The sequence below is a fragment of the Amantichitinum ursilacus genome (genome assembly GCF_001294205.1).
GTDB classification, from domain to species: domain Bacteria; phylum Pseudomonadota; class Gammaproteobacteria; order Burkholderiales; family Chitinibacteraceae; genus Amantichitinum; species Amantichitinum ursilacus.
Map to the genome: position 1 here is coordinate 57,672 of NZ_LAQT01000005.1, position 57,671 is coordinate 115,342.

General features: G+C 61.6%; 48 protein-coding genes and 1 riboswitch (2 of these 49 cut by a window edge). Of the genes, 14 read left to right on the forward strand and 34 right to left on the reverse strand.

All coding sequences use genetic code 11. The annotated features are described in order from the left end of the window. The 10 genes from WG78_RS07655 to WG78_RS07700 form a co-directional block, all read right to left on the reverse strand. Positions 1 to 1,839, reverse strand: the 5' portion of a protein-coding gene (locus WG78_RS07655; protein ID WP_053937212.1) for a M13 family metallopeptidase. Its footprint begins 189 nt before the window's first position; 1,839 of the gene's 2,028 nt are visible here — the first part of the coding sequence; the start codon lies at positions 1,837 to 1,839; the stop codon falls past the left edge of the window. 97 nt (positions 1,840 to 1,936) lie between these two features. Further along, a complete protein-coding gene (locus tag WG78_RS07660; RefSeq protein ID WP_053937213.1) occupies positions 1,937 to 3,631 on the reverse strand; it encodes an ABC transporter ATP-binding protein in 1,695 nt (564 codons plus the stop codon). 22 nt (positions 3,632 to 3,653) lie between these two features. Then, a complete protein-coding gene (locus WG78_RS07665) occupies positions 3,654 to 4,721 on the reverse strand; it encodes an ABC transporter permease (RefSeq protein WP_053937214.1) in 1,068 nt (355 codons plus the stop codon). A 16-nt stretch (positions 4,722 to 4,737) separates the two neighbouring features. Next, a complete protein-coding gene (locus tag WG78_RS07670; RefSeq protein WP_053937215.1) occupies positions 4,738 to 5,676 on the reverse strand; it encodes an ABC transporter permease in 939 nt (312 codons plus the stop codon). Positions 5,677 to 5,694: 18 nt separating this feature from the next. Beyond that, on the reverse strand, positions 5,695 to 7,488 hold the full coding sequence (locus tag WG78_RS07675) for an ABC transporter substrate-binding protein (RefSeq protein ID WP_053937216.1): 1,794 nt from the start codon (positions 7,486 to 7,488) through the stop codon (positions 5,695 to 5,697). Between the two features lie 274 nt (positions 7,489 to 7,762). Then, complete coding sequence (locus WG78_RS07680; protein ID WP_053937217.1) at positions 7,763 to 8,185, reverse strand: ExbD/TolR family protein; 423 nt, start codon at positions 8,183 to 8,185, stop codon at positions 7,763 to 7,765. Positions 8,186 to 8,230: 45 nt separating this feature from the next. Next, positions 8,231 to 8,662, reverse strand: a complete 432-nt coding sequence (locus WG78_RS07685; RefSeq protein ID WP_053937218.1) for an ExbD/TolR family protein — start codon at positions 8,660 to 8,662, stop codon at positions 8,231 to 8,233. Between the two features lie 6 nt (positions 8,663 to 8,668). Then, positions 8,669 to 9,343 carry a MotA/TolQ/ExbB proton channel family protein gene (locus WG78_RS23310; protein WP_201782392.1) on the reverse strand — a complete coding sequence of 225 codons (675 nt, stop codon included), beginning with the start codon at positions 9,341 to 9,343 and terminating at the stop codon, positions 8,669 to 8,671. A gap of 119 nt (positions 9,344 to 9,462) precedes the next feature. Further along, entirely contained in the window at positions 9,463 to 10,125 is a 663-nt protein-coding gene (locus WG78_RS22670) for a hypothetical protein (protein ID WP_161805083.1), read from the reverse strand. Positions 10,126 to 10,353: 228 nt separating this feature from the next. Further along, positions 10,354 to 13,002, reverse strand: a complete 2,649-nt coding sequence (locus tag WG78_RS07700) for a TonB-dependent receptor (RefSeq protein ID WP_083458857.1) — start codon at positions 13,000 to 13,002, stop codon at positions 10,354 to 10,356. Between the two features lie 927 nt (positions 13,003 to 13,929). Between WG78_RS07700 and pta the strand changes: the two genes are divergently transcribed. Next, positions 13,930 to 15,978, forward strand: coding sequence for a phosphate acetyltransferase (gene pta / locus WG78_RS07705; RefSeq protein ID WP_053937222.1), 2,049 nt, complete (start codon positions 13,930 to 13,932; stop codon positions 15,976 to 15,978). A 132-nt stretch (positions 15,979 to 16,110) separates the two neighbouring features. Here pta and fusA read toward each other — a convergent pair whose 3' ends face one another. The 3 genes from fusA to WG78_RS07720 form a co-directional block, all read right to left on the reverse strand. Further along, entirely contained in the window at positions 16,111 to 18,126 is a 2,016-nt protein-coding gene (gene fusA / locus WG78_RS07710; protein ID WP_053937286.1) for an elongation factor G, read from the reverse strand. 527 nt (positions 18,127 to 18,653) lie between these two features. Then, entirely contained in the window at positions 18,654 to 18,881 is a 228-nt protein-coding gene (locus WG78_RS07715) for a hypothetical protein (RefSeq protein ID WP_152969113.1), read from the reverse strand. A gap of 360 nt (positions 18,882 to 19,241) precedes the next feature. Further along, positions 19,242 to 20,135, reverse strand: a complete 894-nt coding sequence (locus tag WG78_RS07720; protein WP_053937224.1) for an AraC family transcriptional regulator — start codon at positions 20,133 to 20,135, stop codon at positions 19,242 to 19,244. A 157-nt stretch (positions 20,136 to 20,292) separates the two neighbouring features. Here WG78_RS07720 and WG78_RS07725 point away from each other — a divergent pair, with 157 nt between their 5' ends. After that, positions 20,293 to 21,129: an oxidoreductase gene (locus WG78_RS07725; protein ID WP_053937225.1), complete on the forward strand. Its 837-nt coding sequence runs from the start codon at positions 20,293 to 20,295 to the stop codon at positions 21,127 to 21,129. A 138-nt stretch (positions 21,130 to 21,267) separates the two neighbouring features. Here WG78_RS07725 and gcvA read toward each other — a convergent pair whose 3' ends face one another. Then, on the reverse strand, positions 21,268 to 22,158 hold the full coding sequence (gene gcvA / locus WG78_RS07730; RefSeq protein WP_053937226.1) for a transcriptional regulator GcvA: 891 nt from the start codon (positions 22,156 to 22,158) through the stop codon (positions 21,268 to 21,270). A gap of 149 nt (positions 22,159 to 22,307) precedes the next feature. Between gcvA and WG78_RS07735 the strand changes: the two genes are divergently transcribed. Further along, complete coding sequence (locus WG78_RS07735; protein ID WP_053937227.1) at positions 22,308 to 22,916, forward strand: glutathione S-transferase; 609 nt, start codon at positions 22,308 to 22,310, stop codon at positions 22,914 to 22,916. Here WG78_RS07735 and WG78_RS07740 read toward each other — a convergent pair. From WG78_RS07740 to WG78_RS07760, 5 genes are all read right to left on the reverse strand, one after another. Next, positions 22,913 to 23,146, reverse strand: a complete 234-nt coding sequence (locus WG78_RS07740) for a hypothetical protein (RefSeq protein ID WP_053937228.1) — start codon at positions 23,144 to 23,146, stop codon at positions 22,913 to 22,915. The genes WG78_RS07735 and WG78_RS07740 overlap by 4 nt on opposite strands. Before the next feature lie 94 nt (positions 23,147 to 23,240). After that, positions 23,241 to 25,601 (reverse strand): S53 family peptidase, encoded by a 2,361-nt coding sequence (locus tag WG78_RS07745; RefSeq protein WP_201782393.1) that lies wholly within the window; start codon positions 25,599 to 25,601, stop codon positions 23,241 to 23,243. 90 nt (positions 25,602 to 25,691) lie between these two features. After that, a riboswitch (cyclic di-GMP riboswitch) is annotated at positions 25,692 to 25,778 on the reverse strand. Between the two features lie 161 nt (positions 25,779 to 25,939). Next, positions 25,940 to 26,194 (reverse strand): hypothetical protein, encoded by a 255-nt coding sequence (locus tag WG78_RS07750; protein WP_053937229.1) that lies wholly within the window; start codon positions 26,192 to 26,194, stop codon positions 25,940 to 25,942. A 5-nt stretch (positions 26,195 to 26,199) separates the two neighbouring features. Next, positions 26,200 to 26,748 carry a hypothetical protein gene (locus WG78_RS07755; RefSeq protein WP_053937230.1) on the reverse strand — a complete coding sequence of 183 codons (549 nt, stop codon included), beginning with the start codon at positions 26,746 to 26,748 and terminating at the stop codon, positions 26,200 to 26,202. 276 nt (positions 26,749 to 27,024) lie between these two features. Then, positions 27,025 to 28,458 (reverse strand): glycoside hydrolase family 1 protein, encoded by a 1,434-nt coding sequence (locus tag WG78_RS07760; protein ID WP_053937231.1) that lies wholly within the window; start codon positions 28,456 to 28,458, stop codon positions 27,025 to 27,027. A gap of 113 nt (positions 28,459 to 28,571) precedes the next feature. Between WG78_RS07760 and WG78_RS07765 the strand changes: the two genes are divergently transcribed. The 3 genes from WG78_RS07765 (at position 28,572) to WG78_RS07775 (ending at position 31,219) form a co-directional block, all read left to right on the forward strand. Next, entirely contained in the window at positions 28,572 to 29,444 is an 873-nt protein-coding gene (locus WG78_RS07765; RefSeq protein WP_053937232.1) for a LysR family transcriptional regulator, read from the forward strand. A gap of 142 nt (positions 29,445 to 29,586) precedes the next feature. Beyond that, positions 29,587 to 29,898, forward strand: a complete 312-nt coding sequence (locus WG78_RS07770; RefSeq protein ID WP_053937233.1) for a helix-turn-helix domain-containing protein — start codon at positions 29,587 to 29,589, stop codon at positions 29,896 to 29,898. Next, the gene (locus WG78_RS07775) at positions 29,888 to 31,219 is read left to right on the forward strand and encodes a HipA domain-containing protein (protein WP_053937234.1); all 1,332 of its coding nucleotides are present in this window, start codon (positions 29,888 to 29,890) and stop codon (positions 31,217 to 31,219) included. The genes WG78_RS07770 and WG78_RS07775 overlap by 11 nt, the downstream gene beginning before the upstream one ends. Here WG78_RS07775 and WG78_RS07780 read toward each other — a convergent pair. Beyond that, a complete protein-coding gene (locus tag WG78_RS07780) occupies positions 31,216 to 32,118 on the reverse strand; it encodes a LysR family transcriptional regulator (RefSeq protein WP_053937235.1) in 903 nt (300 codons plus the stop codon). The genes WG78_RS07775 and WG78_RS07780 overlap by 4 nt on opposite strands. 151 nt (positions 32,119 to 32,269) lie before the next feature. Here WG78_RS07780 and WG78_RS07785 point away from each other — a divergent pair, with 151 nt between their 5' ends. The 7 genes from WG78_RS07785 (at position 32,270) to WG78_RS07815 (ending at position 41,528) form a co-directional block, all read left to right on the forward strand. Then, positions 32,270 to 33,010: an SDR family oxidoreductase gene (locus tag WG78_RS07785; RefSeq protein WP_053937236.1), complete on the forward strand. Its 741-nt coding sequence runs from the start codon at positions 32,270 to 32,272 to the stop codon at positions 33,008 to 33,010. A gap of 54 nt (positions 33,011 to 33,064) precedes the next feature. Beyond that, on the forward strand, positions 33,065 to 33,277 hold the full coding sequence (locus tag WG78_RS07790) for a tautomerase family protein (RefSeq protein WP_053937237.1): 213 nt from the start codon (positions 33,065 to 33,067) through the stop codon (positions 33,275 to 33,277). A gap of 177 nt (positions 33,278 to 33,454) precedes the next feature. Next, positions 33,455 to 35,062, forward strand: a complete 1,608-nt coding sequence (locus WG78_RS07795) for a DUF2138 family protein (protein ID WP_083458858.1) — start codon at positions 33,455 to 33,457, stop codon at positions 35,060 to 35,062. Then, a complete protein-coding gene (locus tag WG78_RS07800; RefSeq protein ID WP_053937239.1) occupies positions 35,059 to 35,742 on the forward strand; it encodes a DUF1175 family protein in 684 nt (227 codons plus the stop codon). Before WG78_RS07795 ends, WG78_RS07800 begins: the two co-directional genes overlap by 4 nt. Positions 35,743 to 35,804: 62 nt before the next feature. Beyond that, positions 35,805 to 40,352: an MG2 domain-containing protein gene (locus tag WG78_RS07805; RefSeq protein ID WP_161805084.1), complete on the forward strand. Its 4,548-nt coding sequence runs from the start codon at positions 35,805 to 35,807 to the stop codon at positions 40,350 to 40,352. Next, complete coding sequence (locus WG78_RS22675; protein WP_161805085.1) at positions 40,333 to 40,728, forward strand: DUF2300 domain-containing protein; 396 nt, start codon at positions 40,333 to 40,335, stop codon at positions 40,726 to 40,728. Before WG78_RS07805 ends, WG78_RS22675 begins: the two co-directional genes overlap by 20 nt. Beyond that, on the forward strand, positions 40,725 to 41,528 hold the full coding sequence (locus WG78_RS07815; RefSeq protein ID WP_053937242.1) for a YfaP family protein: 804 nt from the start codon (positions 40,725 to 40,727) through the stop codon (positions 41,526 to 41,528). Before WG78_RS22675 ends, WG78_RS07815 begins: the two co-directional genes overlap by 4 nt. On the opposite strand, the gene WG78_RS07820 is transcribed toward WG78_RS07815, so the two are convergent. Beyond that, positions 41,519 to 42,412, reverse strand: coding sequence for a phytanoyl-CoA dioxygenase family protein (locus WG78_RS07820; protein WP_053937243.1), 894 nt, complete (start codon positions 42,410 to 42,412; stop codon positions 41,519 to 41,521). The two genes, WG78_RS07815 and WG78_RS07820, sit on opposite strands and share 10 nt — an antisense overlap. A 102-nt stretch (positions 42,413 to 42,514) precedes the next feature. Then, positions 42,515 to 43,069 (reverse strand): riboflavin biosynthesis intermediates N-glycosidase, encoded by a 555-nt coding sequence (ybiA, locus tag WG78_RS07825; RefSeq protein WP_053937244.1) that lies wholly within the window; start codon positions 43,067 to 43,069, stop codon positions 42,515 to 42,517. Between the two features lie 143 nt (positions 43,070 to 43,212). Here ybiA and WG78_RS07830 point away from each other — a divergent pair, with 143 nt between their 5' ends. After that, on the forward strand, positions 43,213 to 44,745 hold the full coding sequence (locus tag WG78_RS07830) for a SulP family inorganic anion transporter (protein WP_053937245.1): 1,533 nt from the start codon (positions 43,213 to 43,215) through the stop codon (positions 44,743 to 44,745). 3 nt (positions 44,746 to 44,748) lie between these two features. Here WG78_RS07830 and WG78_RS07835 read toward each other — a convergent pair whose 3' ends face one another. From WG78_RS07835 to WG78_RS07890, 12 genes are all read right to left on the reverse strand, one after another. After that, positions 44,749 to 45,087, reverse strand: a complete 339-nt coding sequence (locus WG78_RS07835) for a DMT family transporter (RefSeq protein ID WP_053937246.1) — start codon at positions 45,085 to 45,087, stop codon at positions 44,749 to 44,751. 121 nt (positions 45,088 to 45,208) lie between these two features. Then, positions 45,209 to 45,487 (reverse strand): hypothetical protein, encoded by a 279-nt coding sequence (locus WG78_RS07840; RefSeq protein ID WP_053937247.1) that lies wholly within the window; start codon positions 45,485 to 45,487, stop codon positions 45,209 to 45,211. After that, on the reverse strand, positions 45,480 to 46,925 hold the full coding sequence (locus WG78_RS07845; RefSeq protein ID WP_053937248.1) for a radical SAM protein: 1,446 nt from the start codon (positions 46,923 to 46,925) through the stop codon (positions 45,480 to 45,482). Before WG78_RS07845 ends, WG78_RS07840 begins: the two co-directional genes overlap by 8 nt. Before the next feature lie 18 nt (positions 46,926 to 46,943). Next, the gene (locus tag WG78_RS07850; RefSeq protein WP_053937249.1) at positions 46,944 to 47,501 is read right to left on the reverse strand and encodes an SEL1-like repeat protein; all 558 of its coding nucleotides are present in this window, start codon (positions 47,499 to 47,501) and stop codon (positions 46,944 to 46,946) included. After that, positions 47,498 to 48,175, reverse strand: coding sequence for a tetratricopeptide repeat protein (locus WG78_RS07855; RefSeq protein WP_053937250.1), 678 nt, complete (start codon positions 48,173 to 48,175; stop codon positions 47,498 to 47,500). The genes WG78_RS07850 and WG78_RS07855 overlap by 4 nt, the downstream gene beginning before the upstream one ends. Continuing rightward, positions 48,166 to 48,945 (reverse strand): prolipoprotein diacylglyceryl transferase, encoded by a 780-nt coding sequence (locus WG78_RS07860; protein WP_236691999.1) that lies wholly within the window; start codon positions 48,943 to 48,945, stop codon positions 48,166 to 48,168. The genes WG78_RS07855 and WG78_RS07860 overlap by 10 nt, the downstream gene beginning before the upstream one ends. 114 nt (positions 48,946 to 49,059) lie before the next feature. Further along, positions 49,060 to 51,912: a bpX6 domain-containing protein gene (locus tag WG78_RS07865; protein WP_053937251.1), complete on the reverse strand. Its 2,853-nt coding sequence runs from the start codon at positions 51,910 to 51,912 to the stop codon at positions 49,060 to 49,062. Continuing rightward, positions 51,896 to 53,713, reverse strand: coding sequence for a hypothetical protein (locus tag WG78_RS07870; protein WP_053937252.1), 1,818 nt, complete (start codon positions 53,711 to 53,713; stop codon positions 51,896 to 51,898). The genes WG78_RS07865 and WG78_RS07870 overlap by 17 nt, the downstream gene beginning before the upstream one ends. Next, entirely contained in the window at positions 53,710 to 54,141 is a 432-nt protein-coding gene (locus WG78_RS07875; protein WP_201782394.1) for a bpX5 domain-containing protein, read from the reverse strand. Before WG78_RS07875 ends, WG78_RS07870 begins: the two co-directional genes overlap by 4 nt. Positions 54,142 to 54,149: 8 nt before the next feature. Further along, on the reverse strand, positions 54,150 to 55,271 hold the full coding sequence (locus WG78_RS07880; protein ID WP_053937254.1) for an AAA family ATPase: 1,122 nt from the start codon (positions 55,269 to 55,271) through the stop codon (positions 54,150 to 54,152). A 136-nt stretch (positions 55,272 to 55,407) separates the two neighbouring features. Continuing rightward, positions 55,408 to 56,307, reverse strand: a complete 900-nt coding sequence (locus tag WG78_RS07885; RefSeq protein WP_053937255.1) for an alpha/beta hydrolase — start codon at positions 56,305 to 56,307, stop codon at positions 55,408 to 55,410. Beyond that, positions 56,307 to 57,671 carry the 3' portion of a TonB-dependent siderophore receptor gene (locus WG78_RS07890; RefSeq protein WP_053937256.1) on the reverse strand. 867 nt of this gene lie beyond the right edge of the window, so 1,365 of the gene's 2,232 nt are visible here — the last part of the coding sequence; its start codon lies beyond the right edge, outside the window; it ends in the stop codon at positions 56,307 to 56,309. The genes WG78_RS07885 and WG78_RS07890 overlap by 1 nt, the downstream gene beginning before the upstream one ends.

Genomic DNA, 57,671 nt, shown 5'->3' on the forward strand with positions numbered 1-57,671 from the left:
GAACGCCAGGAAAAAGCGCTGATCGCCGGTCAGCCCGTCGATGACCGGTGCGGGCTTGCCATTCAGCGACAGGTGATACGCTTTATAGGCAATTTGCAGGCCCGACAGGTCCGCAATATTCTCGCCGAGCGTCAGTTTGCCGTTAACGTGTTTGCCTGGCAGCGGCTCGTAGGCGTCGTACTGCGCCACCAGCTTGCTGGTCAGCGCTTCAAACGCGGTACGGTCGGCCGGCGTCCACCAGTTCTTAAGATTGCCATCGCCATCATACTGGCTGCCCTGGTCATCAAACCCATGGCTGATTTCGTGGCCGATCACCGCGCCAATGCCGCCGTAATTGGCCGCGTCGTCCGCTTTGGGGTTAAAGAACGGCGCTTGCAGGATGGCGGCCGGGAACACAATCTCGTTCATCGCCGGGTTGTAATAGGCGTTGACGGTTTGCGGATACATGCCCCATTCGGTGCGATCCACCGGCTTGCCCAGTCGGTTCAGGTCGTATTGATAGCGATAAGCGGCCGAGCGCGTCATATTGCCGAACAGATCATCCGGCTTGATCTCCAGCGCGCTGTAATCGCGCCATTTGCTGGGGTAGCCAATCTTGGTGGTATAGGCGGCCAGCTTTTTCTGCGCCTGCACACGTGTCGGCGGCGACATCCAGCTTACGGTCTCGATGCTTTGCTGGTACGCCTTCAGCAGATTAGCCACCAGCGCTTCCATGCGCGCTTTGGATTCGGGCGGGAAATACGCCGCGGCCCATGGTTTGCCCAAGGCATCGCCCAGCGAACCATTGACGGCCGACACGCCACGCTTCCAGCGTGCGCGCTGCTCGGTCGCGCCGGTCAGCGCGGTGCCATGCAGCGCAAAGTGCGCCTGCACAAAGTCTTTGGACAGCAGCGGCGCGGCGGCATCGAGCGCGCGTGCTTTCAGATAGCTTTGCCAGGTGGCCAGCGGTTGTTTTTTCAGCAACTGGCCCAGCGCTTCGGCATAGGTCGGCTGGCTGATATCCACTTGCGCCACCGAGCCCAGGCCCGCGTTATCCAGCCAGGTGTTCCAGTCAAAATCGGGCGCGGTTTTCGGCAGCGCGGCGCGGGTGCGCGGATTGTGCGTTTTAACCGGATCGCGGTTTTCCACATTGGTCCATTGCACCTGGGCAATCGCGGTTTCCAACGCCATCACGGTTTTGGCTTGTTCGGCCGGGGCTTTTTCGCCTGCCAGCGTAAACAGCCTGGTCAGATAGGCCACGTAGGCTTCGCGCGCTTTGGCAAAGCGGGCGTCGTCGCTCAGATAGTAATCACGGTCCGGCAGACCCAGGCCGCCCTGGTTCACGCCCACTTCGTAGCGGCGCGCATCATCGGGGTCCTGGCCCACACCAATGTTCAGCGGCAGATCAATCGACACGTATTGCAGCTTGCCCAGCGTGGCAAACAGGTCGTGCAGATTGGCAATCTGGTCGATTTGCGTCAGCGCGGGTTTAACCGGCGCGGCGCCCAGTTTTTCCAGGCGCGCTTCATCCATATAGCTGCGATACAGATCGGCAATCTTCTGCTCATCCGAGCCCGGCGTTTGCGCCGTGGCCATGGCGGTTTCCAGCAGCGTCTTCGAGCGCGCTTCGCTTTCGTCGCGCAGCGTGTAGAACGCGCCGATGGCGAATTGGTCGGCCGGAATCGGCGTGGCTTTAATCCACGGGCCGTTTACATAGTCAAAGACGTTGTCTTGCGGGCGCACGCTGGTATCAAACTGGCTCTTGTCGACGCCTGCGGTCAGCGGTTCGGAAATGGCGGCCTGAGCGCTCAGGCTCAGCGAAACGGCAACGGTGATGGCTGCCAGACGGAACAATTTCATCGACGGTTCCTTGATCTTGGGGGAATGGGCAAAACTGCACACGCTGAGGCCAGCGCGCGCCGGGCAAAGTTCCGGCGCGCGCGGCTTCAGGGACGGCTCAGGCGGCCTGGGGCTGCCAGCCGGTCGGGATCGAATCGAGCAACTTGCGGGTATACGCCGCAGCGGGCGCGCGGTAGATGGCGTCGGAATCGCCCTGCTCCACCACTTCGCCCTTGTTCATCACCAGCACCTGGTCGGAGATGTGTTTAACCACCGCCAGATCGTGCGAGATAAACAGGTACGACAACTTGTATTCGTCCTGCAGCTCTTGCAGCAGGTTAAGTACTTGCGCCTGCACCGACACATCCAGCGCCGACACCGATTCATCGCAAATCAGCACTTCGGGTTTCAGCGTCAGGCAACGCGCGATGGCAATACGCTGGCGTTGCCCGCCGGAAAACTCATGCGGATAGCGCGACAAGGAACGCGCCGGCAGACCCACGCGGTCCAGCAACGCTTGCGCCATCTTCACGCGCTCCATCTGCACCCGGCCGATGCCGTGCAACATCATCGGCTCGGTCAGGATTTGCTCGACGGTAAAGCGCGGGTTCAGCGAGGCATACGGGTTCTGGAAAATAATCTGGATGCGGCGTTTGTATTCGTGGAATTCGCGCGCCGACATCGCCAGCAAATCCTTACCGTGGAACAGCGCCTTGCCGCCCGTGGCCTGATGCAAACGTACCAGCGTCAACCCCACCGTGGTTTTGCCCGAGCCCGATTCACCCACAATGCCCAGCGTCTTGCCGCGCGGCAGCTGGAACGACACGTCTTTAACGGCATGAAACTGGCGTTTGCCAAACAAGCCCTGGCGGATATCAAACGACTTGGCCAGATGCTGCACGTCCAGAATGATCTCGTCGCTGGCCTCATAGCCGCGCACGCGCTCACCCGGTTTGACGTAGCCGCCGGGCTGCATGAAGTCATCGATCACGGCCAGGCGCAACGGACGGCTGTCCAGATGCGGCCGGCAGTTAAGCAGCGCTTTGGTATACGGATTGGCGGGCGCGTTAAAGATCTGTTCCACCGAACCGGCTTCGCGGATTTCGCCGTGGCGCATCACGACCACGTCATCGGCAAACTCGCCCACCAGGCCCAGATCGTGCGTAATAAACAGCACCGACATGCCGTGCTTTTTCTGCAGATCGGCCAGCAATTGCAGAATCTGTTTCTGGATGGTCACATCCAGCGCGGTGGTCGGTTCATCGGCGATCAGCAATTTGGGTTCGCAGGCTATCGCCATGGCGATCATCACGCGTTGCTGCTGGCCGCCGGACAATTCGTGCGGATAGGCTTTGGCGCGCTTTTCCGGGTCGGGCAAGCCCACTTCGGTCAGCAGCGCCACGGCGCGCTTGAAGGCGTCACGGCGGCCCAGACCGGCGTGCAACATCAGCGTCTCGGCAATCTGGTCGCCGACGGTAAACACCGGGTTCAGCGAGCTCATCGGCTCCTGAAAAATCATCGCGATATCTTTGCCGCGCATTTTGCGCAGCTCGGCGCCTTCGAGCGCCAGCAGATCGCGGCCTTCAAACGTCACCTGGCTGGCCGGGTCGATCACCGTATTGCGTGCGGGCAGCAATTGCATGATGGCCATCGAGGTGACCGATTTGCCCGAGCCCGATTCGCCCACCAGCGCCACCGTGCGATTGCGCGGGATATCGAAGTTGATGCCTTTCAGCGCTTCGGTCAGCTCGCCTTCTTCACCCCGGAAACTGACTTTGAGGTTGCGGACTTGCAGCAGTGTGTCTTGATTCATGAGTTCCGTACTCCAGTCCGTCTTAGCGCGCTTTGGGGTCGAGGGCGTCACGCAGGCCATCGATCAACAGGCTGAATGTGGTCACCAGCAGCGACATCGCGATGGTGACGGCCACCATCTGCCACCAGAAGCCCTGCACCAGCTCGGCCGGCGCTTCGGCCAGCATCGAACCCAGGCTGACCTGGGTAACGCCCACGCCAAAGCCGAGGAAAGACAGAATGGCTTCGTACTTGATCAAGGCCACGGTCAGCAGCGAGAACTGCACCAGCAGCAGGTGCGAGATATTGGGCAGAATGTGCACAAACATACGGCGTGCATCGCTGGCGCCAATCGCGCTGGCGGCTTGCACATATTCGCGGCTGCGCAGCTTGAGGTATTCGGCGCGCACCAGGCGGAAGGTGCCGGTCCAGCTGGTCAGCGCCATCACGATAATGATGGTCTTGATGCCACGGCCCGCCACGGCGGCAAACGACAGCAGCAACAGCATGTCGGGCACCGAGGTAAACACGCTGTAGAACCAGTTCAGAAAATCATCGACCTTGCCGCCAAAATAACCGGCCACCGAACCGAGCGAGGTGCCGATCACAATCGACAACAGCGCGCCCAGCAAGCCGACAAAGATCGACGTCGATGCGCCCTTCAGCGTTTTGTGGATGACATCGCGGCCGCGCAAATCCGCGCCAAACGGCAGCGATTCCAGCTTGGCATCGTTGGCGGTGGCGTACTTGCCCATGTTCTGCCGGGCGATCTCCATTTCCTTGCCGATCGGGTCTTCTTCCGGCGTGACCATGATCAGCGCGGGGGCCGAGGCGGTACCGCCCGCCACCGGCGCTTCGGGTGGCAGCGTATCGGCCACGGTTTTGGCAAGGAACGACGGCGGCGCGTACGGCACGGCAATCTGCGCGCGCCAGCCATCGCCGAGGATATTCAGCCAGCCCGCCACGGCCAGCAGCATGTAGGCCATCACCACCCAGAACGAGCAGAAGGCCACCTTGTTGCGTTTGAGACGCCGCCAGCCCATGGCCCACAAACCGCGTTGCGGTCGGGTTTCGGTGGCCGCGGGCGCAGCTTGATTGATCATTGTTGTCATGTGTGTGCCCCGGCGCTTATTTGAGTTGCACGCGCGGATCGATCAGCTTGTAGATTAGATCGGCCAGCAGGTTAAAGACCATGGTCGCCAGTGCGACATAAACAGTGATCGCCTTGATGATGGGGAAATCACTGTTGTTCATGGCGCGCACCACTTCGTTGCCCATGCCCGGAATCTGGAAAAAGCTTTCCAGCACCAGCGCACCAATCAGCAAATACGGCAGCGACATCATCACGGTGGTCACCACCGGGATCAGCGCATTGCGCAGCACATGTTTGAGCATTACTTTCTGCTCGCTCAGACCCTTGGCGCGCGCGGTGCGCACGTAGTCGTGGTTCATTTCTTCCACAAAGAACGAGCGATAAAAGCGGATATCCGGGCCCAGCGACACCATCAGGCCCATCAGCATCGGCAGCGGCACGTAGATCAGCAGGTTGGTCCAGAAGCCATGGCCCCAGCCGCCCACCGGAAACAAACCCCACTTGTAGGCCAGCAGATACTGCCCCGCCACGATGTAGACCAGCGCGCTGATCGACATCGCCAGCGTGCAGCAGATGGTGACAATGCGGTCGGTAAGACCGCCGCGGAAGTACGCCACCAGCGCCGCCAGCGGCACCGCCAGCAGCAAATCAACCACCAGCAACGCGCCGCTGAGGGTTAGCGACGGGCCAACGCGGCTGGCCAGCACATCGCGCACCGGCTGCTGGCTGCCCCACGAGGTGCCAAAGTCGAGCGTGAACACCTGTTTGACGAAGATCATGAATTGCGTGGTCAGCGGCTGGTCCAGGCCCAGTTGGGCGCGCACGTTGGCCAGCGTGGCCGGGGTCATGTGTTTGCCGGCCAGCACCAGCGAAGGGTCGCCGCCAAACACCGAGAACAGGCAAAACACCAGCAGCATCACCCCGAACAGCGTGGGGATCATCTGCAAAACGCGTCGAATAATGTACGAGAGCATGATTAGGGTCCGTCCGCGTTATTTCTTCTGGATATCGGTAAAGCGCCACGAGGTCTGGAAGATGGGATGAACCTCATCGCCCAACACCCACGGCTGCATCATGCGATTGCGAAAACGCGTTTCGCCCGGGGCCCAGGCCGAGTCCTCCGACACCACCTTGTTCATCGCGTCATACAGCTTGTCGCGCTCGGGGCCGGCGTGCAGTTGCTGCGACTGCTCGTACAGCTTGTCGTAGCGCGGCGAGCTGTAGCAGCTGACGTTTTCCGCGCCGATGTTCTTGCTCCACATCAGCATCTGGAAATTGTCGCCATCGGGGTAATCGGCGATCCAGGCCGCGCCGGTGATGCCATAGGTGCACGAACGCATCGCCTTCAGCAGATCGTTGAACGCCACGTGGCGGAACGACACGCGCAGCTTGAGCACATCAAACGCCTCTTGCCAGTACTCGTCCCACTGGCGGCCAATCGCGCCTTCGTTGCTCAGAAAATCAATGGTGAACGGCTTGCCATCGGGCGTGGTGCGATAGCCATCGGCGCCAATCTTGTAGCCAAACTGGTCCAGCAGCGCTTGCGCTTGCGGTCGGTTGTAGGGGAAGAACATGCGGAAGTGCGGGTTATGCCCCTGCACGCCCGGCGGCGTGATGTATTCGACGCGCACGGCGTTATTGCGGCGGATATCGCGCATGGCCGATTGCTCGTCAAACGACATGGCAATAGCGCGGCGCAGCGCAATTTGCGGCTTGCCCAGGCCACCCAGAATCGGGTCTTTGCCATTGAACGAGAAATACGTGATTTCGGGATCGAGCGCGCGGCTGAGCTTGAGGCCGATCTTGGCGTACTCGTCCTTGATTTTGGCGCGGCGCGGATTGTTGGGGTCGATGGTCAGCACGCCACGGATCAGCGGCTGCGGCACGCCATACAACTCATCCAGCTGCTGGCTCTTGAACTGCAGCCACATCGGTTGCTCTTCGGTAAACACCGTCACTTCGATGCGGCCGATTTGCGGATAGGTCTTGCCGTTCATTTCCTTCGCCACGCGCTGGCCTTCGGCGTCGTCGGCGGCAGGTTGAAAATTGAACACTTCGTGGCGGAAGTTGGGGTTATAAATCAACACCGTTTTAACGCCCGGCTTCCAGTCTTGCAGCATGTAGGGGCCGGTGCCGACCGGGTGCGCCGGCGTATTGGACGCATAGCCTTCGATCACTTCGCGCGCTTGCGGCGACGTGTGCGGCATGGCCAGGATGTATTGCAGGCCCGGATAAGGCGTTTTGACTTTGAGCTGCAGCGTGTAGCGGTCGACGGCCTTGATGCCCTCCACCACCTTGTCGTAGTCGAACTTGCCGCCCGTTTTGCCTGCGGCATCGGCCAGTTCATCCACCCCGACAAAATGCCCCAGCACCAGATAGTTGGACGGCGAGGCCACAGCCGGGTCCGCCAGGCGTTTGAGGCCATAGGCGGCGTCGGCGGCGGTCAGCTCGCGCTTGACGCCTTTAAAGATGGGGTCCGGCGAAAAATAGATGCCGTGGCGCAAATGAAAGATGTACGTGGAGCCGTCGGCGCTCACCTCGGGCAGCGCGGTCACCACATTGGGAATCAGCTTGGCCGGGCGCGCCACGTAGTCGTACGTGAGCAACGGCTCGAAGATGTTCTCGCCCACGCCGTGCGAATACACGTCCGACACCTTGGCCGGGTCATAGCCGGTTTCGGGTGCGTTGAATGACGCGCGCAAGACCTTGTCCGGGTCTGGATCCGCATGCGCCGTCAGTGCAGAGACGCCCAGCAACGCGGCCAATGCCGCCTTGTACATGTTCATATTGCCCCTTCCTTCATACCGGGCCGCCGGGATCACCTGCGGCGCATACGCAAACTGTCTGGCAGGGCTGCAACGGTCGGGTCGGACCGCTGCGGCGCGGCCGGACAGCGCGCCAGACGCGCTTCTTGTGGCGCGGTTTTGCACAACACGCCGCGCTGGCATTTGCCTGTTTTTTAAGCAAAAACAGCGGCAAACCCCAACTGCGGCCTGAAAAAATGCCTGAGTGGGCGTTCCACTCAGGCACGGACTTGCTAGCGCGGCAGACGCGCGTTCATCACTGGATGAACTGCTCGCCGCCCACGATGCCGATCTTCTTCACGCCAAGGCGTTGCGAAGCGGCCAGCACCATTGCAACCGGGTCATACGTCGCGTCTTTGTCAGGGCGGATATGAAACTCGGGCTGCGGGTTCATCGTGGCAATGCTTTTCAGACGTTGTTCCAGATCCGCCTGGCCGCCCACGATTTCGCCATTCCAGCGAATTTCGTTTTGCGGGTTGATGTCCAGCTCAACCACCACCGGCTTTTCGTTATTGGCCGAGTTGTTGTTGGTGGGCATATCCAGTTTGACGGCGTGCGTCTGGATAGGAATGGTGATGATCAGCATGATCAGCAAAACCAGCATCACGTCGATCAACGGCGTGGTGTTGATTTCCATCATCAGATCGTCATCACCCGATCCGCCTACATTCATGGCCATGGTGTGTTCTCCATTGGGCGGCGCAGACAAGCTGCGCCGCAACGATCAATTGTTGGCAGGTGGTTCGGTAATGAAGGCAATCTTGACGATGCCCGCGCGTTGCACGGCCAGCACGATGCGGCCCAGCGGACCATAACGTGCGGCAGCGTCGCCACGGATATGCACTTCGGGCTGCGGGTCTTTCTTGGCCGCAGCATCAAGGCGCTTCGCCAGCTCTTCATCGGAAACCGGGGTGACGTTCCAGTACGTGACGCCCTTTTTATCCACAGCCAGCACCACGTTCTCAGGTTTGGTCTGAGTGGGGATGTTGGACTGCTTGGGCAACTTCACATCAATGGATTGGGTAACCACCGGAATTGTGATCAGAAAGATGATCAGCAACACCAGCATCACGTCGACCAGCGGCGTGGTGTTGATGGCCGACATCACCTGATCGTCGTCCGCGCCTCCGCGGCTGAGTCTCTGGTAACGGGCCATGTCCGCTTACCGTACCGGGTTGTTCAGCAGGCTGGCGTGCAGACGGCCAGCAACCACGCGAACCTGATCCAGCACCAGCTTGTTACGACGCACCAGCCAGTTGTAACCCAGCACCGCAGGCACGGCCACAGCCAGACCGATGGCGGTCATGATCAGCGACTCACCCACCGGGCCTGCCACTTTGTCGATCGACGCCTGACCGGCAATACCGATAGCCGTCAGCGCGTGGTAGATACCCCACACGGTACCGAACAGACCCACGAACGGGGCGGTGGAACCGACAGTAGCGATCACCGACAGGCCGCCTTGCATGTGGTGGCTGGCGCTATCGAGCGCATCGCCAATCGCCATGCCAACCCAGGTGTTCAGATCAACGCGGGCGCTCAGTTCGCCTTTGTGTTCACGCGCAGCTTCCACGCCGGACTTGGCGATGTGGCTGTACATGCCTTCGTCGTCTTCGTTGGCGGCGTGTTGTTGCAGTTCGAGGCCTTGCAGGGCCAGCAGTTCGTGGCCTTGCTTGATCAGACGGCGTTGTTCCAGCAGCTTGACGATGCCGACATACCAGGTGGCAGCCGACATGATCAGCAGAATGCACAGGGTGGAACGGGCGACGATGTCGCCGTTGGCCCACAGCGCATCAATGCCGTAGGGGTTGGACGTGTCTGCAAATGCGGCAGGCATTGCGACCAGACCAGCGACAGTTGCAACAGCGCGGGACACTTTGGAGCTAATACGGAAAGTCATTGGATAACCTCGTTAACTTGATTCCTTGTGGGAATCGGGCGGAATCAAATAATCAATTATTCAGTGTGAAAGCCGATTTCACGCTTCAACAGCTTGTTCGGGGTGCATGCGTAATCCGAGAACGACGCAATGACTGCAGCCTTGAACAACCTCTGATACGACGGCGGGATGCCTTTGTAGGAAATATCCTGCAATTCGGCTTTGCCATCGGCACCGGTCTTGAACACCACGGTCACCACGCCACCAATTTCGTCGGTTTGCGCCTTGGACGGATATTCCGGCGCAGGCATGGCCGAGCAGTTACCAGCAGCCGACACGGGGCCAGCGGGTGCAGGCGGTGCGGGCGGCGCAGGCGGTGCTGCAGGTTCCGGCGGAGGTGGAGGCGCCTGACTGGTCACTACAGGCGCATTGTCTGCCTGCGGGTGCGGGTTCTGGATCGGCGGGACGTAGGCCGGCGGCGGCGGTTTAACCGGCTGCGGCTTCGGCACCTGCTTTTCGACAACCTTTTCAATCTTGGGAGGCGGCGGCGGTGGAGGCGGTGGGGGCGGCTCACTGATGATCGAGACTTCCACCTTTTGCTGAACAGCTTTAACCACGTTCTGCGCAAGTCCGGAGACCAACGCATAGATCAACAGGACGTGAAATATGATCACGCCTACCAACCCAGTGGCCCTTCTGGATTTGGCGTTGTACCCAAATCCTTTCATCGTACTAGCCATGATAAGGCCCAACCTGTGTAGTTCACTGAAAAATACCCTCGACAAAACAGAGGCCTGTCAGAGCGAAGGCCTATCAAACAAGCAATTTGCATGCCTTGTCACTAAGGGATTTCCAGCAGTCCGATTAATACTTCGACACACTTTCCGTCTGGGTAAGCAATCGGAAATTCCAGAAAGCACGCCCGGCACCTGTAAAAGCGGGCCGGGCGTATCAGCTAACTTACGTAATTACATCTTGTAAGAAGCCTGGATGAAGTAGGCACGACCGATGGAGTCGGTGTAACGCGGATCGTAGCCAACCTGGAACATGTAATCCTGGTTGGAGTACGGCGGTTCCTTGTCAAACACGTTCTTCACGCCAGCGGTGATGGTCAGGTTCTTTTGCCACACGTAGGTGACCGAAGTGTTCCACAGCGTGTAGGAGGCAACGTCATTGCCTTCATATTCGTCGTGGTAACCCGATTCGAACGTAGAGCCAATGATCGCGCTCCACGGACCCATCGACCAGTTCAGCGCCAGGTTGTGCTTCCAGCGGAAGATCGGGGCGTTGTTGTAGTCGGAGAACTTGCCGACGCCACCAAAGTACTCGCCACCCTTCTCAAGCTGATAGTCAAACTTGGTGATGTACGAACCATCGAACGTCAGGCCAAAGTTACCCAGCGGGCCTTTCGGGAAGGTGTACTGCGCGTTCACGTCAACGCCGGACATCTCGGTGTTACCCAGGTTCTGGGTGTTATCGACGACGTACAGCAGATGGTTGTCGGAAGCGTCACGCACGTAACGGTCTGCGTACTTGACCGGATCAGCAAAGATGGCCGATTCAGACAACACGCCGATGGTGTTACGGATGTGGGTCCAGTAGAAGTCAACGCTAGCCGTCAGCGATTTGGTCGGTTCAACCACAAAGCCGAAGGTGATCGAGTTGGACTTTTCCGGTTCCAGGTTGGTGCTGCCACCGATTTGCTTGTGCATCTGGTTCGCGCAATCGCGAGCCTTGTTGCCGCCAGCGCCCAGATTGACGTTACCGCCCGGGCATAGCAACGGGTCGTCGTACGGCGCAGCGGTGAAGGTCGACTGGTCAGGCTGGTAAATGTCATACAGCGACGGCGCACGGAAACCAGTGCTGGCCGAACCGCGGAACATCAGTTCCTTAACCGGGCGATAGGTCAGCGCGATTTTCGGGTTGATGGTGTTGCCGAAGTCGCTGAAATGGTCATCACGTACAGCGATGGTGGCATCCAGGTTCTTCACGATCGGGATGTTCATTTCGAACGAGATCGCCTGAGCATTACGGCTGCCCGAGGTATCTTCCGAATCTTCCAGGCCCGAGCTCAGCGCTTTCTTGGCCAGATCAGTGTAGTCAGAGCTCAACGACTCGTGACGCGCTTCCACACCGATGCTGATCGGAACGGTGCCAGCAGGCAGCTGGAACAGATCGCGACCCACATGGAAGTCGGCCATCGTGGTCTTGTACTTGTCGTCCTCAACCAGACCGCCCAACGACACCGTATCCCAACCGGTGGTGTCGGTGCTGAACGGGTTGATGGTGCCCGTGGTCAGCGCGGTGCGCAGCAGATCCGGATCGAGGTAACCGCCAGCCAGATAGTGCTTCACTTCGTTTTGCGAGTAAGCCAGGCCACCGCGGTAATCCCAGGCGCCGATGGTGCCTTCAGCCGAAGCAACGATACGTTGCGTGGTCGAAACATCCTTGTCGATACGCGGGCCGAGCGGGATCGAACGACCGTAGAGAGTAATCGGCTTGCCGTTTACTTGAACGTTGGTCGTGGTTTCTTCGCCCGTATCCGGATCAGTGCTGGTGACTTCGCGGAAAGCCGGCAGGTCGGTCGGATAGTACTTGTCACCCGGGTTCAGGGTGTACGGCACATCAGCGGCCAGCGGAGTCGGTGCAATCTTGGTCATGGTACGGGTTTGCGTACCCACGTATTGCAGCGCAACCTGGTTGTTTTCGTTGATTGCGTAGGTCGCTTTGCCGAAACCGGTGATCTGGCTGGTTTGCGGCTGGATACCATAGAACAGCGGGGTTTGCGCGCGGCAAACTTCTTTCGACGCCGAGTAGATCGAGTACGGCGGAGCGCAGTTCGGCGCGGTCGGGTTCGAAACCGTGCCAGAGTTGTCCGCGTAGTTGAACGGCCAGGTGTAGTTGGATACACCGTTCGGGCTCAGGCGGCTGATGGCGAAATCACGGTCTTGCGTCTTGATTTCGTTGTCTTTGGAAGCGCTGAACGAACCGTAGACGTTCCAGCCTTGCTCGGCCAGATTGCCGTAACCACCGGTCACGCTGACTTCTTTGTGGATGCCACCCTTGTGCTGGGGATCCGAGAAGTTGGCTTCGATGGTGGCGCCTTGCAGCGACTTCTTGGTAATGAAGTTGATCACGCCGCCAATGGCATCGGTACCGTAAATGGCCGAAGCGCCGTCACGCAGCACTTCGATACGGGCGATGGTGGCCAGCGGGATCGCGTTCAGATCGACCGCAGTGCCGTCGATAGCCTGGTTGGCCAGACGACGACCGTCCAGCAGAACCAGTGTGTACTGTTGGCCCAGACCGCGCAGATCGGCGAACGATGCGCCGCCGGTGTCTTGACCTACGGATTGGTTGGAAGTGATTGCCGAGCTGTTGGTCGACAGGGTTTGCATCGCCTGTTCAACGCTGGTGATACCCTGGCGGGTCAGCTCTTCGGTATTGATTACGGTAACGGGCTGCGCGCCTTGCTGGCTGATACGACGCAGGTTGGAACCAGTTACTTCAACGCGTTCTACAGATGCCGCGTCATCGTCCGCTGCATAAACGGCAGACGCATAAGTCGCACCAATCATGGCCATTGCCACAACCAGTTTCTTTCTTGAGTGAGTCATCACTGCCCCCTGACTTTTGGTAAAAATGGAAGCCCATTAATCCTTACAAACGGATCAACAACAGGCTGTTGGCCTGCGTTGCCGGCATTGCCGTTCCGTCTGCCGTGTAAGCGTTGGCATAATTGCAGAATCTTTTGCTACACAACAAAATTAATACTCGATGACACACAAACGTGTTGCGGATACGGAACACTCACGTAAAAAAATGAGGGCTAAATCGGGGCATTTCGACTGTTTGAAGGGTCTGTTTTTGACTTGTTTGTCTATTATTTTCAATGGGTTATTGTTTAAACCTGAGCACATTTATTTAATGTTGCGGCAGAACAAGGGGCCGAAGATTGCACTTGTATGGTGCAAAATTTATGGCTAATTGGGGGTTGACAATTGCGCTTGTTAATATCTTTTAGACATTTTGTCTGCGAAATTAAAATCTATTTGGCATATAAGATATTACGGATGCGGAACAAATTTGTAAGATTTGCGCAAAATACAATGCAAATGATCGTTTGAATTCTGATATGACGCACCAAATTAGGACAACAGGCCATTTTTGGCAAATTTGTTGCACCATAATTGTGCTTTTGTTGCAACAAGCCTGACCGACCTGTCAGGTAGATGAACGTGTCGGGATTACAAATACTTGCCGACCACAGCTAAATCGTTTCCGGCTGTAACCCAAGTAATCCGTGGTTTGCGCGGCGGGGGCAAAAACGGTGCGCACTGACATAAAACGGGGCGTTTTTGCGCGTCTATCGATGTAGCCGCCGCGGTACAGATACATGCAGTGCCAGGCGCATCTGGATCAAAGTTTCTCCATAGCGTCCACGCCACAATGGCGGCCGCCGCACACGGTAAACTCCCCGCCTGTGAGCGACACAATCGCTATCTATAATTCGCCGCATCCCCGGCGTGTTCAGGACACTCATCATGCAAACCTTTTTGATCGCTCCTTCCCGCCAGAATGTCGGCCTGACCTCCGTGTCTTTAGGCGTGGTGCGCGCGTTGCAGCATCAGGGCCTCAAGGTCGGCTTTGTAAAGCCGGTGGCGCAAGATCATGGCGCGGTGGAACGCTCCACTCACTTTGCGCGCGACATCTGTCTGATCGACAGCCCGCAGTCGCTCTCCACTGCGCAAGTGATCACCCGCGTGGTGGCCGGGCAGATCGATGAATTGCTCGAAGACATCGTCAGCCTGTGCATGAGCGCGGCCAAAGGCGCTGATGTATTGATTGTGGAAGGTTTGCATGTGGATGCCGGTACGCCGATTACGGCGCGGCTGAATGACGACATCGCCCGCAGTCTGCAGGCGGAGATCATCCTGGTGGCCAATGCCAGCCTGCCGGGTGCGGCCGCGGAAGCGCGCGTGGCGTGCCGGCAGTTGCGCAACGAAGGTCGTAATGTGGCGGGCGTTATCTTTAATAAAGCGCCCGAAGGCTTCGACGCCGCGTCGGCGCAATACGAGATGGATGGCGTGCCGCTGTGGGGCGTTATCAAATATGAACCGAGCCTGATGGCGCCGCGCACGCTGGACGTGGCGCGCCATCTGGATGCCGAAATCCTGATCGAGGGCGAACTGAACACGCGCCGCGTGATGGAAACCGTGATTGCCGCGCGCTCAGTGTCGGAAGTGGTGGAACGCCTCAAGCCCGGCGCGCTGGTCATCAGCGCGGGCGATCGCGACGACATCATGCTGGCCACTGCGCTGGCCGCCAGCAACGGCATTCCGCTGGCGGGTTTGCTGCTGACGCATTCCAGCGCGCCCGATCCGCGCGTGCTGGGGCTGGCGCAACTGGCGCTCAATAGCGGCATTCCGGTGCTGCGCACGCATACCGACAGCTATAACACTGCGGCGCGCATTACGCTGGTGCCGCCCGCGGTGGCCGCTGATGATCACGAGCGTATGAACGCCGTGCTCGATACCGTGGCCGAGCAACTGGATACCGCGCGCCTGATGGACGCCGTGCAACTGCCCGCCACCACGCGCATGTCTCCGCCCGCGTTCCGCTATCAATTAATCCAGAAAGCGCGCTCCCAACCCAAACGCATCGTGCTGCCCGAAGGCGAGGAGCCGCGCACCATCCGCGCCGCCATCATCTGCGAAGAAAAAGGCATCGCGCACTGCGTGCTGCTGGGCAAGCGCGCCACCATCGAAGCCGTAGCCACCGCACAAGGCGTAACGCTGCCCGCCTCGCTGGAGATTCTGGACCCCGAAGAAATCCTGCCGCGCTACGTGGCGCCGATGGTTGAACTGCGCAAGAGCAAAGGTCTGACCGAGCCGATGGCGGTGGCGCAGCTGTCCGATACCGTCACGCTGGGCACGATGATGTTGGCGGTTGATGAAGTCGATGGCCTGGTGTCGGGCGCGGTACACACCACCGCCAGCACCGTGCGCCCTGCCCTGCAACTGATCAAGACCGCGCCGGGCTCTTCGATTGTGTCCTCAGTCTTCTTTATGCTGATGCCCGATCAGGTCCTGGTGTACGGCGATTGCGCCATCAACCCCAATCCCAATGCCACGCAACTGGCCGAGATTGCGCGCCAGAGCGCCGACAGCGCCGCCGCCTTCGGCATTGCGCCCAAGGTGGCGATGATCAGTTATTCCACCGGCAAGTCGGGTTCGGGCGTTGATGTGGACAAGGTGCGCGAGGCCACCGAGCTGGCGCACGAGCTTTATCCCGATCTGGTACTGGATGGGCCGTTGCAATATGACGCGGCCTCCGTGGTTGATGTGGCTGCGCAAAAAGCGCCCGGTAGTAAGGTTGCCGGCCAGGCCACCGTGTTTATCTTTCCGGACCTCAACACCGGCAATACCACCTACAAAGCGGTACAACGCAGCGCGCATGTGGTTAGCGTGGGCCCGATGCTGCAGGGTCTGCGTAAGCCGGTTAACGATCTGTCGCGCGGCGCATTGGTGGACGACATCGTGTTTACCATTGCCCTGACCGCAATCCAGGCGCAAACCGTGGCGCCCGCCTGAAAGTTTTGCTGCGGGCGTAAAAAAACGGCCAAACGTTTGTTTGGCCGTTTTTTGTCACTTCATATGCGCAAAATCGTCACATGCAATTACGAGAACGTCGAGCCGATGTCAGTCAACATCAGCCCTACCGCACTACGCAGCCACCGTCGCCGGGGCATTCACCACCGCGTAGTGGTCAAACTGCATGCTGAAGCTGGCACGGCCCGAGCTCATCGCCCGCAGGTGGCCGATATAACCAAACATCGCCTTCAGCGGCACTTCGGCGTGCAGCACCGTGCTGCTGCCGCGACTGCTTTGCTCGGTCACCTGACCACGCCGGCGGTTGATATCGCCGATCACGTCGCCCAGATAATCGGGCGGCGTCACCACTTCCACCGCCATCACCGGTTCCAGCAACTGCGGCCGCGCTTGTTGCTGCGCCTGGCGGAAAGCCGAGAAGCCCGCCAGATCAAACGCCAGCGGCGAAGAATCATTGGCATGGAAACGCCCGTCCACCAGCGTTACGCGCACATCCACCACCGGGAAACCCGCCACCACGCCCGATCTGGCCGCGCGCTTGACGCCTTGCTCCACCGCAGGGATAAATTCGCGCGGGATCGCACCACCGGCAATGGCCGAGACAAACACCAGGCCCTCGCCACGCGGCAACGGTTCCAGCTTCAGTTCCACCTCGGCAAACTGGCCGGGGCCGCCCGATTGCTTTTTGTGCATATAACGCACTTCCGTGCTCGCGCCGATGGTTTCACGCATCGCCACTTGCGGCTGACCAATCTGCACATCCACGCGAAAACGCGTACGCAGTTTTTCCAGCGCCACTTCCAGTTGCAACTCGCCCATGCCTGACAAAATCGTCTGGCCAGCTTCGGTGTCCTGGCGCAAACGCAGGCTCGGGTCTTCCGACAACAGCGCCTGCAGGCCTTTCAGCATGTTCTGCTGATCCGCCGTGGTACGCGGTTCCACCGCCACGTCGATCACCGGTTCGGGCGCATCAATGCGTTCCAGCACCAGCGGGTGGCCTAGCGCACTGAGCGTATCGCCCGTGACCGTATGCTTCAGCCCGGCAATTGCAACAATTGCGCCTGCCGTGGCTTCGGCTTTTTCCACCTTGCGATCGGCGTGCATCTCGTACAGGCGGGCAACGCGTTCGCGTTCGTCACCGTTGCTGATCACATCGCCGGTCTTGAGCGTGCCGCGGTAAACCCGCACAAACGTCAGCGCGCCATGGTCATCGTGGATCACCTTGAAGGCCAAGGCCGCTAACGGCCCTTTCGGATCGGCTGCGATGTTTTCTTCGGCCCGCACCGGTACGTCTTGCGGCGACGGCAAATACGCCACCACCGCATCCAGCAGCGGTTCCACGCCTTTGTTCTTGAACGCTGAACCCGTCACCACCGGCACAAACGCTCCAGCGATCGTGCCTTTACGGATCGCCGCGCGCAGTTGCGTTACATCGGGCTCCACGCCATCCAGCCACGCACCCATCATCGCGTCGTCTTGCTCAACCACGGTTTCGATCAGTTGCTCGCGCCATGTTCTGGCGGCGGCCACCAGTTGGTCCGGGATCGGCTTGCGCTCGACTTTGCCCGGCGTGTCACCAGCGGGCCAGGTCAACGCCACCTGGTCAATCAGATCAACCAGGCCCGAGAACTCGCCTTCGCTGCCAATGGGCAATTGCAAGGCCAGCGGCGTCACGCCCAGGCGTTCGCGGATCATCTCCAGCACGCGATAAAAATCAGCGCCGGTGCGGTCCAGCTTGTTGATAAACGCCAGACGCGGCACCGCGTATTTGTCGGCCAGACGCCAGTTGGTTTCGGTTTGCGGTTCAACGCCCGCTACGCCATCGAATACCACCACCGCGCCATCCAGCACGCGCAACGACCGGTTTACTTCGATGTTGAAATCGATGTGGCCCGGGGTGTCGATCACGTTGATCTGATGGTCTTGCCAGAACACCGTGGTCGCCGCGCTGTTGATGGTGATGCCGCGTGCTTGTTCTTGCGGATCAAAGTCCATCGTCGCCGCGCCGTCATGCACTTCACCCACGCGGTGGTTTTCACCGGTGTAATAAAGAATGCGTTCGGTGGTCGTGGTTTTGCCTGCATCCACGTGCGCAATGATGCCGATGTTACGTAGTCTGTCGTTTTCCATGATGGGTTTATCCAGCAAAAAGCCCCGCAGGGCATGTGCCATACGGGGCTTTTTGGGCTCATCCGGATGGCACGATCTGCGGCCGTCCGGAAGACCAGGCGGTCGCGCTAAAAGTAGCCTTGGCTTGCGCGAGCGGGCGTTGCAACCACAACGTCGCCCATGGGCCGACCAGAAGAGGCGCGCAAGCTCGCGTTCTTCTGGCCATTGCAAATGGTGGCGATCAATTTGTCGTAGGTACGCATTGCCGGATGTCCTGTAATAAATGGGGTCCCGCAGCCGAGGGCTACGGTTGCGCTAATGATGGTTGGCGATCGGGCAATTTTCAAGCATTAATTTATCGATCACTACAAAAATACCGGGCGGCCGACCAACGGTATGTTTTGCGATGGCGCGCAAGGCGGTGCGGGCGCGGGTTTGCAGGCCCACACCGGCAACGCGGCGGCGTTTGATAGCGGGATGAACACATTGCGCGCGAGACGGCGCGGATCAAGCAGAGGGGGATGGCCCGCGTTGGCGGGCGCGCAGGATCAGGCGGTGGTGTTGATCAGCGTGCCGATCATTTCATTGGCCGATTTGACCACTTTGGCGGCTGCGGCAAAGCCGTCCTTGGCCACGACGCCGCCAATCAGCCCGCTGGCCATCGCATCGGTGTCGCCCGTGGTGCTGCTGCTGGCCACCTTGCCCGCGCTGCCATTGGCCATGCTTTGGTAGGCTTGCATGCCAGCCAGGCCAGAACCGAGTGCAGAAATAGACATGATGGAAATCCCGGGCAGTGGATAAAGGCCGCACGGCGCGGCAAAGCGGATGATACCCAGGCGCGGCCGGGCTGCCGCCCAGGATCTCTCCTGGGGAGAGATCCCATAGGGTGGGACTCGGCGTCCCCGTCCCGACCCACCGTCCAAAGCAGCGCGCCAAACTAGCGGCTCGTGGCGGTGGCTTTGAAGGGTGGGTCGCGACCCACCCTATGGGTTACACATGCTCCGTTACGCAAAAGCGTGATGTGATCAGGGTGGGACTGGGCGTCCCCGTCCCGACCCACCGTCCAAAGCAGCGCGCCAAAGTCGCAGCTCGTGGTTATGGCTTTGAAGGGTGGGTCGCGACCCACCCTATGGGGATCAAACCGCCTGCAAATTCGGCTGCGTACGCAAACGCGCCGTATCGCGCGCCGGGGGTTCGCCATACAAGCGTCGATATTCGCGGCTGAATTGTGACGGGCTGTCATAACCCACCGCAAAGCCCACGCCTGCTGCGTTGGTGCTCTGCCCCGCCAACATCTGCCGCGCTATCTGCAACCGGATGCGCTTTTGAAACTGCAGCGGACTCAGCCGCGTCACCGCCTTGAAATGCCGATGCAGACTGGATGCGCTCATCATGCTCACCGCCGCCAGCGCCTCGATACTGAAAGGCTGCGCATAGTTTTCGCGGATCCAGCCAATCGCGCGGTTGATTTGCGCCATGCGGCTATCCATCTGCGCCAGTTGCCGCAACGCCGGGTTATCCAGCAACAAGCGATACAGGATTTCGCGTTCGGCCAGCGCCGCCAGCACGCCGATTTCTTGCGGCCGGTCCAGCAAGCGCACCAGCCGCAACAAGGCCTCCAGCAAGTCAGTGTGCATCGGGTACACGCCCAGACCGATGCCAGCATCAGGCAATTGCACATCGGGCAAGTCCAGCATCAGCGCGGCCAGCACGGCCGGGTCCAGCGTCAGGCCAATCGATAGATACGGCTGTTCCGGGCTGGCTTCGATAATCTCGCCCGATACCGGCATATCCACGGTGGTCAGCAGATATTGCGCGGGATGGTATTCAAATTCGACATCGGCAAAGCGGCCGCGCTTACGGCCCTGGATGACCGCCACCAGGCCGGATTGATACACCGTCTGTACCGGCGGCGTGGGCGCTTCGGCGCGCATCAGGGTCAGATTGGCAATAGCGGTCGGCGTGCGCCGCGCCTTGCCGTGGCGTAATGCGATAGCGCGTAATTCGTCGAGAATCTGCTGTTGAGTCATTGTTTTCTCCTGTTGCGCAGCGTGCCGATCAACGCGCACCGGCGCAAGCGGCTGGCCACCAGCTTGGCAGTATTGTGCAAGAAGCCGCCAGTATCCAGCTATTGATGCCCGGCCTGCGGCGCGCAACATGGCGGCACTTCAACGCAAGGAGCATTCCATGAGCAAGGTCTGGTTTATTACTGGCGCTAACCGGGGCCTCGGGGCCGAGATCGCCAAAGCGGCATTGGCCCACGGTGACCGCGTGGTCGGCACCGCGCGCAATCCGGCGCAACTGCATGCCACGCTGGGCGCAACGGAAGAACAATTGCTGGCGCTGGCACTGGATGTCACCCGCATCGAGCAGCTGCAACCCGCGGTGGAAGCCGCCGTGGCGCGCTTTGGCCGCATCGACGTACTGGTTAACAACGCGGGCTACGGCCAGTTGGGCGTGTTCGAAGAAATCGACGCCGCCGCCATCCAGAAGCAATTCGCCACCAATGTGTTCGGGCTGATCGAAATGACGCGCGCGGTATTGCCGGTCATGCGCAAGCAACGCAGCGGACACATTTTTAATCTGTCTTCGATTGCCGGCCTGCGCGCACCACCGGGCGCGGCCATTTATGGCGCGACCAAGTGGGCGGTGGAAGGCTTTTCGGAAGTGCTGGCGCTGGAGACCGCGCAGTTTGGCATCAAGATCACCATTATCGAGCCGGGCGCTTTCCGTACGGATTTTCTGCATGAGACTTCGGCGCATTACGCCACGCACACGGTGCCCGATTACGCAGAATTTGCGGCCCATCTGGCCAGCGGTTACGCCACGCGCAATCACAAACAGCCGGGCGACCCCGCCAGGCTGGGGGCGGTGGTGCTGCAACTGGCCAACGCCGCCACGCCGCCGATGCGTTTTCCGGTCGGGTCGGACGCGGTGAAGATCGCGCAAGACAAGATCGACAGCCGCAGCGCCGAACTGGCGCAATGGCGCGATCTGGCCGCCAGCACGGACTTCCCGGCATAAGCCGGGGCGCGGCGCCCCCGCCTGGCCCCCCGTGCCAGGCCAAAGCAAAGAATCGCAAAGCGCGGCGTCACGAGCCGGCTTTGCAAACTTTTTGATGGCCTGGCAGGGCGGGGCCCGGCATCCCCGCCCAAGTCCACATCAAGTCTGGTTTAGATAAGCCGCGACTTCTTCTTGCAGCCATTCAGCAAAGTGCACCTGCTTGGTATTAGCCACATCGCGCACCGGCCACACCAGCCAGTACGCGTAGGGATACGGCACGCGGATATCGGTCAGCTGCACCAGTTCGCCCCGCGCCAGCGCATCGGCCACCAGGCTGCGCCGCTCCAGCGCGATGCCCTCGCCCATGCGCACGGCGCTCAGCACGATATTGGAATCATTGGCCGACCAGCCGTGCGCGCCGTCGGGTTTGTTCACGCCTGCGTGCTGGCACCAGTTATCCCATGCCGCATCATGACTACTAATGATCGTGCTGCTGACTACCTCGGCCGGCGTCTGCGGCAGTTGGCCCGCGTTAAACAACGGCGACGCCACCACCAGCAGCTCATCATCAAACAACTGCTGCTGTTCCAGCTCCGGCCAGTGGCCCTGCCCCATGCGGATGCCGACATCGGCCATGCCATGGCGCAAGTCTTGTAATTCCAGGCTGGTCTGAAAACGAACGCGATAAAACGGATGCCGTTCGCGAAAGCGCCCCATGCGTGGCAGCAGCCAGTGCAGCGCAAACGACGGCAGCGTGGCAATCACCAGTTCGCTGTGATGTGGCCGCGCCTGCGCCATGCGGGTGGCTTGCGCCAGGCCCCGCAAATGCACGCGGATATCCAGCGCGTACAAACGGCCCGCTTCGGTCAGCTTGAGCCCGCGCGCCTCACGCACAAACAGCGCCACCCCCATCAACTCTTCCAGAATGCGGATTTGCTGGCTGACGGCCGAGTGCGTCACATGCAGTTCGCGCGCCGCCAGCGTTACGCCGCCCAGCCGCGCGGCGGCCTCAAAACAACGCAGGGCGGTTAAAGGGGGTAGCTGGCTCATGTTAGATTTCCTGACGTATAGCGTTAAACATCGTTGCTGGTGGGCCGCAACGAGAGTGCCTACACTATCCGCACTTCAAGCCTTCTGGCAAATCGGCGCGCAATGGTCCGATTGCGCCACCACCAAGTCAAACTAACGAGAGCCCTGCCATGAAGTTGATCGGAATGCTGGATTCGCCCTATGTGCGCCGCGCGGCGGTATGCCTGCGCGTGCTGGATATCGCCTATGAACACGAAGCGGTATCCGTCTTTCGCCACTTCGATCGCTTTCACAGCATCAACCCGGTGGTGAAAGCGCCCACGCTGGTGCTGGATGACGGCCGCACGCTGATGGATTCCACGCTGATTATTGATTACGCGATGCGGCTGTCCGGGCGGGGAGAACGATTGGTGCCCGCAGCAGCCAGCGCCAGCATCGATCTCTATCGGCTAACGGGGCTGGCCCTGGCCGCCAATGAAAAAACCGTGCAGATTGTTTACGAAGAATTGCTACGCCCGGCTGAGAAACGGCATGCGCCGTGGATAGCGCGCGTCAGCAGCCAGTTGCTGGCCGCGTGCAGTGGGCTGGAAAGCGAAATCACACAGCGGCCCGCGTTTGACGGCACGCTGGATCTGGCCAGCATCAGCATCGCCACCGCCTGGACGTTTATGCAGCAGATGCAGCCCGACGTGGTGAAAGCGGCGGATTATCCGGCTCTGGCCGCCTATGCCGCGGCGGTGGAACAGCACCCGATATTGCTGGCCATTCCGCCGCTTTAGGAGGCCGGTGACTGCGTGACGGCAGAAGCGGGCCGCGCGTGATGATGCCGTCGATGCGCGGGCGCTGCAGCAGGCGCAGAAGCAGGCCGCGTATCCGGCGGTTCCGCTACCGGAATCACCACATGCGGCGGCGTGACCACCGGCTCGGGCGTAGTGCTGGCGGCCTGCGCTCCGCCGCCCGCCAGCGCCAACACCAGCGCCTGAATTGCCCAACTTGTTATCGCGCGCATTCTCCATTCCTCTCGCTGTAGAAGTCTGCAAATACAACGCCCGGCGCGAACCGGGCGTTGTCACATCATCCCTTGCTTGCGGCACAACCGGGGTTTAGCGTGCGTTGATCGCCACCAGCACCGTCGCTTGCGTGGTCAGCCCGCGGTTATCCACCACCGTCAGCTTGAGCGGATAGTTGCCCGCCACCGGCTTGGCCCAGCTATAGATCAGCGTCGGGCCGCTCATGGCAAAGGTCATGCCCAACGGCGCGCCGTCGATGGTGATGCGCAACCAGGTCGCGCCGGCATCGGCCAGCCCGATGGTGCCCGTCAGCGCCGTGCCCGCCACGCCAGTCGAACCCGTGGCGGTAATCACCGGGCCGGCATTGGCAATCTGCAGCGTATACACGCCCTTGCCGGTGATGCCGGTTTTGCTGTCTTTGGCAGTGACCGTCACCGCGTAATTACCCAACACCGGCGATGCCCAGTTGATCACGCCCAGCGTTGAAATCGTCATGCCCGCTGGCGCGCCCGCCAGCGTATAGGTGACCGGATTGCTGCTACTGACGGCCACCTGGAAACTCAGGGCCGTGCCCGGACGCCCGCTGATGGTCGCGCTGCTCACCAGTGGCGGCTGGGCGGCGGCCACCGTCACCGCATACACCGCGCTGCCGGTCTGGCCAGTCACGCTGTCTTTGGCCGTCGCGGTAACGGCATACGAACCGGCCACGGGCGTGGGCCAGCTGACCGTGCCGCTGCTGTTCACCGTCATGCCTGCGGGTGCGCCGCTCAGGCTATAGCTGAGCGTATTGGCGCCGGTGGCCGACAAGGTAAATGTTAATGCCGTGCCCACCGTGCCGCTGATGCTGGCAGCGGTGACCACCGGCGCAGGCGTTGCCGCCGTCGACCCCGAGAGCGAGGACAGCAAGCTGCTGACATTGGGCGTGCCCAGGCCCGAGACGGTGTCATACCCGGCTTTGGCCACGCAGGTGCTGCAGGTGCCGTCCGACCCCTTGGTGATATCGGCAAACACGCTGGCATAGGTCCCCGCTACCGCGCCGATCTGCTGATACAACGCCGTATGCGGCGCGCCCAGCGGCGCTTTGCTGCCCGCCGCGCGCAAGGCGTTGGCCACTGTAATCAGGCCAGCCCATTGCGGTGTGGACAAACTGGTGCCGCCCGCGCTCACCCAACTGGCCGTGGTCGCACCCGGCGCCAACACTGCCACGTACTGACCGGTATAGGGGTCGGCATTGAATGCCACATCGGCCACGCTGCGATGCGCGGGCGTGCCCAGGCCGGGCACTTTGTTGTTCTGATAAGCGGGCGTGCTGACGTACGCGCTCACGCCGCCACCGGTGCCCGACCAGGCGGATTCGGAACGGCTGCCCGTGCCCGACCACGTCAGCGACGTACCGCCCACCGCCACCACATTGCTCGACACGGCAGGCCACGACACCGCCGCGCCACTGTCACCCGTGGCCGCCAGATAAGTCATCTTGTTAACGGTAAACGCACTATCCACCGAACTGGTCCAGTTGCCTTCGTTGGCGCCAAAGCTCATCGACACCACCCCCGGCCCCATCGCATTGGCCACCTTCACCGCGCCCAGCAGGCTATTGAGCGAGGCATCGGGCGCTTCCAGCAACACGATGCGTGCCAGCGGCGCAATCGCATGCGCCCATTGCACATCCAGCGCGATTTCCGTGGCCCAGCCCGAGTTATACGCTGGCGCCGTCGCCGTCATCGTGCCGCTGGCCGTGGTGTACACCACCGAGAACTCACACGCACTAGCTGATGCCGTGGCCAACGGCAATGCCGTGGTCGCGGCAATGGCCTTGGTGGTGCATGTGGGTAACGCAAATTTCTGATTAAACGTCGCCAGCTCCGCCGCCGCATTCGGATCATGCTGCGCATCGACGATATAAATGGTCTGGCCCGCGCCCAATGCCGCGGCTTGCGCGGTGCTCAGGCCCGACGTGGAAGTGGACAGCGCGCTCATGCCATAGGCCGCGCGGATTTGCGCCGGATTGTAGGTCACGGCGGTACTGGTGGAGGCTGCTGGCGTCGCATCACCCGCTGCTTTTTGCGTGGCGCGCATAAAGCGGCCCGCGCGCATTTGCTGCACGGTCAAGCGCGTGGTGTCTACATCGGATAGATCGGCCGCCACGGTTTGCTGATGCGGTGATGCCTGCTCGCCCGCCGCCGTATCGGCATCGGCCGGGCTATCCAGCAGCACCGGGGCCAGATGGAACAGGGGCTCGGCGGTTTGCGCCGTCAGCGTCTCGGGCAGCGCCACATTTTCGAGCGCCAGCGTGGTGTTGCCGGTCGCCAGCGACGCACTGGCCTGGCCCGCGCTGCTGGCGGTATCGGTGCTGCCATCGCCGCCACAGGCACTCAGCAACAACGCCATGCACACGCCCGGCATCAGCCGCGCCAACGGGGTGGGACGGAACTCGAAAGATGATTTTTGCATGGCCACATTGCTCCAGTCGGGCCGGGAGCAATGGCGCAAAAACAGTGGCGACAGCCACGCCGGCCCTTGCTGGATGGCCCGCGCCCTGCCACTGGCGACCCCGCTACCGTAGCGTTTGCACGCGACAGGCCGGAGGCTTTGCGTCGCTGCCTTTCGGCAGGTTTGCCCTCGAATACCCTGAATACCGCTTATTGAAAGGTGTGAGATCAGGGCCGTACACCGGCCAGATCCGCATGGAAGCTAATGTAGCCAGGGCTTGCGCAGGCGAAACCCAGGACCTCTCCGCAGAAGGGCCGCCATCGGTCGGGACGCAACGCGATCTGCGCCCGCGCTGGCGCTCAAAAGACCAGGCGCAACACCCAGCCCAGCACGCGTAACACCAGCACCACTGCAGCAGTCCCCAGCAGCAGCAGCCCTGCGCCGTAGACCCAGCTTGCGCCGATCCCCACCGTCTGGCGCACGCGCTCGCCCGCATCGGAATGCACGATCTGCTCGCCCATGCGCGTCAGCAGATTGTCGCGACCTTTAACGTGGATTTCGGCGGCCAGCGGAATCGCAAACCCCACCAGCATAAACAGCAGGATGAACCACATCTGCGCTACCCCTTCGCAATCATCGCCAACGCATAAGCGCCCAACAGCCCCAGCCCGAACGCCATGCCAAACGCCGTCCACAGCGGGTTGGGCTTGCCTTTTTCGGTATCGGCCACGCCCAACGCGCAAAACAAAGTGACCGCCAGGCTAACCACCATCAAGAAAAACAACAGGGCCGTGTGCTGCCACTTGGCCGACACGCCCAGCGCCGACATGAATTTTAAAAACGAGATCGCATCGAGGCCGGCATACAGATCTTCCTCTGACACCAGTTGCAGCGCCGCACACGTCAGCACGCCCCCAAACGACAGGATGGCCATGTCATAACCGGCCTTGTCATAGCGGAAATCACCGCCCATCAACATCGCCAATAGCGATTTGATGACAATGCCGGAAAACGCCAACGCCAGGACCACCCACGCATGCGGCCGCAACGGCGGCATCAGCGCTTGCCAAGCCAGTAAATACGGGCCGCCCAGCATGACCAGACCCGCCAGCAGCAACATCAGCAGCAGATGGTTTTTGCTGCGCTTGACGGCTTCGGGGGCGCTCATCGGTGGCTCCACGCAGTCCGGATCGCTGGCGGTAAGGATGCTTTAGGCGAATGGACAAGCAGGAAGGGAAAGCGCGTGGCAACTCGCATGCGATAACTCCGGAAGATGGAGGACGCGAGCGGGGAATGGTTGGTTTTGTGGTTGGGTTAATTAAAGGTGGCGATGAGGCGGCAGGGCAAGGTGGGGTTACGGGCGGTGGGCCCAGCGCTGCGACACTGCGCCGAGTTCAAGCCAGCCTTATCGGGCCGGCTTATTCCTCGGCGCGGTGTTCCGCATTCAAACATCCGCCCCATTATTGGCAATCACGCCCTGATACCAATAAAAACTATCCTTCGGAATCCGTTGCAGCGTTTTGGCATCGGTCTCATCGCGGTCGATATACACAAAGCCGTAGCGTTTTTGATAGCCATTGAGCCAGCTCAGGATATCGGTGAAAGACCAGGCGCAATAACCAATCAGATCGACGCCATCGGTAATGGCCTCGCGGCAGGCGTGCAGATGGCTGCGCAAATAATCGATGCGATAGCTGTCGTGCACTTTGCCGTGTTCCAGTTGGTCGAATTCGCCGAGGCCGTTTTCGGTAATCATTAGCGGCAGCGCATAGCGCGACGCCAGGCGGCGTAAACCAATTCGCAATCCGGTGGGATCAATACTCCAGTCCCAATTGGTGGTGGTCAGGTTGGGATTAGGCGCGGTTTTATATAAGCCCGGTACGCCGCTGGCGGGCGTAGTGCCTTTCTGGCCGGTGGTATTGATGCGTTGCATGGTGACGCCATCAAGGCTGTTTTCGGTAAAGGTAAGCGTTTGATAGTAATTAACGCCGATAAAATCGGGTCGGCCATTGCGCAGGATGGCCTCGTCACCCGGCAGGATATCGGGCGCTTCGCCCGCAGCCTGCAAGTGCGCCAGAGCCGCTTGGGGATAACGGCCAAAGCAATAGGTATCCAGCCACCAGTAGTTGGTAAATTCCTCAGCGTTTTCAAAGGCCAACATATCGGCCGGTGCGCTGGAGGCGGGATAGGCGGGCGAATAGGCAAAGCTGGGGCCGATCTGGCCTTGCGGCACGTGTTGGCGGAATGCCGCGATCATTGTCGCATTAGCCAGAAAGGCGTGGTGATTGGCGCAGAAAAAGCGTTTGCGATCTTGCACTGCGGGCGGATGCGTGCCCAATTGGTAGGCATTGGTCAGGTTGTAATTCTGTTCATTCAGCGACACCCAGTATTTAACCTTGCCGCCAAAACGCTGAAATAACGTCACGCAATAATGGGCGAAATCCGCGATGATGCGCCGGTCTTCCCAGCCGCCATATTCGGCCTGCAACGCTTGCGGCAAGTCCCAGTGATACAGCGTGAGCACTGGCTCAATGCCGTTGGCCAACAGCGCATCAATCAGCCTGTCGTAAAACGCCAGGCCCGCTTCATTGGGCGTGCCACGGCCGTCTGGAAAAATCCGCGGCCAGCTCACCGAAAAGCGATAGGCCTTCATGCCCATTTCGGCCATTAATGCCACATCTTCGGCGTAGCGATGGTAGTGGTCGACAGCGACTTCGCCATTGCTGCCTTTAAAAGTGCGGCCGGGCTCACGCGTAAACACATCCCAGACCGACTCGCCTTTGCCATCGGCATTCCATGCGCCTTCAACCTGATACGCCGCCGAGGCCGCGCCCCATAAAAATCCGTCGGGAAAGTCTTTCAATTGGCGATGTTGCATGGCGGGCTCCTCATGGTCCGGATGGCGAATCACAAAATAGCCGCCAGCATGCGCCGCGCCGGCTTATTCCGACCAATGATATATTTTCGGTTTATTGATTCCTGGCAGGCATCATGGAATTGCGTGATTTGCGCGCATTCGCCGTCTTGGGCGAATTGCTGCATTTCGGCCGCGCGGCCGAGCGATTGCATGTCACGCAATCGGCGCTGAGCAAACAAATCCAGCGGCTGGAATACGACGTGGGCGGCGCGCTGTTTATGCGCAGCGCGCGCGAAACGCGCTTGACCGAACTGGGCGCGGCCTTACGGCCCGATGCCGTACAAGCGCTGGCGCAAATCGACCAGCTCAAACGCAAAGCACAGGCGGTATTGGCGGGCGAAGCGGGCACCTTGCGCATCGGCTTTGGCATCGGCGCAAAAACGCTGGTGCCCGCCGCAATTTCGCAATTCCGTAAACACCGCCCCGATGTGCATATTGAATTGTTCGATTTATCCAGCCACCACATCGTGCGCGCATTAACGGAAGGCAAACTGGATGTCGGTTTCTGCCGCCTGCCCGCGCCCGCAGGCTGGCCGCATTTACCGGTGGTGCAGGCGCGCTTTGTGGCGGTGCTGCCGGATAGCTACCGCGATATCGCGCACCTCCGGCAGTTGTCGGCGCAGCGCCTGGTGCTGATCGAACATACGTTGGCCCCAGCGTTTCACGCGCATCTGATGACCTTTCTGGCGGGCCAGGGCGTGCGCATCAGCGATATCCAGCCGGTGCGCGATTTTGTTTCCGGCGTGACGCTGGCCGCGGCGGGCGTGGGCTGGACGGTGGTGCCGTCTTCCACGGTGGTCGATGTGCTCGGAGTACGCGTATTGCAACTGGAAGACCCGGCGGCCAGTTGGGCTATTGGATTGATGCGGCCGGCGAGCGTGGCCGGGCCGTTGGTGGCGGCGTTTTGGGATGTGGTGCAAAAAACGCTACTCCGTGAGGTTGATTAATCCTGGTATGGTCGACTTTAATATCCGACACGGCCCTATTCGGAATAAAATCCTTTTATAGAAGGATTTTTGAAGCAAAATGTCTGTTGAGACCCATTAATCCTGCTATAACAGTTTTAATTACGGTCCAAGGATATTCGACATGCGCAAGGTCAAAGCCCTGCCCTTTCCAACCAAGCCGGATATCGATTCGGCAGACGATATTGGCCGCTTCATTCGCGCCGCGCGTACTGCATCTGGAATCACGCTTGAAATGGCAGCTCTCCATCTGGGTGTCAGCAAACAAACCCTGAGCGATATAGAGCTGGGCAAAGCGACGGTCGGCATCGGGCTGGTCTTGCACGCGGCGCGCGAATTCGGGCTGAGCTTGATGTGCGTCAGCAGCAAGCAACGCGCTTTACTAAAGCATCAGTTGCTCTCCACGGTCGCCACGGATAAATCTGATGAAGCTTGATGCACATATCAATGACCAGCCCATCGGCGCGCTGCACTTCGACGAAGAAAGCCGTCGATTTGCGTTTGAATATGCTGCCACCTGGTTAGCGCGGGTGGACCATTTTCCGCTGAGCCCCGTCCTTGCTTCAGAACAACTTGCCGCGCTTTCAGAAGAGCGCGCCAGCGCGGCGGTACGGCAGTTCTTTCAGAATCTGCTACCCGAAGGACAGGCGTTGGAGGATGTCGCCAACGCAAATCGGGTGAGCAAAACCAATCTGTTCGCCATTCTGCGTGTCATCGGTCGCGAAACGGCCGGCGCGTTGGCCATGACTGCCGATGATGATGGCGTCGTCGCAGCCACGATGCCGGGCCGACTGGTGACCGAAGCCGAGTTGTCTTCACGCATCCGTGCCAGGGCGCAATTGCCTCTGTCAGTTTGGGACGGCCGGATGCGACTATCCATTGCCGGCGTCCAGGACAAGGTTGCTTTATATGTGCGCGACGATGCCTGGTTTTTGTCCAACGCCGCGCGGCAGGCATCCACGCACATTTTTAAACCCGATCCACAGCAGCCTGCTCTAGCACACCTGACTACCAATGAATTTTTTTGCATGAAACTGGCCCAGGCGGCCGGTTTAACGGTGGCCGAATGTGATTTGATCCATGTGCCAGAGCCGGTTCTGGTCATTAAACGCTTCGACCGCCAATTGCAAACGGATGGCGAGGTTACGCGGCTTTACGTCATCGATGGCTGCCAGTTACTGGGGCTGCCCGCGGATTACAAATACGAGCACAACATGGGCAGCGGTCAGGACGTTCAACACATTCGCGATGGCGCCTCGTTGCCATGGCTATTTCGGTCAGCGGGCGACCATTTCAGCCGTCCGATCGAGCGCATGACCTTTTTGCTGCCGTGGTTGCTGATACAGGTTTTGCTGGGCAATAACGATGCGCATGCAAAAAACCTATCGTTTTTTGTGGATTCAAGCGGTCTATGGCCCACGCCGTCTTACGATCTGGTCTGCACTGAGATACACCAAGGGCTGGACCAGGAAATGGCAATGGCTGTCGGCGACGCCTTTGTGTATGAAGCATTGACTCCGTATGAGTGGGCGCACTTTGCGCATCTGTGCCAGATTCCGCGAGCCTTGCTGGTTCAACAAATGCGGCATTGGGCGAAAGCCGTTCGAGCGGTGCTTGAATCCACGCGGCTTCTGGTTACCGCAAAGGGAGGGGACGAAGACTGCATCGAACGGATCACCGCCTTCGTTGCCGCGCGCTGCGATCGCATGCAGCAAGACGCAGACGCCGTCAAACAACTCTCGCGTGACTTGTTTTAACCGCCAAAGCACGCCGCGTAAACCCCCGCCACCCAATCAATAAACACCCGCACGCGCGGTGAGAGTTGTCTGCGGTATGGGTATAGCGCCGATACCGGCAGATCGGGGCTGATCCAGTCGGGCAGCACTTCCACCAGTCGCCCTGCCGCCAGGTCTTCGGCCACATGAAAGCGCGGCAGTTGCACCAGGCCGCATCCCAGTAAGGCGCCGTGCGCGTAATTCTCCGCATCGTTAATCGATAACCAGCCGCCGACATCAAACGTGCGCAGTTGCCCGTCGATGATCAGTTCCAGCGGATAGTCGCGCCCGCCGTTGCTGGCAAAAAAGCGTACGGCCTGATGCGTGCCTAGCTCGTCCGGATGGCGGGGGGTGCCGTGCCGCGCCAGATAGTCGGGGCTGGCGACAATCACCTGCGGCATCGCGGCCAGTTTGCGCGCCACCAGTGTGGAATCGCCGGGACGGCCGCCGCGGATGACGCAATCCACGCCTTCGCGCACCAGGTCGACCAGGCGATCGCCGCTGCTGATCACCAGATCGATATCGGGATAGCGCTCGTGAAATTGCTGGATGCGTGGCAGCACGATGCGTTTGGCGTGCGTGCCGCTCATATCCACGCGCAGCACGCCGCGCGGGTTGGCAGCCACGTGGCGCAGCGCGGCTTCGGCGTCGTCCAGATCACTCAACACGTGCAGGCAGCGTTCATAAAACGCCTGGCCATCCAGTGTGGGGCGCACGTGGCGCGTGGTGCGTTCCAGCAGCCGCGTGCCCAGGCGCGCTTCCAGTTCTTTGATGGCGTGGGTGGCAGTGGCGCGCGGCATGTTCAGCAGGTCGGCCGCGCGGCTAAAGCTGCTGAGTTCTACGATGCGAGTAAACAACTGCAAGGTATCGAAGCGGTCCATGGGCGATCAATCCGTGCGGATAAGGTCGCGCCATCGTAGCCGATTGTTGTCCCAGGTTGAATTGTGTTGCCGCTATCCACGCATTTATCCGGCCATGCATAACGACCACAATGCACTCCAACGCATCCACCCCATCCCACTGGAGAACTCAATGACTACATCCAACCAACGCGTCGCGCTCGTTACCGGCGCCTCACGCGGCATCGGCCGCGCAGTGGCAGAACGTCTGGCCACAGATGGTTTCGCTGTCGCGGTTAATTACGCTGGCAATACCGCTGAGGCGCAAAAAACCGTCGAGCAGATCAAGGCTGCAGGCGGCCAGGCCGTCGCCATCCAGGGCGACGTGGGCAATCCGCAAGACGTAGCGCGCTTGTTTGATACCACGCAACAGACGTTCGGCCGCATCGATGTGGTGGTCAACGCCGCTGGCAGCATGCCGATGGCCCCGATCGACGAAGCCAATCTGGATGCATTTGATAGCGTCATCGCCACCAATCTGCGCGGCACGTTTCTGGTGTTGGCGCAGGCGGCCAAACGGCTGGGCGATGGCGGTCGCATCATCGCGTTTTCGACCAGCGTGCTGGCCAAATCCTTTCCCGGCTATGGCCCGTATATCGCCAGCAAAGCCGGGGTTGAAGGCCTGGTGCATGTGCTGGCCAACGAAATGCGCGGGCGCAATATCACCGTCAACGCGGTCGCGCCGGGGCCGGTGGCCACCGAGATGTTCTTCAAGGGCAAAAGCGAAGAACTGATCAACAACATCGCAAAAATGAACCCGATGGAGCGTATCGGCCAACCCGCAGAAATTGCCTCGGTAGTGTCGTTTCTGGCCGGCCCGGATGGCGCGTGGGTCAATTCGCAAGTATTGCGCGCTAATGGCGGCTTTGCCTGAGCGGCCGCCGCGTCATTCCCGCAACCACAACACGATTAATCAAGGAGCATCACCATGCCGTTTGCTAATTACAAGTTTCCTGAAGGCACGCTGGACCACGCCCGCAAAGAAGAAATCATCCATCGCACCACCGCAATGTTCGTCGAGATGTTTGGCGAAGGCGTGCGGCCGTTTTCGATGGTGTTGGTGGAAGAAGTGGCCGATGGCGGTTGGGGCCGCGCCGACGAGACGTTGACGCGTGCAAAGATGGGACTGCCGCCGCGCTAATCCAGCGAACACAGCAAGCCATCGGGCCCTGCATAGCGGGCCCTTTTTGCGTTTTTACAGCGCACGTGTAGTTTTTTCCACAACGCCGCGCCGCGTACGCCACTGACTGCAAGCGCAAGAGTAGACTGCCTGCCAGTTCAAGATGAGCTGACACAGATTACTCCCAAGAGTCGCGAAATGATTACAAGAAAGCAGGCGCTGGGCGGCCTGGCAGCAGGTGCTCTGATCGTAATAACGGCGAGCTGGCTTTGGTGGCAACACCGCACGCCCGCGCTGCCGCCCGTGCCGCAAACGCCCATCGTCGCCCTGCCCCAAGGCCTGCAAGCGCCCGATGCCGTCATCGCCACGCCCGATCTGGCCAGCCTGCCGCACGCCTTGTTAAGCCTGCCGCTGGCCAACAAGGTGCTGACCGAAGACATGGTCGATTATTACGAACACCATCCCGATCGACTGGGTATCGAAGGCAGCCTGCGCCGTATTGCGTACGAACATGATCTAACCCTGCAAGACCGGCTATTGGCGCGCTTGCTGGCGCAACCGGCCGAAGTCGCTTTCTGGAAAAGTGACGATGGCCGCTTGGGCCACTGGCTGATCCGCATGCGGCGCGACGCGCTGTCGTCAGCGCTGTCGTGGCTGGCCAAAGTGGCGCTTAGCGACAGCCAGCTGAAGGCTGAAGGTGAAATCAAGGTGGGCAACAGCACTGAACCCATCTACCGATTGGAATACGGCGCGGGCGAAAGCCTGTTGCTGGTATCGCATGGTCCGCAATTGCTGGTGATGTCGGATGACGCTTTGCTCAACGGCGACCGCTTGGGCGACAGCGCGGACTGGGCGCCGTTGCTGGGCAAGATGCTGACCGACCACAGCGCCAATCCGCTGCTGCAAAGCTTTGGCGTGCAGGCCTCCGCGCAAGGCAACACGCTGGCGGTCAGCACGCGCTATCTGTCGTTTGGCTATCAACAATTGTTTTCCACGGTACGGGCGCTGCGTGCGGATTTTTCGGCTGAGGCGTGGTCGACACATGTATTGCTGGACGGCAAACACGCGTGGGATGCCAAGCCATTGTTCGACGCGGCCCCCAGCAAAGCCGCGCTGTGTTTGTCTGCCCCCGTGGAATGGGCCCGGCTGGCGCCGTCGAGCAAAGCGGCTGGCATCGAGGCAGGCTGGCTGACGCAACTGGACCCCACCGCCGCCATTTGCTGGTATCCCGATGCATCGCTCTACAGCCCGCTATTGCTGGCGCGCACGCGGCAACCGGGCCAGTTTGCGCAGCATGCGCAACAACTGTTTGACTGGCTGGTGGCGACGCAAGGCGATAACGCCGAGGACGCCCCCGCGCCATCCACGCCCGCTGCGCAACGCTGGCAACGGCGGGTGGCGGCGGTCGATGGCGAATTGTCGGATGCGCAAGGCCGCTACTTTAATGTCAGCCTGGCCAGCGCGGGCGACACCATCGTGTTTTCGCCCAGCGCGCAGCTGGTCGATCTGGCCTTGCAGGTGCAGGCGCGCAAATACCCGGCGTTATCGGACCAGTTTGACGCCAACGCCCAGCTGCAGGGCTATTCCAACCCCGCCGCGCTGTCGCAATTGCTGCAGAAATCGGTGATGGCCACCTTGCCGGGCAAAGAACAGCAACCATTGCTGCGCCAGGCTGCCGTCACTTATCTGTTGCCGCACGTTAAAGCCATCGGCGAATTCAAGCCGCTGCAATGGCGCGTGCAAACCGGGGCGGACAGCCGTCAGCCTTTGCATTGGGATGATCTGCTGTGGCAGGACGCGCCATGACCCCGCGGTTGCCCGCGCTGGCGCTGGCCTTGGCGCTGGTGCTACCGCTGTCACTGGCGCGGCCCGCTGCCGCAGCGCCCGCCGTTGCGGCCAGCGCCGCCGCCGCGCCGGGCATGCTGGGTGCCGAGCAAGCACGTGCGTTTCGCGCCTGGTTTGTGCGGCTGGTGAGCGAGCAATTGCGCCAGGGTCCCACGCCGCGCTGGCAACAGCGTGATTGCGCTGGCCTGGTACGCTTTGCCGTGGCCGAAGCCTTGCGTCCGCACGATGCGCGCTGGTTGCAGCAAAACGGCATCGCACTGGCCACCGTGCCGCCCGAGGTCAATCTATCCGCCGCGCAACGCAGCGCGTTGTGGCAGCAATGGCGCACGGCCGACCAGCAGCGCGCCGCCTACGTGCCCGCGTTTGCGCTGATCGAACACAACAGCCATCTGGTTTCGCACGATATCAACCAGGCGCAGCCGGGCGATCTGCTGTTTTTTGATCAAGGCGACGACCAGCATCTGATGGTGTGGACCGGCCGTTACATCGCCTATCACACCGGCACCGTTACCCCGCGCGACAACGGCATGCGTGGCGTCAGCGTCGAGCAGCTGATGCGCTGGCCCGACAGCCGCTGGTGGCCGGTGGCCAGCAATCCCAATTTTATTGGCGTATTCCGCCTGGGCTTTTTGCCGGGCTGATGACCATGCTGATTCCATTTTCTGGCGCGCCGCGCCGCCCGCTTCAACCGGATCACACCCTCATGAAATCGTTGTCTGCCACCCGCGTTGCCGCGCGTGTTTATCTGACTATTCGCGCGCTGGTCTTCGCCAGCCTGGCGCTACTGCTGATGCTACCCGCCGCCAATGCCGCGCCGCTGCAGCAAACCGGCGGTCCGTTCTACCTGTTGGCGGATTCCGGTTTTTCCAGCAAAGACACCGCGACGGTACGACTGGAAGCCAGCACCTACGACGCCCAGCCCTATGGCGGCGTCGATATCGCCGTGTACAGCGTGCCCAAGCCCATCGAGTTTTTGCAAAAGCAGAAAGACCTGCATCGCATCGATATCAAAACCGAATATCGCGGCGACGGTGCTGCCAATGCGCTGACGTTTTTATGGGATGAGTGGTACGCGCGCTCGCGTGCCGCATGGCAACGTATTTTCTCGGCGCAAAGCCGTACCGAAGTGGTGAAAGCCGCGCCCGCGCTTAAAAGCACCACGCTGCCGCGCACGCCCGCCTATAAAGCGGTGCGCCAGTACAAGTTGCTGCCCGGCTTTCCGCTGGTGACGGAATTCCGCTATCCGCTGCATCTGGCCAAACCCATCGACCCGCGTGCCGAAGCGCGGCTGCAAGGCAGCAGCAGCGAATTCGGCGAGCCCGCAGGCGGCAATGTGCGCATTCCGCTGGGCCAGCTTGCGCCCGGCTTGTATATCGTCGAAGGCCATCTGGGCAGTTATCGCGCCGTCACTTTGCTGTTTGTGTCCGATAGCGTGCTGATCACCAAGGTGTCGGGCCAGCAAATGCTGGCGTGGACCGCCGACAAACAGACTGGCGTGCCGGTGGCCGATGCCGCGCTGTCCTGGAGCGATGGCAACGGCGTGCTTAAATCGGGCAATACCGACAAGAACGGCCTGCTGACGCTCGAGAAAACCGCGCCCGAGCAAAACTATGTGTACGGCACCGACGCCAAGGGCGGTGTGTTTGTGGCCGAGAATTTCTATTACCCAGCCGAAGTGTTTAACAGCAAGTTGTATATGGTCACCGACCGCCCGCTGTACCGGCCCGGCGATAGCGTGCAGATCAGCATCAAGGCGCGGCATTTTGATGGCGTCAGCAAAGTGGGTGCCATCAAACCCGGCCCGGCCATGCTGGCATTGCGCGACCCCGCTGGCACCGATCTGCTGGCGCAAAAGCTGAACCTGACCGCCGATGGCGCCATCGCCACGGTCAAGTTGCCCAGCAACGCGGTGGCCGGTGGCTACAACTTGCGCGTCAACTTTGAAGACAGCGTGTACGCCGCCCCCATCCGCGTGGCCGAATACAGCAAGCCGCATTACGACGTGGAATTGCTGCTTGATCGCGACACTTATAAAGCCGGCGAGCGCCCCAGCGGCACCGTCCGTTTGCGCGCCGCCGATGGCACGCCTGTGGCCAATGCCAGCGTTGAACTGGTATTGCGCAGTCAGCCCGCTTCGATGGTCAATGGCGAGCCCGCCTACCAGGGCGCATTTCCGGTCAAGGTAAACCAGGACACCATCGAGCTGGACGGCAAAGGCGAAGGCCACTTTGCCCTGCCCGCTGCCAACCAGCCCAGCCGCTACATCATCAAAGTGATCGCCAGCCAGCACGGCGATTACCCGGTCAGCGCCAGCCGCGAAATTCTGGTGGGCGATGTCAAAGCACGCTATCAATTGCAGCCGGATCAGCTCTACACGCTGGAAAACCAGGCACTGGGCGTCAAGTTGGTCAATGTCTGGCCCGGCGCCAGCAAAGCCGTGCGCTGGCAGGCAGTGCGGCTGGAGGATCGTAGCGTGGTCAGCGGCGCAATCAGCGGTGATCGTTTCAGCGCCACGCTGGCCAAGGCAGGCAGCTATCAGATCAGCGCATTGGATGCGGCTGGCCAGTTGCTGGGCCAGCTCAGCCACAGCGTTAGTGGCCCCAATCTGAAAGCCGGCATCGGCGCGGTCAGCATTCTGTTTGATCATGAGCGCTACAACGTCGGCGACACCGCGCGCGCCGTGCTGACCTTTCCCGAAGACGTCAGCGATGCCTTGTTAAGCATCGAAATGGAAAACGTGCAGCAGGTGTCCACGCTGCAAAACCCGGCGGGCTGGCTCAAGCTGGCCCGAATCAACGCGCACCAATATCAATTGCAGATTCCGGTAACGGCTGCGTTCCGGCCCAACGTCACCTTCTCGGCCCTGTACGTTAAACACGGCGTGCACACCTTTGCCAACCGGGGTTTTGCGGTGGCGCTGCCGGCCGTGGCGATTGCCATCAAGGCCAACCAGCCGGTGTACAAGCCCGGCGACACCGTCACGCTGGATATCGATACCCGTGTGGAAGGCAAGCCCACCGCCGCCTTGCTTAGCCTGGGCGTGGTGGATGAGATGGTGTATTTGCTGCAGCCCGAAATCACGCCCGATATCGGCGACTTTTTCTATCACCCGCATCGCGACGCAGTGCGCACCAGCGCCAGCCTCGACTTTTACAGTTATGACCTGGCGTTCTCACCGCGCGCGCGCGCCGATGAGGGCCAGTATCACGATCGCTCCACCAAAATGCTGGTGCGACCACGGCGCGACAATATCGACACCGCATACTGGAACGGCCAGCTGCGCACCAATGCCAACGGCCATGTGCAGATCAAGTTCCGCATGCCCGATGCGTTAAGTCGCTGGCGCGTTACCGCACGCGCCATGACGGCGGAAGGCGTGGTGGGCCAGCAAATCAACTGGCTGCAATCCGATCTGCCGGCCTACCTGGAATGGCGCGGCCCGCGCCGTTTTCGCGAAGGCGACGCGCCCGCGCTGACATTGGCGGTGCATAACCAGACGGCGGCGGGCGCATTTAGCCTGGTCACGCATTACGGAACCGCCGCGGCGCAAACCCAGCCGCTCACCCTGGCGCGCGGCACCCAGTTTGTACCGCTTAACCTGGGGCCGTTGCATGACGACAAAGTATTGGTCGAGCTTAAACAAGGTGACCGCATCATCGACCAGTTGCAGACCGGCATCAGCCTGCAACCGGCGGACGACAGCCGCAGCGTGACGCGTTTGCTGACGCCACAACAAGCCAGCAGCCCGGCCGTGCCGGACGATGCGCGCAATATCCGGCTGCGCGTGCTGGACAGCGAAACGGCTGCGTTCAGCAAAGTGCTGGATCAGCTGATTGATTATCCATATGGCTGCGTCGAGCAGACGTCCAGCCGCCTGTTACCGTTAACGCTGGCGTACCAGCAACTGGCCGACCAGCCGGCACGTCAGGCGGCCTTGCGGGATCGCATCAGCCAGGCGCGTTTACGATTGCTGCGCATGAGCGGGCCGGACGCCCAATTTGCCTGGTGGGGCGACGCCACGGCCGCCAGCCCCTTGCTGAGCGCCTATGCGCAACTGGCTGAATTGCGCGCCAGCCAGGCCTTGGGCGTGCCGTCACGCCTGCAGGAAAAATCCGCGCTGATGGCGCTGTACGCCAAGTCGGCCGACAAAATGACGCTGTCCGAAACCGCCTTGACCTTATGGCTGGCGCAACAAGCGGGCGAGCCGGTGCGCACGCCGTTAAAGGGCCTGCTGGACCGGTTGGCGCAGCACGCTGCGCCGGCCAAAGATGTCGATAGCGGCACGCTGCTGACCGATCCGGACTCGGCGCAAAGCACCGCGCTGGCGTTTGCACTGGCGGGCAAGATGGCAGCGCAGGAGCACGCCGCAGTGACGCCCGCATTGGCCAGCGCCATCGCCGCCAGCCAGACCCTGCTGACAAACAGCAAGCTGCCGTGGTTGCAAGCGCTGGCGCTATACAGCACCGGCAAACGGGGCGACAGCGCGGCGTTGCTGGCCCAGCTTTCCAGCGATGCACCCACCTTCGAGCGCGCGCTGGCTTTGCTGTGGCTAGAGCCCAAACTAAAAACCGCCCAAGCCATTACCGCGCAACCCTCCGCGCCGTGGCAAAGCCAGGCCACCGCGACCGGATCGCAACAATGGGCGTGGCAAGGCCCGGCCGCAACGCTGAATCAGCAAGGCATCAAGCTGAGCGGCGCGGCTGCTGGCACCGCCCGGGTCGAACTGGACTACGACACCGCGCAAGACACCCGCAGTACGTTGCCGATCAAGGTAGTGCGTCGCCTGTACGAGCTGGTGCCGGGCAAAGCCGAATCCACCTATACCGCCAAACTGGTGCCGTGGGGCAAGCCGTTGTCTGCCCAGCGTTTGTATGTGGATGAGATTGAGCTGCAAGCCGACGCGGGCAAATCGCTGCGCTACGGCATGGTCGAAACCGCATTGCCGCCGGGCGCGATGGCCGAAGAACAGCATTGGGGTCTGCAGATCGACAATCTGGACGGCCAGGCCACTTACACCGGCGAAGACGGCGAAGAAAAAGCCACGTTGCCGGTGCAGCCGCTGCAGGAACGTCCGCTGGGATATGCGCAGCCGGTGCCCTGGCTGCAAGACAAGATCGTGCTGCGGCAGATTGTGCGCTTTAGCCAGAGTGGCCACTTTATGCTGCCGCCCGCGCGCCTGTTTGGCATGTACACGCCGCAAGCCGTGGCCTTTGAAAACGGAGGCAAGCGCCATGAAGTGGATGTGCGCTAAGGCCGCCTTCGGGCTGGTCAGCGTTGTGCTGGCGGGCAGCGCCGTGACCGACCAGCACGTCGCGCGCAATCTGCAATGCGAACCCGCGCCGCAGATTGCCGCGCGGCTGGCCACACTGGCGCAGCAATGGCAAGCGCGGCTGCGGCAAGAACCCGGCTACGCGCCGGTGCCGCAAATCGTCGTGTGCCTGGCGCGCTCGGGCTTGCCGTTTGCCGACCAGAAACACATGCGCATTTATGTACGCCCGCTAGACCAGGCCGATGCGCAAACCACGTTGGCACATGAATATCTGCATCTGGCGTTTGCGCGTTACCCAAGCGGGCGCGACGAAGCCTATATCGAGCGCCTGGCGCAAGAACTGGTGGAACAACCATGAAACGATCAAAACGCCTGCTGGGCGCGTGCCTGCTGTTGAGCTTTAGCGTTAGCCACGCCACGGGCGGCCTCGAAATCGATGAGCCCGCAGGCGGCTGGCGCAATACCGCGGGCAAATCCGAGCGTTACACGCAAAACGTGGTGTACCCGGCCACCTTCGTCAACACGCCGGAAGGCCAGAGCAAAATGGCGCTGATCCGTGGCCACATCGGCAATCACCCCAAAGCCGCTGGCGACAAATCGGCCGACAAGCCGTATCGCATGCTGGTGAACGGCGTGCCGATGCCGCTGCGGGTGGATGAAGACGGCACCTTCTCGCGGCCCTATTCGTTTGGCGCGGGCGCGAACAGCGTAGCCATCAGCAGCCCGGATGGCCGCGAGCACGCCGAGACGCAGTTCTACGACAGCAATAAAGACCGCATTTCGCCCAGGCTGCGCGTGGTGCTGTCGTGGAGCAGCAATAACACCGACCTTGATCTGCACGTGGTGAGCCCTGACGGCCAGCATTGTTATTACGGTGACCGCGTGGTCAAGAACGGGGGCGCGCTGGATGTGGATGTCACCTCGGGCTACGGCCCGGAGATCTACGCCAACCCGTCGCCACCGCCGGGCCGCTATCTGGTTTACGTCAACTATTACGGTGGCTACAGCCGCGATGGCGCGGCCAATCGTGAGATTACCGTGGCGCAGGTCAGCATCATCAGCAACGAAAACACGCTGCACGAAAAGCAGCAGATGATCCGCGTGCCGATGCGCAAGCCGGGTGAGCTGACGCTGGTGGGCAGCTTCGTTTATCCGTAAACCGGCTCGTCCAGCAAATGCGCCGCAATCTGCGCCAGCCCGGCGTCGCCGCGATGGAAATGCTGGTAGCGCTGTAACTGGCGCGCGATCAGCTGCATGCGCTCGGCAAAGCTGGGCAGGTGCTGCGGATCAAGGCAGAACTCGGCAAACGCCGGCTCGTCGCCCCGCTGGAATTCCATGGCCAGGCTGATGCGCGGCAAAGCATGGCGTGGCGCGGTGCGCGCGCCCCAGTGCAGCACCGCTTGCGTCCAGGCCAGCACACTGCCGGCGGCGGCGGGCAAGGCGCGGATATCGCCCAGTTGATAGCGCATCTGCATTTCGTCGGCGGTGTTATACACCGGGTCACGATCGGCGGGCACCACGTACATGCAGCCATTTAATGGCGTGGCGTCAGTCAGCGGCAGCCAGATATTGATCGCCTTGGGGCGGCCATCGGCATACAGCGCCTTGCGGCCCAGATCGCGATGCGGTTGCCAGCCGCTGTCGCCGGCAGCGGGGTCAATATGCCAGGCCCAGAAGTTGGGCATTGCGCCATACCCATCGCCCAGAATGCGCGCCAGCGCGGGTTGCAGCTTGGCAAACAGCAGCCAGAACTCGTCATACACATAAGCAAATACCGGCGGAATGCGTGCCTGGCGCAGCGCGTGGATCAGGCTGGCCATATCCAGTAGCGGCAGTTGCCAATCCATCGGTCCGGTCTGGACATACCCTTCGTGCACGATCAGATCGTTAAGGTCATCCAGCGCAGCGGCGTCCAGCGCCAGCGGCGTGGTGTTGCTGTGCCAGAACGCGGCGTCGGCCACGTGCAGATCGGGCGCTAGCGACTGCCAATGCGATAGCGTGCGCAGGCGCGCGAGATCATAACCACCGTACAAGCTGTCCATGCGAAGCGTATCCAGAGCGTGAATTAACAGGGGCGTGAGCCATAGCGTAGAGGATTTACCCGCGCCTTCCACGCCCCTGGCGCGACAGATTTGTATCTGCCATCAACCTGCGGCCAACTGCGCGCGCACCTGCATCAAGGCAAAGCCCAGCAGATTAAGCCCCTGCCACTGCGTCGGGTCTTGCGCAGCCGCCGCGTCCGCCGCCAGACCAATGCCCCAGATGGCGTCCACCGGGCTGGCTTCCACCAATACCTGCGCGCCAGTGCCCAGCAAAAACGCACGCAATTCAGCGTTCTGATCAAACTTGGCCAGGTTGCCGCGCACCACAATGTCAAAGCGCTGTTGCTGCCATAGCGCGCTATCAAAGCCACGTACCTTGCGGCCCAGCGCTTTGACGGCGGCGGGCGTGCTGGCCACGATAATCTGCTCGGCAATTTCGCTGTCGCCAAACAAGGCCGCTTTCTGCGCCATCATGAAATGCTCGGCCGTGGGGTAATGCCGTCCGTCCACTGTAAAGCCGACGTCATACCACTGGCTAAAGCAACTGGCGGTTACGCCATCACGCCCCGGCTGGTGCCCCCAGAAAAACACCATCCCGGGCCGTTCGCCCGCATTCCAGCGCGCCTGCAGCGCATCAAGCCACTGATTGTCTTGCATAAATTCCTCGCATCTTCCGGCCCCGGCGCAGTCGCGCCAGCCGCGATCATACCTGCCCGATCGGCGTAACTGCTTGCCGCGTGCAATGATCGCCCAAGGCGCGTGCTGTACCATGCGCCTTCAATTTTTGCCGCAGTGCGCCCATGTCCGTCTCCTTCCCCGCCGCCCCCACCCGCTTGCAAGACATCAAACAAAATGTGCTGGCCGGGCTGACCTCGTCCTTTGCCCTGGTGCCCGAGTGCATTGCGTTTGCGCTGGTGGCGCAGCTCAACCCGCTGATGGGCCTGTACGGCGCGTTTTTTATCTGCACCATCACCGCCTTGTTCGGCGGTCGTCCGGCGATGATTTCGGGCGCGGCGGGCTCGATGGCGGTGGTGATTGTGGCGCTGGTGGTGCAACACGGCCCGCAATATCTGCTGGCCACGGTGGTGTTGGGCGGGCTGATCATGATGCTGTTTGGCGCGCTGCGCATGGGCAAGCTGATTGCCATGGTGCCGCATCCGGTGATGCTGGGCTTTGTAAACGGCCTGGCCATCATCATCGCCATGGCGCAGCTGGAACACTTTAAACAGCCTACGCCGCAGGGCATGCAGTGGCTCAGCGGCAACCCCTTGCTGATCATGCTGGGGCTGGTGGCGCTGACCATGGCGGCGGTCTACCTGCTGCCCAAACTCACGCGCGCCGTGCCGCCCGCGCTGGCGGCCATCCTCGGCGTGGCCGTGCTGGGCGCAGTGGCCGGCATTCCCACGCGCACGCTGGGCGACATGGCGCATATCGCGGGCGGCCTGCCCGTATTCAATCTGCCCGCCGTGCCCTACACGCTGCAAACGCTGCAGATTGTGTTGCCGTACGCGGTACTGATGGCGGTGGTTGGCCTGCTGGAAACCCTGCTCACTTTCAATCTGACCAACGAAATCACCGCCAGCCAGGGCCAACCCAATCGCGAATGCCTGGCGCTGGGCGCGGCCAATGTGGTGTCCGGCTTTTTTGGCGGCATGGGCGGCTGCGCCATGATCGGCCAGACCATGATCAACCTGGGGTCGGGCGGCCGCTCGCGGCTATCCGGCGTGGTCTGCGGCGTGATGATGTTGCTGTTTATCCTGTTTCTGTCGCCGTGGATTGAACGCATTCCGCTGGCCGCGCTGGTGGGCGTGATGTTTGTGGTGGCGCAGCAAACCTTTGCGTGGGGCTCCATCCGCCTGCTGGGCAAAGTGCCGCGCAGCGACGCCTTTGTCATCGTCGCCGTCACCGTCATTACCGTGTTTACCGATCTGGCCGTGGCCGTGCTGTGCGGCATTTTGATTGCCGCGCTCAACTTTGCCTGGCAACACGCGCGCGAAATCCGCCGCGATGTGCTGGATGGGGCCGCCGGCCAGCGCACCTATACGCCGCACGGCACGCTGTTTTTTGCCTCCACCAGCCACTTTCTGGCGATGTTTGAACCCGCCGCTGACCCGCACGACGTCACGCTGGATTGCCGCCACCTGCACCTGGCCGACCACTCCGCCATCGCCGCGCTGGAGTCGCTGATCGAGCGCTATCAAAAATCCGGGCGCACCTTGCGCGTCACGCATCTGTCCGAGCGCAACCACGCGCTGTTGCGCAAGGCTGGGGTGATGCTGGCCACGCACCCCGTCGCCCCAGCGCATTTGCAACCGGCCGAACGCGCCCTCTGACATTCAGGCACCGCTGGCGCTCAGGTTCAGCAGCACTATCCCCGCAATGGTGGTGCACAGCCCCAGCGCCTTCAGCCCGCCCATGCTGTCGCCAAAGCAGACCACGCCAATCAGCGTGGTCATCGCGGCGCTGCCGCCCGCCCACACGGCGTAGGCCAGGCTCATTTCCAGACGTTTGGTGGCCAGCGCCATCAGCCAGATCGCCAGGATGTAGCACAGCGCGGTAATGATGGACGGGACGATGCGGCTAAAGCCGGCGGAGAGCGTCAGCGCTGCTGTGCCGAGGGATTCGGCGGCAATGCTGGCGACAAGAACAAGCCATGCGGCTTGGGTAGAAACCATGGGGCGCACCTCGCGAGCGTCACGTTTATACCGAACGTGCAAGCAAGCGGGAGAAGGTGGCGGTACCCCGGAGCCGCCAACATAATCAACGAGCATGACATTGGCAAGCGCCGCAACGCCGTCACTGGTCCGGATCAGTTGCATCCATCTGCGTCTGATCCCGCCAGCCACGGCGGATCGAACGCGCCAGGGCAAAGCAGGCCAGGCCAAAGCTGACCGCCGACGCCGTGCCGATGACGGCAAAAACCAACCCGCCGCCCGCGCCGTCAAACAGCGGTTGCAACGCGCACAAGCCCGAACCCAAGGTAATAAGCGCGCACAGCAGCAACAGCAGCGCCTTTAGCCCCAGCCACACCGCAAAGCAGATGCGCTGCAACGTGGATTTGCGCGGCTCAGTCATGTTGCACCAGTGCCAGTTGCCGATAGCGCGTTTGCTGGCTGATTTCGCCGCGAATCTGCTCCAGCAGTTGCTTGCGCCCGCCGCGATAAAACAAATTGAACGATTCAAACGGAATCAGTTTTCCATCCGCTTGCGCGATATGGATGCAGCTTTTCTTAAGCGCGCGGATGTCCAGCGATTGCGCGTCCATAAACTGCACGATCAGCACGCGAAACACATTCTGATATCCCAGCTCCACCGGCGCCTGCACCTTGGGTAAACAGCACATCAGATCGGCCAGGCAATTGGCTTGCGATTCCGGCGAATGGTTGGTGGAAAACAGTTTGAACACCTGTTCTTTCAGCATCGGATCATGCTCAAACACGATGGTGTTGCGCGCGCCTTCCACCAGCGTGGCCGGGTCAACAAAGCGCGTCAACGGCACCACGTCGCCCTCCAGCTTTAACGCATACGCCATCGCCAGCGTGTCGGGGTTGCACGGCACCGGGATGACGTCGTCCAGCGTAAACAGCCCGGATTGTTCGGCAATGCGGCGGCGGATTTCCGACACCGTTAGCCGGTGCTGCGCCGCGTCGTAATCCAGCACGCGGCCCGCATTCTGGATGGGCTGCAGCGTTACACCGCGCACGCACGGTTGTTTGAGGCCAAACTGGATGATGTCGCCGATCTCATCATCGTTCAGGCCTTTTTTGAGCGTCACCACCAGCGTGGTCGAGATATTGAAACGGTTGAGATTATCCAGCGCCTGCTGCCGAATGCCGCGTAAATCGGCGCCGCGCAAGGCGTGCAGCGCTTCGGGCTTGAACGAATCAAACTGCAGATAGATTTCGAGGCCTTTGCCATAACCGGCCAGGCGTTCACAGAATTCGGGCTCGCGCGCCAGTTTGATGCCGTTGGTGTTGATCATCAAATGACGGATCGGGCGTTTGCGTGCTTCGTCCAGAATGTCAAAAAAACGCGGATGCAAGGTCGGTTCGCCGCCCGACAACTGCACTACATCGGGCTCGCCCTCGTTGGCCACCACGGCGTCCAGCATGCGCACAATGTCTTCAAAACTATGGTGCTTTTCCACGTGCGGGCCGGAGCCGGCATAACAGGTGGGGCATTGCAGATTGCACTGGTCCGTCAGCTCGATAATCGACAGGCAGGAATGCTGCATATGGTCCGGGCACAAGCCGCAATCGTATGGACAGCCGTATTGCATCGACGTATTGAACTGCTGCGGCATCTCGGGCTGTTTAACGTAGACCTCACGACAGGCGCGATACCAGGCCACATCGTCCGCCATCAATACACGCTCGGTGCCATGCGCCGGGCACCATTTGTCCATGTAGACGTGGTTGTTCTTGAACAGGATTTTGGCTTCCACCTGACGCAAGCAGGTGGTGCAGACCGAACTGGTGGTGTCGTAAAACGTATACGGACGATTTTTTGCCATAAGGCCGGATATTCCTGATCAGGGCGCGGGCGCATCAAGGCGCGCGGCCCAGGCTTGCGCCTGACGGTGTGCGGTTTCGATTTGTTCGGCGCTAAGTGTGTTGTCGGGGCAGGCCTGCCACGCCAGCCAGCCCCACTTGCAACTTTCCAGCCGGCTCTGCGGCGGCTGATAATGCGCGCCATTCCAACGCGCCAGCGCGGCATAAGCCTCATGGCTGTTCTGCGCCGCGGCGCGCAATAACCAATAGCGCGCCGCTGCCCCGCCGTCCGCGTTATTGATCAGATCACCGTTAATGCGATTCAGATAGCGTTGCGCCACGGTCACTTGCGCTTGCGCATTGCCTTGTTCGGCCGAGGCCAGCAAATAGCTGAAGCCGGTGTCGTCGTCGCGCTTTAATGCCCGATAGTTGTAGCCCAAGGTAGCGCCCAGCTGGTACTGTGCGGCCGCATCGCCCTGCTCCGCCCGAGGCAAAGTATCGCTGAGCGCAGAGATATCCGGCGCGGGCAGTTGCTGCACCGACACGCATCCGCCCAGCGCCAGCGCGGCCACACAGGCCAAGGCCATAGTGCGCATCATCGTTTCAGCTCCCGCAGCAGTTGCGCGGCCCGCAGACGCGCCTGGGGCTGATTTGCGGCGGGTAATCGCGCCAGCACACGCGCGGCATCTTCGCTGCTGTCGCTGGCGATGTACCACGCGTAGGCCTCGACCTGGCTGTCTGGCGATGCTTCTTTCAACTGCGCCAAGCGCCACGCCGCAAAGCGATAACCGCTGCGCGCCGCGTGCTCGTACCAGCGCATTGCGGCGGGCAGGTCTTGCGGCAGCACGGCCCCGCTGCTGAGCAGATCGCCCAGCCGGTACGCCGCTACCGGCGTCTGCGCCGCCGCTTGTTCCAGCAACGCGCGGCCGCGGGTTTGATCGGGTTGCAAGCCCCACTGGCCTTTCAGCAAGGCATCGGCCAGCATCATCTGCGCCGCGGCGTTGCCATTGCTCGCCGACAATTCCAGATAATGCAGCGCCTGCTTGCTGTCCTGGGGCAAGCCCCCCACGCCGGACTGGTAGCCCAGCGCCATCTGCAACTGCGCCACGGCGTCGCCCTTGTTGGCGGCCGGGCGCCACACTGTGGCGGCGGTGTTGTCGGGCGGCGGGTCCACATTGATGGTGGCGCAACCGATGCCGATGATTGCGCCCGCCAGCACGCATAACGACGCGGCACGCGACAGCGTATTGAATTGCGGTTGGGTCAAAGACATGCCCTCGCTTCCTCTCGTTGCCATTGCAGTGCAGCGCGCACCACCACCGGCATATACGCCAGCAGCCCGATCACACAAATCCACTGAATGCCCGACAGCCCCAGCGCCCACGGATGGAACACCGGCTTGATGCCATCGACCAGCAAACGCCATAGCAGATAGCTGGCCAGCATCAGTTTAAAGCGCAGGCCCGGCACGCGCGCCAAGGCGGGCTGCGCGCGCCACAACAGCAACCCCAAGCCAGCCGCAAACAGGATTTCGTAAAGCTGGGTGGGATGGCGCGCGACGCCATCGCCAAAATCCATGCCCCACCACAGCCGGGTGGGCAAGCCATACGTATCGTCATTCAGGCCCGCCATAAAACAGCCGATGCGACCGACCATGATGCCCAGCAGGATGGGATAAACAAAATGATCGCCGGTGGAGCGCCGGTCTTTGCTGAACCCCTTGGCGATTTCGACCCCCAGCAAGCCGCCGAGCAGCCCGCCCACAATCGATTGGCCGCCCAGCATAAAGGTCAGCAACGTGCCGTTTGCGGGCCACAGCTGCGGCTGATCAAACCAGAACGCCAGCTTGTTGCCCAACGCTGCGCCCGCCAGACAGCCCGCCAGCACCGCATAGTTGCGCCCCTGCAATAACGCCACATCGGCCGCCTCCGCCCGCCGCAAGCGCAGATAAAGCCGCGCCCCCAGCATCATGGCCAGCGTTTCGAACACGGTATGCACAACATGCGCCGCCGCGGGCGCCAATGCGGTGTAGGGCGTTAGCAAGATAGTCAGGCCTGAAGGCAATGGGGGATGCGGCCAGCGCCGCCCGCGCATTGTCCTCCTGTTATTGATGCAGACACCCCGAAATGGCCGGGTGCGTTGTTGCTGGCGTATGGCTCAGACGAGCGTCAAGCTGGCCGTGGCCCCCGTTTCCTCATCCACAAAAAACAAGCGGCCATTAGCGTCGAAGGCCAGCCACCAGTCATTTGAGACCCGCACGCGGGGTACGCCTGCGGGCCAATGCAACGTGCCCTTGATACCCGAATCAAGCGCCACATGAAAACACGCGCTATCGCCCTTCTGATCAACGCGGTTAAACACATACCAGGCGGATCCCAGATGCAGACCCGGCACGGCGGCGGGTTGCGGCACGCCAGGGATCACGACCTTGCCGGTCTCGCCACGGGCCGCCAACACATATTGCCCGGCCTCATCCAGCTCGATGCGGATATCCAGTACACCACCGTGGCGCATGAAATAGCGGGCCGTATGCTCGCCGGGCGGCGACATCTCGCGGCGTTCCTGCAAACGGCGCAGCGGCAGTTGATAGCGCCATAGCTGGTATTCGTCGCGCTCGGCGCGGACCACAAATTGCTCCACCGTGCGGGTCGCGGCAAATGCCACCACCGGCCCTGGCAGGTCGGCCACCTGCCATAGCACCTCGTGCAAGGAATGCGTCACATCCAGCACTTGTACCCGGTTACCTTTGGCCACCGTCCACGCGGCGCCATCAAATTCGTTGGCCACATGATCGAAGTCGCCCATGCCCAGCTCGGTCACCGCACCGCTCAGCAGATCAAGCCGGCTCACGCGCCAGAGGCTGTCACGGCGCGCCAGCGCTAACGCCACCTGTCCGCTCTGGCCAAACACCAGTTGGTCGGCGGGCGCGGCAAAGCGACGCAAGGTTTTGCCATGTTGGTCCACACTGATTGCGCCCGCCTCGCCCAGCGCCAGCAAAAATGCGCCATCTTCCAGCGGCACCGCGTCGCGGATGTCCTGTCCGCCCGCTGCAGGGGCGTCCCAGCGCAACGCGTGCTGGATTCTGGCTAAGGGTCGTGGCGGCTCCGCGGGCACCGGCGAGGTAGGCAAATCCATGCCAAACAGCGGGTCACGCGCCAGCGCGACCACCGCGTTAAACGTCGGCCGATGGTGCGGACTGTGCCCGCGCACCTGGTCCGCCACCCACATCGGCAAGATCGCGCGCACCAGCTGCGCCACCTGCGGCATCTGGCGCCCACCCAGCGTGACCGCAGCTTCGGCCAGCGCCGCGCGGGCTCGCCAGGCGTCCGGGTCTTCCCCCAGCGCCAGCAAACGGGTGTCGTACTGGGTCAAGGTATCCGGCAGCAGGGCCGCACGCATCACCAGAGCGCGCGCCTGCAATTGCGCACCGCCGCGCTCGGCCATCTGCAACCAGTCAGCCGCCCTGGCACGGGCCGATTCAAGGGGCCAGATCACTTCGGCCGCCTGTAACCAATGTCCTTGTGCGGCCAGATGCACGGCCCATTCGCCGCGCAATGTGCGCGCGGCATCGGGCCATTTCTTCTCCATCTGGGCAATGGCGCTGGCAAAGGCGTTGTCGCGCCGGGCAATCGCCACGGCGTATTTCCAGTCACCGGCCAGGCAATACAGACGCACAATGATTTCGGCGGCCATATTCCAGCCCAATGCCAGCGCAGCGGCTTGTTCAAAGCGCTGATGCTTTTCCAGATAGTCGAGCGCTTCAACCCGTACTTCCAGCAACTCGGCCAGCACAAACACGGCTTCGTCGATGCGCCCCTGCCGGTCGAGTTGTTCAAAGGTCTGGCGATACAGTTTGCGCAGATAGACGTTAAGGTCCTCGCCCAGGTTAAAGCTGGCGGCGGCCCCGTTTGCGGCGCGCAAATCCAGGTTCTGTCGCGCGGACGGTGTGCCGAATGCCTGTCCCAGCGACGCACCGTGCGCGCCCAGCGGAATGGCGTGACGCAGCGCCGCGTCCAGATCGCCTTTTTCGAACATGGCCATCATGCGGCGCACATAGGCGGCCTGACGCAGGCCCAGCGCTCGCGACAGCCGCGTGGTCATGGCGATGCGCGCCAACCAGTCACGCCACGGTTGGCGTGCGTCTTTGGCGGCGGCGCGCGGGGGCACCGTTCGCTGGGCTTGCGCGGGGGCCGCGCCGCTCGCAGCGCCGGCATTGTCCCCACTGCCCGCTTTGCCGCGCAAGGCCGCCCATGCCAACAAAACCAGCGGCGCAATCGGTAAGCCGGCGCGAGTACCGGTCTGGCTGACCGCCAGCAACAACACCGCGCCGATCGCCAGCAACACCCCGAGCGGGCCCAGCGGAATATTCCAGCCAGGCAGTGCGCCACCTGGCTGCGGGCCGGAGGTGGCCGGTTGCTGCGCGGGCTGCTGTTGTCGCTGGCGCGCACGTAAAGCCTGCATGAATTCAAGCTGCGCCGGGTCCGCAGGCGCTAGCTTTGCGCCCAGAGCCGCGCGGATATCGGCGGCGGCTTCGGGTACGGTCAGCACCGTGGCGGGCAGCAGCACCTGGCCCGCCCAGGTGTCCACCAGCGGGTAGTTGTCCAGCGCCAACCAGCGCGAAGGGTCCAGTCTTTCCGCTTCGGCAAACTGCAGCGCCTGCACGCGCGCGCCTTGCACAATCCACACATCGGCCCCAGGCAAACGCGCCTGTTCGGTGGGTTCGGGCACGGCGCTGCTCAGCGTCTGTCCCAGCAGCACCAGCGGCGAGCCGGTTTTGATCTGGCTGATATCCAGCGTCTGTGCAAATCGCAACAAATCGCCTTGAGCGAAACGCCAGGCGCTGGCTCCGGCTTGCCAGGCATCCAGCAGGCGCGCCTGGCGTTGGGCTTGATCAAACCAGTCCGCCGGAAACCATAGCGCGGCGATATCGCGGCGACCGCGTAATACGGGCTGACGCACCTCGGCGGCACGCTCGGCCCGTTGATCAACGTGCTCAGGCTGCGGTAGCATCATCGCCTCCCTGGATAAACAGTTTTACGGCGCGGGTGGCTGCGGCATAAACAATCAGCTGGCGCTGCTCGGTCAGCATTGCCACTTGCGCAGTCGGAATCGAGAAGTGATGGCGCACGACCGGCGACGCCAGCGTATGCAATGTCTCCAGATTCTTGCCGTCGTGCAGCGCAAGCACGTCACGTCGGGGGCCCAGCGCCAGCAGCATGGGACCGCCAGCATGGGAAAAATGCAGGCCGATGGCGATCCAGCCCGCAGGCAGATTCACTTCTAGCTGGTCGATACCCCTGGAAGGTGTCGGGGTGGGCAAATACAACATCCAGCTTTCGTGTGGCGTACCCTGCGCGCTACACACCGCGCAACCCGGAAACCGGAATCCGCGGAAATGCCCATTGCTCAGTAACACTCGGGTATCGGCCGTGGCGGCGCACACATCCACCGGCGAACGCTCGCGTTCAAATCCCAAGCGCTCCACTTGCACCCGACCACTGCTGCGCTGCGCCATCGACAAAACGGTGGCAGACATCGGGCTGATGGCCAGAACATCACGTGCCTTGCTCTCCAGCGGACGGGCCGCATGATCATCCGCCGGCGCATCAGCGCAAGTGCTGGCCATCATCAATTCAGCTTTGGACGTCAGCACAAACAAGCGCTGCTGCTTGCCTTGCTTTAGCCATGCCGCATGCAGCAAAGCGGCTGTGCCCGGCGGCGCCAACACCACATCGGGGGGAATGGGCACCTGTGGCATCTGCCAGTGCACGGTTGCATCCTGCTGGCGCAGCACGCCCCCCACCAGTTTGCCGCTAAAGGCCAGCGCCAACGGTTCTGCGCCAGCGGGCCAGCGCTGCTTGCGCGGCTTGCCGGGCGTGTCTTGCGGCCCGCGCGGCACCGGAAATACGATCACGCCCGGCTCGTCCAGCAAACGCACGGCCACGTGGTTACCCGAAGGTGAAATCAGCGGCGCAGATTTAAGGCTTAGCCGCGCTTCGGTGGTGCGTTGGCGCGCGGGCCGGGCGCGCGGGTCAAACTGACCTTTCAACAATCGCCCCGCAATTGGCTCGGGTGGCAAAGCCACTGAGGTTTGGCGTTGGGTGCGGCGTGTCTTGAACGCCACCTCGGCGGCGTCTTGCGCCAGCGCGCGGCCGATGTGCAGCATATGGCTGATCTGCTCAAGCTGCGGCTGGCTGCGCGCCGTCATGCACCAGCATTCAACCCCGGGCGCCTGCAGCGTCTGCAGGTAGACATCCCATGCGGTGCGATCCTGGTCTGTGACCAGCGCCCAGGTACGCAGGCGCAACAAAGCGGCCAGATCTTTGAGCTGGCCAGCTTGCGCCAGTTTGCCGGGCATTTGCAGCACGCCCCATAACAGGCGGGCATCCGCTTGCGCGGCACGGCGCGCCAGCACAATCCATAACGCGATATGCACCAGTCGCGGCGCCCCCAGTTGCAGAGGGCCAACGTCAAACAAAGCAATGATCAGACGGTCGACGCGTTTGACTTTGGGCTGCGGCGCCAGAAACAGATGCTCGCCCATCGCGGCGCGACGGATGAATTCGTCGGGCGCTTCGTCGGCCAGCAACCACTCACTGGACAGCAAGCGGTCATACGGGCCGCGTGTTGCCAGCTGACCCAGACCATCGGGCTCACCCGGCTCCTGCCGCGCCGTCAATGCATTGGAAGCGCCGGTCAGTGCGTCAATCTGGCGCACCATTTCGCCCAGCGCCACAGCAATTTGCGGGTCGAATTGCTGCAGCCAGTGCTGCCACGGCTGCAGCGCCGCCGGTAAGACCAGATCATTCATACGCGCTGGCCCTGCCGCTGCGCCGCGAAATGCGCCAGTTGCGACGGCGACACCGGCACTTGTCGCTGCAGCGGCATGGCCAGCGCGGGCGCGTGCCACAACAGATACGAACCGGCGCCGTAACGGTGTGCCAGCGCCTGCGCCAGCAAATCGTGCGCCATGGTGGGCTCATAGGCGGTGGGCAGCCACAATGCTGGCGCCAGCGGGCTGGGGGCGGCATAGGCCACCCCGCTGATCCACGGCAGATCCCCCTCCACGCCCAGGACCACCAGCACCTCGGGCCCAGCCGTCATGTGCAGCCGCGACTGATGTTCAGCGGAGAGCGCCAGCAAACGGGCATGCAACGCCAGCGCGGTATCGCCCCAGCCCACCGCCGCTGCCGGTGTGGCGGGCTGGGTGGCGGCGCGCCACGTCCAGTTGTGCGTCACGGCGGCCCTCATGCGACTGCGGCAAGCCGCTCAACCAGACCGGACCGCAAGGTGCGCAGGGATTCGGGCAGTTGTTCGATGCTGAAATTGGCGTCGATTTCACGCAGAAGCGCTTCGACATCCTGCGCCGGACTGGCCGCAGCCGGGCTCAGGCACGCCTGTGCCGCATTCTGCAGCCGCGTGGTGCGCGACAACGGCTGTTGCACGGCTTGCTCGCATGCGCTGTACAAGGTGGGGTTATGCGACAGCGCGATCAGATCGCGTAGTACCTCGCGCGCCTGGTTCTGCAAGGGCTGCGTTGGCAACACGTACAACAGCGGCCAGATGTCGGCCTCTTGCGCCTGCAAGCGTCCGGCCAGCACGGCGGCAGCGGCAATCAGCCATTGCGATTTGACAATGCGGCGGTCAGACAACTGGATGCCCGCAGCGCGCAAAGCGCGGATCGCGTTAACCAGCGCGGGCATCGCAGCGGACATATCGACTTGTTTAACGCTGGCGCTAAGCAAATCCAGGCTGGCCAGACCGCCCGGCGTGGGTGCGACGTGTTGCGCAGCCGACCAGCCGCCTGCCAGCATGGCTTCGAGCTGGTCATCGGCAACAGGCGCTACAAACAGATGAATCAGAAAACGGTCACCAAATGCGGCCAGCGCTTCGTCGTCGGGCAAGCCATTGGCGGCAGCCACGCACACGCGCAATGGGCAATGCAGTTGTGTGTGGCCACGGCGGAAACGGCGTTCGTTCAGAATACCGAGCAGGGTATTGAGGATGGCTGTGGAGCCAAGAAACACTTCGTCCAGAAACGCGATATCGGCCTCGGGCAGCATGCCACTGACGTCGGTTTCGACGGTGCCTTCACGCAGTTTCTGCAAGTTGACGGGCCCGAACAGCTCGGAGGGCTCGGTAAAGCGGCCGAGCAGATATTCAAAATAATTGCCGCCCAAGGTCTGCGCCACGCGGCGCACTACGGCGCTCTTGGCGGTGCCCGGCGGCCCCACCACCAACAGATGCTCTTGTGCGACCGCGGCCAGCACAATCAGCTCGGCCAGTTGTTCGCGGCCCACCAGGCCGGTGGTGGCGCTGTGCATGCTGGCGCGCAAGTGGTCAGCGGCGTGTTGCAGTTCGGAAATCATGAGGCAAACCGGTCAATGACAGATGGACTGAGCAGTCTGCCAGAGTGGCCGGGCGCCCTCCAATCGTCGGCGGCGGGCGATGCGGAAATGTTGCAATGGCATCGACTGCGCGATCAGGCAGGCGCTGCAATCTGCCTTACGGGCCTGTCCCTGCGCTGATCCAGTCCAGCGTGGCCCGCAGCGACGCGGGCAGCATCGGGCCGTGGCTCAGGCCAGGAAAGGTCTGGTATTGCAGTTGCAGCCCGTCGATCTGCTGCAGCGATTGCACTAGCGCTTTTGCTGCGGCATCGGCGGCCACGCCCGCGGTCGATGCTGTGGTTGGGCTGGCGGGTTCGGCGTCGCCGCGCATCAGCAGCACGCTCGGCGTTGTGCCGTGCAGCCGTTGCGCCAGCCCTGGCCATTCGGCGACCACCGCGCCGTCGTGCCACCACAGCGAGGGGCTGGCGGCGGCGTAGCGCGTAAACAGCGTGGGCTGGGTAAACAGCGTATGCAGCACCAGCAGGCCGCCGTACGAATGCCCCCACAACGCGGTTTGTTGCGGCGTGATATGCAGGCGTTGGTTTACCTGCGGCTGGATGCGTGTCCGCAACAGATCGAGGAAGGCATCCGCGCCGCCGCTGGGCAGATTGGTCAGCGGATCATGCTGCTCGCCGTTGCCCACGCGCGGGGTGTAATCCATGGTGCGGCCGTTACGGTCGATGCGCTGGGGCGTGGCGTAGCCCAGCGCCACCAGCACCGGCGGCGCGGGCCGTTGCGCCAGCTGGTTAAGCAGCGGCAGGTCCAGCGCGGTCATCGCGGCGTTGCCATCCAGCAGGTACAGCACGGGCGTTTGCGCGTTGACACGGCCAGGCTGGCCCAACCAGATGCGGTAGTGGCGTTGGCCGTCAGCCGAATCGAGGTCAAAGCTGCTGAACTGATACGCGCTGGCCTGGCGCAGCACCGGCGCGTTCATCAACATCTGATCAGGCGAGGGTTTGGCGACGGCCACGCCATGGGCCAGCGCCACCGCCAACCCCAGCAGTTGGAGCGCGCGCATTACAGCGCCGCCGTCAGGCTGGTGTAGAAAGTGCGGCCCGGCTGGTTATAGGTGGCGGCGCCGGCACCCGCGATATTGGTCACACCCTGCGCATTGCCCGCGCGCCACAAGCGCTTGTCGAAGACGTTATCGATGCCGCCCGTCAAACTGAAATGCTTGTTGAATTTGTAGGTGGCGCTCAGGCCGACCAGCGCATACGGCGACAGTTCGGTGGTGGCGGTGCCGGTCACCGGATTGCCGTGGTAATCGTATTTTTTGGGCATCTGTTTGCCGTACCACGTCAGGCTGGCCTGGCTGGACAGGTTCTCGCGCACTTGCCAGTCCAGCATGGAGTTGAGCGTGTATTTGGGCGTCACCGACAGCACGTCGCCGGTTTGTTTATTCTCCGAGACGATCATGTAGGTAAAGTTATTGCTCCACTTGATCTGATCGCCAAACGGCTGCGTATACGTGCCTTCCAGACCTTCGACCAGCGCTTTGGGCACGTTTTCCCATTTAAAGATGCTGGCATTGGCGGTGCTGCCGGTACCGCCCACCGCCGTGCCCACCGGCACCAGGCCCGATTCAATCTTGTTTTTGTAATCGTTGCGGAAATACGTAATGCCCGCCACCACGCCACTCTTGCGGTATTCGATGCCCAATTCTTTATTGACGCTGTTCTCGGCTTTCAGGTCGGCATTGCCTTGCAGATAGCACGCGCTGGTCTGGCCATAGCAACCCTGGCCGTTGCTATACAGCAAATAGTTGGGGTTGAGCTGATACAGGTTGGGCGCTTTGTAGGCTTTGGCGATGCCAGCTTTCAGCGTGAAATCGTCGCTCAGTACTTGCGATAGATTCAGCGATGGGCTCCAGTTGTTGCCGACGATGTCATGGTGATCAAAGCGCAGGCTGGGGGTCAGCATGGTGCCCGGGCGCAGCTCGGCGTTGTCTTCGATAAATACCGAGGCGATTCGGGCGGACGAACTGCTGCTGCGGCCGCTGCTGGTCAGGCCCGCCACGCTGCCACCGGCGGTGGTGGTTTGCGTGTTGCTGCTGGGGTCATCCAGTTTCTGCTCCACCCATTCCGCGCCGACCGTGGCCACTTGCTCCACCCATGCGGTAAACGGCACGTTGATTTCGCTGTGCACAGTGGTGTTGCGCAGCACGGCGGTGTTGTAACCGGTGCCGGAGAAGATGCCTTCGGTGCCGCCTGCCAGCCCTTCCGCCACGCGTGTGTTGCGGGTTTTTTCGTACTGGATATAGCTGAGTTCAGTGCCGAAACCGTATTTGCCGCGATGCGTCAGCGCGTAGGTGTCGCGGTACAGGATGTTGGTTTCATCACCCAGCAGTTTGGTGACGTTGGCATTGGTATTGGTGTTCTGCGT

Excerpts from the sequence above, each read along its gene's own strand:
- WG78_RS07660 (WP_053937213.1), bottom strand. The coding sequence starts at position 3,631 with ATGAATCAAGACACACTGCTGCAAGTCCGCAACCTCAAAGTCAGTTTC.
- WG78_RS07665 (WP_053937214.1), bottom strand. The coding sequence starts at position 4,721 with ATGACAACAATGATCAATCAAGCTGCGCCCGCGGCCACCGAAACCCGA.
- WG78_RS07670 (WP_053937215.1), bottom strand. The coding sequence starts at position 5,676 with ATGCTCTCGTACATTATTCGACGCGTTTTGCAGATGATCCCCACGCTG.
- WG78_RS07675 (WP_053937216.1), bottom strand. The coding sequence starts at position 7,488 with ATGAACATGTACAAGGCGGCATTGGCCGCGTTGCTGGGCGTCTCTGCA.
- WG78_RS07680 (WP_053937217.1), bottom strand. The coding sequence starts at position 8,185 with ATGGCCATGAATGTAGGCGGATCGGGTGATGACGATCTGATGATGGAA.
- WG78_RS07685 (WP_053937218.1), bottom strand. The coding sequence starts at position 8,662 with ATGGCCCGTTACCAGAGACTCAGCCGCGGAGGCGCGGACGACGATCAG.
- WG78_RS23310 (WP_201782392.1), bottom strand. The coding sequence starts at position 9,343 with ATGCCTGCCGCATTTGCAGACACGTCCAACCCCTACGGCATTGATGCG.
- WG78_RS22670 (WP_161805083.1), bottom strand. The coding sequence starts at position 10,125 with ATGGCTAGTACGATGAAAGGATTTGGGTACAACGCCAAATCCAGAAGG.
- WG78_RS07700 (WP_083458857.1), bottom strand. The coding sequence starts at position 13,002 with ATGACTCACTCAAGAAAGAAACTGGTTGTGGCAATGGCCATGATTGGT.
- pta (WP_053937222.1), top strand. The coding sequence starts at position 13,930 with ATGCAAACCTTTTTGATCGCTCCTTCCCGCCAGAATGTCGGCCTGACC.
- fusA (WP_053937286.1), bottom strand. The coding sequence starts at position 18,126 with ATGGAAAACGACAGACTACGTAACATCGGCATCATTGCGCACGTGGAT.
- WG78_RS07715 (WP_152969113.1), bottom strand. The coding sequence starts at position 18,881 with ATGTCTATTTCTGCACTCGGTTCTGGCCTGGCTGGCATGCAAGCCTAC.
- WG78_RS07720 (WP_053937224.1), bottom strand. The coding sequence starts at position 20,135 with ATGACTCAACAGCAGATTCTCGACGAATTACGCGCTATCGCATTACGC.
- WG78_RS07725 (WP_053937225.1), top strand. The coding sequence starts at position 20,293 with ATGAGCAAGGTCTGGTTTATTACTGGCGCTAACCGGGGCCTCGGGGCC.
- gcvA (WP_053937226.1), bottom strand. The coding sequence starts at position 22,158 with ATGAGCCAGCTACCCCCTTTAACCGCCCTGCGTTGTTTTGAGGCCGCC.
- WG78_RS07735 (WP_053937227.1), top strand. The coding sequence starts at position 22,308 with ATGAAGTTGATCGGAATGCTGGATTCGCCCTATGTGCGCCGCGCGGCG.
- WG78_RS07740 (WP_053937228.1), bottom strand. The coding sequence starts at position 23,146 with ATGCGCGCGATAACAAGTTGGGCAATTCAGGCGCTGGTGTTGGCGCTG.
- WG78_RS07745 (WP_201782393.1), bottom strand. The coding sequence starts at position 25,601 with ATGCAAAAATCATCTTTCGAGTTCCGTCCCACCCCGTTGGCGCGGCTG.
- WG78_RS07750 (WP_053937229.1), bottom strand. The coding sequence starts at position 26,194 with ATGTGGTTCATCCTGCTGTTTATGCTGGTGGGGTTTGCGATTCCGCTG.
- WG78_RS07755 (WP_053937230.1), bottom strand. The coding sequence starts at position 26,748 with ATGAGCGCCCCCGAAGCCGTCAAGCGCAGCAAAAACCATCTGCTGCTG.
- WG78_RS07760 (WP_053937231.1), bottom strand. The coding sequence starts at position 28,458 with ATGCAACATCGCCAATTGAAAGACTTTCCCGACGGATTTTTATGGGGC.
- WG78_RS07765 (WP_053937232.1), top strand. The coding sequence starts at position 28,572 with ATGGAATTGCGTGATTTGCGCGCATTCGCCGTCTTGGGCGAATTGCTG.
- WG78_RS07770 (WP_053937233.1), top strand. The coding sequence starts at position 29,587 with ATGCGCAAGGTCAAAGCCCTGCCCTTTCCAACCAAGCCGGATATCGAT.
- WG78_RS07775 (WP_053937234.1), top strand. The coding sequence starts at position 29,888 with ATGAAGCTTGATGCACATATCAATGACCAGCCCATCGGCGCGCTGCAC.
- WG78_RS07780 (WP_053937235.1), bottom strand. The coding sequence starts at position 32,118 with ATGGACCGCTTCGATACCTTGCAGTTGTTTACTCGCATCGTAGAACTC.
- WG78_RS07785 (WP_053937236.1), top strand. The coding sequence starts at position 32,270 with ATGACTACATCCAACCAACGCGTCGCGCTCGTTACCGGCGCCTCACGC.
- WG78_RS07790 (WP_053937237.1), top strand. The coding sequence starts at position 33,065 with ATGCCGTTTGCTAATTACAAGTTTCCTGAAGGCACGCTGGACCACGCC.
- WG78_RS07795 (WP_083458858.1), top strand. The coding sequence starts at position 33,455 with ATGATTACAAGAAAGCAGGCGCTGGGCGGCCTGGCAGCAGGTGCTCTG.
- WG78_RS07800 (WP_053937239.1), top strand. The coding sequence starts at position 35,059 with ATGACCCCGCGGTTGCCCGCGCTGGCGCTGGCCTTGGCGCTGGTGCTA.
- WG78_RS07805 (WP_161805084.1), top strand. The coding sequence starts at position 35,805 with ATGAAATCGTTGTCTGCCACCCGCGTTGCCGCGCGTGTTTATCTGACT.
- WG78_RS22675 (WP_161805085.1), top strand. The coding sequence starts at position 40,333 with ATGAAGTGGATGTGCGCTAAGGCCGCCTTCGGGCTGGTCAGCGTTGTG.
- WG78_RS07815 (WP_053937242.1), top strand. The coding sequence starts at position 40,725 with ATGAAACGATCAAAACGCCTGCTGGGCGCGTGCCTGCTGTTGAGCTTT.
- WG78_RS07820 (WP_053937243.1), bottom strand. The coding sequence starts at position 42,412 with ATGGACAGCTTGTACGGTGGTTATGATCTCGCGCGCCTGCGCACGCTA.
- ybiA (WP_053937244.1), bottom strand. The coding sequence starts at position 43,069 with ATGCAAGACAATCAGTGGCTTGATGCGCTGCAGGCGCGCTGGAATGCG.
- WG78_RS07830 (WP_053937245.1), top strand. The coding sequence starts at position 43,213 with ATGTCCGTCTCCTTCCCCGCCGCCCCCACCCGCTTGCAAGACATCAAA.
- WG78_RS07835 (WP_053937246.1), bottom strand. The coding sequence starts at position 45,087 with ATGGTTTCTACCCAAGCCGCATGGCTTGTTCTTGTCGCCAGCATTGCC.
- WG78_RS07840 (WP_053937247.1), bottom strand. The coding sequence starts at position 45,487 with ATGACTGAGCCGCGCAAATCCACGTTGCAGCGCATCTGCTTTGCGGTG.
- WG78_RS07845 (WP_053937248.1), bottom strand. The coding sequence starts at position 46,925 with ATGGCAAAAAATCGTCCGTATACGTTTTACGACACCACCAGTTCGGTC.
- WG78_RS07850 (WP_053937249.1), bottom strand. The coding sequence starts at position 47,501 with ATGATGCGCACTATGGCCTTGGCCTGTGTGGCCGCGCTGGCGCTGGGC.
- WG78_RS07855 (WP_053937250.1), bottom strand. The coding sequence starts at position 48,175 with ATGTCTTTGACCCAACCGCAATTCAATACGCTGTCGCGTGCCGCGTCG.
- WG78_RS07865 (WP_053937251.1), bottom strand. The coding sequence starts at position 51,912 with ATGCTACCGCAGCCTGAGCACGTTGATCAACGGGCCGAGCGTGCCGCC.
- WG78_RS07870 (WP_053937252.1), bottom strand. The coding sequence starts at position 53,713 with ATGAATGATCTGGTCTTACCGGCGGCGCTGCAGCCGTGGCAGCACTGG.
- WG78_RS07880 (WP_053937254.1), bottom strand. The coding sequence starts at position 55,271 with ATGATTTCCGAACTGCAACACGCCGCTGACCACTTGCGCGCCAGCATG.
- WG78_RS07885 (WP_053937255.1), bottom strand. The coding sequence starts at position 56,307 with ATGCGCGCGCTCCAACTGCTGGGGTTGGCGGTGGCGCTGGCCCATGGC.